Origin of the sequence: Sphingomonas cannabina (assembly GCF_021391395.1) — a bacterium.
Classification (GTDB): Bacteria; Pseudomonadota; Alphaproteobacteria; order Sphingomonadales; family Sphingomonadaceae; genus Sphingomonas; species Sphingomonas cannabina.
Genome location: NZ_CP090059.1, coordinates 4,254,966 through 4,310,984, shown reverse-complemented (window position 1 = coordinate 4,310,984; position 56,019 = coordinate 4,254,966). Strand labels below are relative to the sequence as shown.

Below are 56,019 nucleotides of genomic sequence, written 5' to 3'. Positions count from 1 at the left end.
CTGTCGCCGACCGGCGGCAACGTCGGCATCGGCTTCGCGATTCCTGCCGAAGAGGCGCGGCCGGTGATCGACACGCTGCTCAAGGGCAAGACGGTTCAGCGCGGCTATCTTGGTGTCGGCATCCAGCCGGTCACAGACGATATTGCCGCGGCGCTGGGTCTGCCGAAGAACCGCGGCGAGATCGTCAGCCGCATCGAGCCGGGCGAGCCGGGCGACAAGGCCGGCCTCAAGCAGGGCGACGTCGTCGTCGCCGTCGGCGGCAAGGAGGTCACGCCCGATCAGACGCTGAGCTATCTGATCGCCAGCCAGACGCCGGGCACCCGCGTACCGCTGTCGGTGATGCGTGACGGCAAGCCGGTGACGGTCAACGTGACCGTCGGCACGCGTCCGCCGGAGGATCAGCTCACCGGTTTCAGCCAGGACAATGACGACGACAACGACGGGCTGCCGGACGACAATGGCGGCTCCGCCACCACGCCCAACAGCCTGGGGCTACAGCTCACGCCGCTGACGCCGCAGATCGCCCGCCAGGTTGGCGTCGATCCAGCCACGCGCGGCGTGGTGATCGTCTCCGCCGATCCCTCGAGCGACGCCGCCAACAAGGGGCTGCGCCGCGGCGACGTGATCGTCTCGGTCAACCGCACGCCGGTGACGAGCCTCGCCGAGTTCAACAGCGCGGTGAACGCCGCCAAGTCGGCCGGGCGCGACCAGGTGCTGCTCTATATCCAGCGGGCGCGCGGCAACGGCGGCTTCATCGCCGTTCGGTTGAAATAACCGCGACAGGCTTGGAAAACCGCGCATTCGCGCTATCCCTCCCGGGGCAACCCGGGAGGGATTTTTCATGTCCGACTCGATCTACATCGGTTCCAGCGCCGCCGGCGTCCGGCAGGAGCTCCAGCTCAAGCGTGCCAATCGTCACGGCCTGATCGCCGGCGCGACCGGCACCGGCAAGACGGTGACGCTGCAGGGCATCGTCGAGGGCTTCTCGGCGAACGGCGTACCGAGCTTCGTCGCGGACGTGAAGGGCGACCTCTCCGGCCTCGCCATGGCGGGCGCCGCCACCGCCAAGACGCATGAGGCCTTCGCCGCGCGCGCCAAGCAGATCGGGCTGACCGACTGGGCCTATGCCGACAATCCGGTGCAGTTCTGGGACCTGTTCGGCGAGCAGGGCCATCCGATCCGCACCACCGTCAGCGAGATGGGCCCGCTGCTGCTCGCGCGCCTCATGGACCTCAACGAGGTGCAGGAAGGCGTGCTGACCATCGCCTTCCACGTCGCCGACAAGGACGGGCTGCTGCTGCTCGACCTCGACGATCTCCAGTCGATGCTCACCCATTGCGCCGAACGCGCCGAGGAGCTCACCACCACCTACGGCAACGTCTCGAAACAGTCGGTCGGCGCGATCCAGCGCTCGCTGCTCCAGTTGCGTGCCCAGGGCGGCGACCATTTCTTCGGCGAGCCGGCGCTGGCGATCGAGGACTTCATCGCGACCGACGACAAGGGCCGTGGCATCGTCAACATCCTCGCCGCCGACAAGCTGATGGCGAGCCCCAAGCTCTATTCGACCTTCCTGCTGTGGCTGCTGTCCGAGCTGTTCGAGACGCTTCCCGAGGTCGGCGACCCCGACAAGCCCAAGCTCGTCTTCTTCTTCGACGAGGCGCATCTGCTGTTCAACGACACGCCCAAGGCGCTGCTCGAGAAGGTCGAGCAGGTCGTTCGCCTGATCCGCTCGAAGGGCGTCGGCGTCTATTTCATCACCCAGAACCCGATCGACATCCCCGACACGGTCGCGGCGCAGCTCAACAACCGCATCCAGCACAAGCTCAACGCCTTCACCCCCAAGGATCAGCAGGCGGTCAAGTCCGCGGCCGAGACGTTCCGCGCCAATCCCGGCGTCGACGTCGCCACCGCGATCACCGAGCTCGCGGTCGGCGAGGCTTTGGTGTCGCTGCTCCAGCCCGATGGCGCGCCCTCGCCGGTCGAGCGCACGCTGATCAAGCCGCCGTACTCGCGCGTCGGCCCGGTCACCCCGGTCGAGCGCGGCGTGCTGATCCAGACCGACGCGATCGGCGCCAAGTACGACACCGCGGTCGACCGCGAATCGGCCGAGGAGATCCTCGCCGCCAAGGCCAACGAGGCCGCCGCCGCGGCCGCCGCCGCCAAGGCGCAGGACGAGGCGGAGAAGGCGGCCGCGCTCAAGGCGAAGGAGGAGGCGGCCGCGGCCAAGGAAGCCGAACGCGCCCGCATCGCCGCCGAGCGCGAGGCGGCGAACAACCCGTGGAACAAGGCGATCACCTCCGCGACCCGCTCGGCCAGCTCCGCCGCCGGGCGTGCCGTCGCCAACGAGGTGACCAAGGCGATCTTCGGCGGCTCCCGCCGCGGCGGCGCGGCGGGCAGCATCGTGGGCGGGTTGGTGCGGGGGGTGCTGGGCGGGTTATTCCGGAGGTAGTCCGGTCCACTGGCCGCTATTGAGCACCCACGTGCTCCTGAAGGCAGGAGCCTTGGATCGGCGCGGTGTCGCTTGCCGCCTGAGCTCCTGCCTTCGCAGGAGCACTACTTCAATCCGAACAAGACAGGCCACGGGCTCTCACCTTCGTGGGAGCCCGTGGTTGCAAAAGATCAGAACGCCGCGCGCAGCGTGAGCTGGACCAGCGGGCCGGAATGCTCGCGCTCGATCTCATATTCGTCGAGATCGCCGTCGGCGCGTGCCTTCAGAATCTCCTCATACGAGTCGCCGTCGTACTTGCGGAAATCCTCGTACTTCACGCGGTCGAGCAGGTTCTGCACCGAGGCGCGCAGCACGAAATGTTTGCCGATCCGCTTCTCGACGAACGCCTCCAGGTCGGGATCGTAGCGCAGGCTGACCGTCTCGTCGAAGTTCGACTCGGTCGCCCGGCTGCGGCCCGAGATGGTCGCGCCGAAGCTCACGTCCGCCGGATCGACGTTCTGGATGAAGCCGACGTTGTAGATATGGTGCGGCTGGTTGTTGAAGCGCCGCTCCTCGCCGGTGAACGGGTCCGTCGTCTTGCTGTCGAGATAGGTGTAGTTGGCGAACAGGCCGGTCTCGCCGAAGCCGAACAGCTTGACCGGAGTCGAGAAGTCGACCTCGACGCCCCAGGTCTGCCCGTCGCCGATGTTCTGCGGCCGGAAGTTCTGGCCGCCGGCGTCGCTGTTCTCGAACGCCACCAGCTCGATCAGGTCCTTGATGTCGCGATAGAAGACGTTGACGCCCAGGATGCCCTTGGCGCCCAGCCGCCGCTCATAGCCGACGTCCACGCCCCAGGCCTGCTCGTTGCGCAGCGACGGATTGCCGATCGTGTTGTCGTCGTCGCCCGGGCTCTCTTCCTGCACATAGGGTGAGATCATGTCGTAGTTGGGCCGCCGCACCGTCCGCGCGACCGAGGCGCGGAACTGGTCGCGCGACGTCGGCGCATAGCGGATATGCAGCGACGGATTGAGCAGGTCGGCATTGTACTTGGCGGTGCCCTCGGCACCGGTCGTCTTGCGGTCGGTGATCTCGTAACGCAGGCCCGCGTCGACCGTGAGCGCGCTCGCCGGCTCGAAGGTGAGGCGCAGGTACGGGTCGTAGCGCTTCTCCCTGATCTTGAAGTTCGCCGCCGGATCGACCTCGGTCTCGTCGTCCTCGACCTTCAGCACCGAATTGAAGCCGTTGCGGGTCTTGCTGAGCAGGTCGATGCCTGCCTTGACCTTGAACGGACCGCCGTCGCCGTAGCGCAGGAACAGCGTGCCGGTATATTCGTCGTCCTTGATCCGGGTCGTCTCGACCTCGTCCGCCTCGAGATCGCTCAGATCCTCCTCGTCGCCCTTGAAGGTCGAGGCGACGGTGTGGTCGCGGTAGGCGTTCCACGCGCCCGCGATGCCGAGCTTCAGATTGCCGAGCGGGATCAGCGCATCGGCGGTGACCGCATAGGTCTGCTGGTCGATCTCCTCATGCTGGGTCTCGACCCCGTCGAAATCGAGGTCGGCGCCCTCCCAGGTGAGCGAGGTCTCGTCCTCGTCGCGGTCGGTGTCGACGAAGAAGCCGCCGATGCGGAAATGCCCGCCGTCGCCGAAGCGCGTCCTGATCTCGCCGCTGCCCGACAGGTCGCTGCCGTCGCGGGTGTCGCTCTGTGCCTCGAAGTTGTTGAACTCGGGATCGGTGACGTATTTGCTGTCCAGCCCGTCGGGGAAGCGCTTGTCGTCGGTTACCGGCGTGTCGTCGAAGCGGTAAGAGACCTTCTTCTTCGGATTGCGGCGCTTCTGATAGTTGAGCGCCCCCCAGAAATCGGTCGAATCGCTGATGTGGCCGGCATAGGCGATCGCCCCCGACGGACGGACGCCGCCGTCCCTGGTATTGATCAGCGCGCCGCCTTTCAGGAACCCGCCCTCGAAGCTGGTCGATTCCTTGGTGATGATGTTGAGCGTGCCGGCGGCGCCCTCGCTCGGCTGGTCGGCGGTCGGCGAGCGGACCAGTTCGATGCGCTCGACCAGCTCGGCCGGGATGCGGTCGACGAAGAAGCTGCGGTCGGCCTCGCCGCCCGGAGCGCGGCGGCCGTTGATCAGCACCTGGGTATAGCCCGGCGGCAGGCCGCGGAACTGCACCGCGTCATATTCTAGCACGTCGGAGGTGAAGGTCACGCCCGGCACGCGCTTCAGCATCTCGCCGACCGACACCGGCTCGAACTTCTGGAAATATTCGAGGTCGTAGGAAAGCACCGGGTTGGGATCGTCGGTGCGGTTGCGGAACTCGATGTTGCCGGTGACGATGATGTCGTTGGCGCGCGGTGTGTCGCCGGCGCTCTGCGTCGAACTCTCGGCACCGGCCTGATCCTGCGCGACCGCGCCGATCGGCGCGAGCAGCGCGGCAAGCGCGCAGCCGCAGAGAATGGTCTTCCGGTCGATCATGGATGTCGCCCCCCTGATGGCGATGAAGATGGTCGTGAGACGAGCGCCACGGCCGTGCGCTTGCCGCCGCCGCTAGGGGGGATCGATGTCGTATCGGCGACGTTATGGTTTCAGTTCTGTGACGGTGTGCAGCTGCTCCACCGATCTAGGGTCCAGACCCCATAATTCGTCATGCCGGACTTGTTCCGGCATCCACTCCTCCAAGGACTGGCGCCGGGTTGCAGCTGGAACGGTGAAACCTGTACTCGACCGCCCAGTGGACCCCGGAACAAGTTCGGGGTGACGAATGGTTGATCAGATTCCTGCCATTCGCTCTAGGATGGCCTTTTCGCCGGAGTCGCCCATGAACGCCCCCCTGACCACCGATTGGACCGCCGCCGGCGCCGCCGAGCTCGCCGACGTGGTCGCGCTGCGACGCGCGATCCACGCCGATCCCGAGATCGGCCTCCATTGCCCGCGCACCACCGCCAAGCTGCGTGCGGCGCTGGAGGGGCTGCCACTCGAGATCCACGAATCGACCTCGACCACCGGCTTCATTGCCATCCTGCGCGGCGGCTCCGACAACGGCCGCACCGTGCTGCTGCGTGGCGACATGGACGCGCTGCCGATGCCCGAGGAGACCGGGCTCGACTTCGCGAGCCAGGTGCCGAACGCGATGCACGCCTGCGGCCACGACAGCCATTCGGCGATGCTGGTCGGCGCCGCCCGCGCATTGTCGGCGCGGCGCGAGCAGCTTCCCGGCACCGTCGTCTTCATGTTCCAGCCGGGCGAGGAAGGGCATCACGGCGCGCGGCACATGATCGAGGACGGGCTGCTCGACATCGCGCGGCCCGACGCCGCCTTTGCGCTCCACATCTGGCCGAACGCGCCCGGCGGGCTGGTGATGAGCCGCCCGGGCCCGCTGCTCGCCTCGACCGACCAGCTCAACATCACCGTGCGCGGCCAGGGCGGGCACGCGGCGATGCCGCACGAGGGGCTCGATCCGATCCCGGTCGCCTGCGAGATGGTGACCGCGCTCTCGACCTTCGTCGCGCGCCAGATCGCGGTCGCCGACCCCGCGGTGCTGTCGATCACGAAGATCGTCGCCGGCTCCGCCTACAACATCGTCCCCGACGAGGTGGAGATGAAGGGGACGCTCCGCACTCTTTCCGACGCCACCCGTGCGAAGGCTCAGCAGGGCCTACGCCGCATCATCGAGCATGTCGCCGCCGCACATGGCTGCACCGCGGAGCTGCGCATCGACGAGGGCTATCCGGTGACGCGTAACGATCCGCGCGCGGTCGAGCTGGTGCAGGGCATCGCCGAGGGGCTGGGCGGCCGCGGCTGGCGCACCGTTCCGGCGCCGATCATGGGCGGCGAGGACTTTTCCTATGTGCTGCGCGAGGTGCCGGGCGCGATGGCCTTCCTCGGCGTCGCCGCGGAGGACGTCGATCCCGCCACCGCCCCGCCGCTCCACAACACGCGCATGACGATCGACGAGGCGGTGATGGCGAAGGGTGTCGCACTCCACTGCGCCTTTGCCGAGCGCTTCCTGGAGGGGGGATTCGGCTGAGGCCTTACGCCCGAATTGACTGGATGGCGTTGTCGGCCTTATTATCAACAGGTAGTACCTTGGAATAAGAAAATGGCGACGTCGGTCAAACTGGATGAGGAATTGAAGGGCCGCGTGCAGAAGCTTGCCGCCGCGCGCGACCGCAGTCCTCATTGGGTCATGCGTGAGGCGATCCGGCAATATGTCGATCGCGAAGAAGCACGTGATGGTTTCGAGCGAGAGGCGCTCGCTTCGTGGATTGCCTATCGTGAGACGGGGCGGCATCTGACCGGCGACGAGGTGGCGGCCTGGCTCGAAACCTGGGGAACGCCTGCGGAGACGGCGGTGCCTGATTGCCACGACTGATCGTTACCGAGGGCGGCGCGGCCGGTCTCGAGCGCTGTCGCCGCTTTCTCGTCGAGCGCAGTCCTGCGGCATCGATGCGCGCTGCCAAGGTCATCGGCGAGCATCTGAAGACTCTCGAACGCTTCCCCACGGTCGGACGCCCTGTCCATGACGGCCTTCGCGAACTGGTGATCGGTTTCGGCGAATCCGGATACGTCGCGCTCTATCATTACGATCCGGCGGAGGATGCGGTCCTTCTCGCCTTTCGCCATCAACGCGAAGCCGGCTACTGACAAACCATTTTCCTACGCGGCCCGATCTGTGCCACCTTGGCCGGATGACGCCGTTTCACGATTACGACGCCCCGGCCGCGCTCGTCCGCTTCGACTCACATGATAGGCGAGTCAATTCAGTCAACATTTTCGGGCTGGACCGCGCATGACCCAGACCGGCTCCCTTCGCGAGCTGACGCTGCGCGGCGTCATCCTCGGCGGCCTGATCACGCTGCTGTTCACCGCGGCGAACGTCTATCTGGGACTCAAGGTCGGCCTGACCTTCGCGACGTCGATCCCCGCCGCCGTCATCTCGATGGCGATCCTGCGGTTCCTGCCCGGGCACAACATCCTCGAGAACAACATCGTCCAGACGATCGCGAGCGCGGCGGGCACGCTGGCGGCGATCATCTTCGTGCTGCCGGGCCTGATCATGGTCGGCTGGTGGACGGGCTTCCCCTATTGGACCTCGGTCGCGGTGTGTGCGACCGGCGGCGTGCTCGGCGTCATGTTCTCGGTGCCGCTGCGGCGCGCGCTGGTGACCGGATCGGACCTGCCCTATCCCGAGGGCGTCGCCGCCGCCGAGGTGCTGAAGGTCGGCGCCGGCACCGAAGCCGGCGACGCGGAGAACGCGCAGGGGCTGCGCGCGATCGTCACCGGCAGCCTCGTCTCGGCCTTCTACTCGCTGATCACCCAGTTCAAGTTCACGCTCGGCGATCTCACCCGCAACTTCCGCGTCGGCGCGACCGGGAGCGGCTATTCGGTCGGGCTGTCGATGGCGCTGCTCGGGGTTGGCCATCTCGTCGGCCTGTCGGTCGGCTTCGCGATGCTGACGGGGACGATCACCGCCTGGGTGGTGCTGGTGCCGCTGCTGACCAGCTGGCATGGGCTGACCGGCCCCGTCAGCGACGTGGTGAGCGAGGTGTTCCGCACGCAGGTGCGCTTCATCGGCGCCGGCGCGATCGGCGTCGCGGCGGTGTGGGCCCTGCTCAAGATCCTGGGGCCGATCATCGGCGGCATCCGTTCGGCGATGGCGGCGGCGAAGGCGCGCGGGCAGGGCCAGGTGCTCGAGCTCACCGAGCGCGACCTGCCGATCGGAATCGTCGGCGGGGCGATCCTGCTCACCTTCGTGCCGATCGCCTATCTGCTCTGGGCCTTCGCGGCCGGCGGGCCGATCGCCGACCATGCAGTGCCGATCATCCTGGCGACGCTCGTCTATGTCGTGGTGATCGGCGTCGTGATCGCCTCGGTGTGCGGCTACATGGCCGGCCTGATCGGCGCGTCGAACTCGCCGGTGTCGGGGGTCGGCATCCTCGCCATTCTCGGGGCCTCGCTGATGCTGGCGGCGGTCTACGGTAACGGCGGAACGCCCGAGCGCGGCGACGCGCTAGTCGCCTATGCGCTGTTCGCGACCGCGATCATCTTCTCGATCGCGACCATCTCCAACGACAACCTCCAGGACTTGAAGACCGGCCAGCTCGTCGGCGCGACGCCGTGGAAGCAGCAGGTGGCGCTGGTGATCGGCGTCGCCTTCGGCAGCCTGGTCATCCCGCCGGTGCTCGACGTGCTCAACATCGCCTTCGGCTTCTCGGGCGCGCCCAATGCCGGGCCGAACGCGCTGCCGGCGCCGCAGGCCGCGCTGATCTCGTCGCTTGCCAAGGGCGTGCTCGGCGGCACGCTCGACTGGCGGATGATCGGCACCGGCGCGGTGTTCGGCGTGGTGATGGTCGCGATCGACGAGGCGCTGCGCCGCAACGGCAAGATGGGCCTGCCACCGCTCGCGTTCGGCATGGGTATCTACCTGCCGATGTCGGCGACCCTGCTGGTGCCGGTCGGCGCGGTGATCGGGCATTTCTGGGAGCGCACGATCAAGGATTCGCCCCGCCGCGACTTTTTCTCGCGGATGGGCGTGCTGGTCGCGACCGGGCTGATCGTCGGCGAGAGCCTGTTCGGCGTGGTGTTCGCCGGCATCGTCGCCGCCACCGGCAGCGACGCGCCGCTGGCGCTGATCGCGGACTTCGAGGGCGTGGCGGTGTGGCTGTCGCTGCCGGTATTCGCGGCGCTGATCGCCTTCGCCTACCGGCGCACGCTCACAGCTGCGCGAGCAAGTCGCTGATCGTGACGAAGGCGAAGCCGATCGAGGAATCCGCGATCCCATAGGGGATGAAGATGCGGTCGCCGTGCTTCAGCGCCCCGCAGGTGTAGACCACGTTGGGAACATAGCCCTCGCGGTCCTGGTCGGCGGGGGCGATCAGCGGCTCGGCGGTGCGGCCGATCACCTTGGAGGGGTCGTCCTTGTCGAGCAGCGCGGCGCCGATCGCGTATTTGCGCATCGCCCCGACGCCGTGGGTCAGGAGCAGCCAGCCCTCGTCGAGCTCGATCGGCGGGCCGCAATTGCCCATCTGCACGAGCTCCCACGGATGCTCGGGCTTCAGCAGGATCTCGCCCTCGTCCCAATGGTCGATGCGGTCGGAGGAGATGACATAGACGTTCTCGCCGTCCTGCCGCCCGATCATCATGTAGCGCCCGCCGACCTTGCGCGGGAACAGCGCCATGCCCTTGTTGCGCGCCGCCGATCCCGACATCGGCACCAGGTCGAAGGAGCGGAAGTCGGTGGTGCGCAGCAGCTCCGACTGGATGCGCTCGCCGTTATAGGCGGTGTAGGTCCCGATCCACTCGTCGCGGCCGTCGTCGTGGGTGAACCTGACGAGGCGCAGGTCCTCCAGCCCCTTCGACTGCGCACCGGTGATCGGGAAGATCACCGTGCCGGACAGCGTCGAGTCGCGGTGGCGGTAGACGGTGATCGGCCCTTCCGGCACATGGAGCTCGTCGCCGGGCGTGTCGGCGGCGGTGGCGAAGGGCGGCTCGGGCGCGAGCTTGAGCTGGTTCCTGTCGGTGACGATCCCCTCGCGGAAGGCGATCGAGCTGATATGGCCTTCACCCACCGCCCGCATCGACATGAGGATGCGGGTCGAGCCCTTGGGCATGCCGCTCTGGTCGTAGTGCGGCACCACGCTCGGGTTCATCAGCGCGGCGGCGGCATAGCTGTATTCGTGGCAGAAATAGGCACCGATCAGCTGCCGCTTCTCGTCGCCGATATCGGCGCCGTCGAGCCCGAGCAGCGCCTCGATCTCGTCGTAGCGCGTCATGAACACGCGCCGCGTCTGCCAGTGCCGCGCCTCGAAGTCCTTGAGCACCGCCTCCAGCGAGGCATGCGTCTCCTTGGCGTCCATCGCCAATACCGCGCTGACGATGCGCTCCGTCCGGCTGGGCGCGCCGTTGTTCGACGTCCAGCCGATGTGGAACGGCCGCACCACCACCCGCGACGGATCGGCGTGCAGCCTCAGCGCATGATGGAACATCTCGAGCAAAGCGCCCCCCGGGAACACATGACAGTGCCGAGCGCAAGACCCCGGGGGTCAGGCGACGGCGTGCGCCGGTCCTGCCACGGGTGCGGCCTGCTTTCCAAGAGCAGAAATCGCGCATGAGGCGAGTTGAAGCGCCAGGATCGACTCCGCGCCCTGGTTGCGGTTGAGACCGTCGGGCTGGAGGCCGTCGAAGCAGCCGCCGTCGCTCACCGTGGCGAGCGGCAGATCCAGGTCGTTGACGCCGAGGTACCAGCGATAGGCGCGGTTTGCCTCCTCGACCCAGCGCTGCTCGTGCGTCGCGTCATAGGCGGCGGTGCAGGCGTCGATCGTCGCCTGCGCCTCCAGCGGCTGCTGGTCGAACGGCAGCGGATCGGCATAGGGACGGCCGAAGCTCTCGGTGCCGACGGCGCGGAAGCGGCCCTCCGGCGAGGTCTGGCGCTCGACGATCCATTCCAGCGTCTCGAGACCGGTGCGGACGAAATCGTCGCGGCCGAGCGCGAGGCCCGCACGGATCAGCGCCTCCGGCAGCCGGGCGTTGTCATAGGCGAGCATGATCTCGAACCACTTCCATTCGGGCCGGCGGGCGCTGTCGAGCAGCTGGAGCAGCTCGTCGCCGAACTGGGCGAGAATGGTGCGGGCCAATGCGTGCTCTGGATGCGCCTTCAGCATCGCCGCGGCGCCGAGCATGGCGAAGGCATGGGCCCGCGGCGCCTCCAGCTCGAGCGCCATGCTGCCGGTGCGGTCGAACATCACCACCGCCCAGTCGCGATGCTTCTGCAGCCGCGCCTCGCTCGCGGTGACGCCGAGCGCCCACAACGTGCGCCCGTTCGAATCCTCCGAACCCGCATCCTCGCACCAGCTCCGGTCGAAGTTCATGAAGTTGCGGAAACGGCGCACCTCCGGGTTCCAGGCGTGCTGGACGAACGAGGCATAGACGCTGGTCCATTTGTCGCGAACCACCTCGTCCACGGGCTCGATCCGGCACATCAGCATCAGCGCGCGGGCATTGTCGTCGATGCAATAGCCGTGGCGCCGGTCCGGGATCGAGTAGATCGAATGCTGGAGCATGCCGGTCGAATCGCTCATCCGCTCGACCGCCGAAATGTCCGGCGTCAGCGGGCGGAGCGGCGGACTGCCGGCGATGCGGCGCGGCTGGGCGGCGACGATCGCGGCGATCTCCGCCATCGCCGCCTCGGCGAGGCGCGGCCAGATCATCGTGCGGCCGCGGGCATAGGCGCGCTCCGACAGGCGCGAGCGGTTGCGCTCGCTGCCGAGCAGCGCGTTGATTTCGCGCGCGAAGCCCTCGCTGTCGTCGAAGCCGACGAGCACGCCATGGCCGTCGGCGAGGATTTCGGTGGCATGGACGTAGGGTGTGGATACCACCGCCTTGCCGACGCCGACTGCATAGCTCAGCGTCCCCGAGGTGATCTGCGCCGGGTTGGTATAGGGCGTGACGTAGATGTCGGCGGCCTGAAGATAGTCGAGCAGCTCGTCGTTCTCGACGAAGGCATCGACGAAGCGAAGGTTGTCGGCCACGCCCTTCTCGGCGGCGAGCCCCTTCAGCCGGTCGCGATAGACCTCGCCCTCGTGCGCGACGAGGTTGGGATGAGTGGCACCGAGCACGACGTAGAGCGCATCGGGATGCTCGGCGACGATCGCCGGCATCGCCGCGATCATCGTCTCGATCCCCTTGTTGGGTGCGAGCAGACCGAAGGTCAGGATCACCGCGCGCCCGTCCCAGCCGAAGCGGCCCTTCATCGTCGCCGCCTCGATCAGCGGGCGGTCGGGCACGCCGTGGGGGATCATCGCGATGCCGCGCGGGCTGGCGCCATAGACGCGCTTCAGGATCTCGCGGCCGCGCTCGGCCATTACGATCACCTTGGCGGCGCGGCGAAGCAGTGCCTCCAGCACGCGCCGCTCGTCGGGGCTCGGCTGCTCGAGCACGGTGTGGAGCGTGACGATGAGGGGAATGGTGACGCGGTTGACCAGCGCCAGCAGATACTCGCCGGCGGCGCCGCCGAAGATGCCGTATTCGTGCTGGACCCACAGCGCCTGCGCGCCGCTGGCCTCGATCGTGCGCGCGGCGGCGACATAGGCCTGGCGTTCGTGCTGCGGGATGGCGGCGGTGACTTCCGGCGGATAGGCGTAGCGGCCGGGATGATCGTCCATCGCATAGACGTCGACGCGAAGGTCCGGATAACGGTCCCTGAGCGCCTTGAACGTATCTGTCGTATAGGTTGCGATGCCGCATTTGCGGGGCAGGTAATTGCCCACCAACGCGATATGATCGATCCGGTTCGCCGTCGCCGCCTGTTCCATCTCTACCCTTCGCGAATGCAACACAGGTTATGGAGCGCTGTGCCTAACCTTCGGAGAACGTTCGCAAAGCAAGATGGTTTCTTGTCTGTTGCAATGCAACATAAAGAATCCGCCAGACGTGGTGCGGACGCGCTCAGCCGCGCCCCCGGTAGCCGGGGACGTCCTGCGCCGGGACCCACACGTCGGCGGGCGGCGAGCCCGACTGCCAGAACACGTCGATCGGGATGCCGCCGCGCGGATACCAATAGCCGCCGATCCTGAGCCAATGCGGCTTCATCTCTTCGAACAGCCGCTGGCCGATGCCGACGGTGCAGTCCTCGTGGAAGGCGCCGTGGTTGCGGAAGCTGCCGAGGAACAGCTTGAGCGACTTGGATTCGACGATGGTCGCATCCGGCACATAGTCGATCACCAGATGCGCGAAGTCGGGCTGGCCGGTGATCGGGCAGAGCGAGGTGAACTCGGGCGCCGCGAAGCGCACCAGATAACGGGTACCGGCGCGCGGGTTGGGGACATAATCGAGCACGGCCTCTTCGGGAGAGGCCGGCAGGCTGCTGGACTGGCCAAGGTGGATCGGAGTCATTGCTCCCATGTAGGGCGGAAGGGCCCCGAGGAAAACTCGACGCTCCGCCTTGCCGCCGTTAGAGCCGGGCCATGGACTCGCTGGTCTCCACTCAATGGCTCGCCGACGCGATGGGCGCGGGCGATCTCCGCATCGTCGATGCGACATTCATCCTGCCCGACTATGGCCGCGACGCCGCCGCCGAATATCGTGCGGCGCATATCCCCGGCGCGGTGTTCATGGCGCTGGAGGCGGTGTCCGATCCGGCGAGCCCGCTGCCGCACATGCTTCCCACCGCCGAGGCGTTCGGACGAGCGGCCTCGGCGCTGGGGCTGTCCAACGACGATCGCATCGTCGTCTACGACAATTCCCCGCACCATAGCGCCGCGCGCATCTGGTGGATGCTGCGGCTGTTCGGAGCGAAACGGGTCGCCATCCTCGACGGCGGGCTGCCGAAATGGTTGGCGGAGGGGCGGCCGGTGGCGAGCGGCGACGAGCAGCCGGCGCCGGGCCATTTCATCGCCACGCTCGGAAGCGGCGAGGTCCGCGACCTCGCGCGGATGAAGGCGGCCTTGGCGGAGGGGACGCCGATCGCCGACGCCCGTTCGGCGGCGCGCTTCGCCGGCAGCTCGCCCGAGCCGCGTGCCGGGGTGGCGCCCGGCCACATCCCCGGGTCATTGAGCTTGCCGCAGGACAGCCTGTTCCATCCCGACGAGACCTGGAAGCGCGGCGACGTGCTCCGCGCCGCCTTCACCGGCGCCGGCATCGATCCGGACCGGCCGTTCGTTGCCACCTGCGGCTCCGGCGTCACCGCCGCAGTGCTGGTGTTCGGCGCGCATCTGCTGGGACACGAGGTGCCGCTTTACGACGGCAGCTGGTCGGAATGGGGCGCCGATCCTTCCACGCCCAAGGCGACGGGAGCGGCGGCATGAGCGGCGAGCATAAGTCCGCCACCAAGACGATCACCGCCGGCCGGCGCGAGGAATGGACGCACGGCATCGTCAGCCCGCCGGTGTGGCGTGCCTCGACCATCCTCTACGATTCGGTCGCGGACCTGCGCGCCGGCGCCGCGCGCGACACCCATCACCGCCTGTTCTACGGCCGCCGCGGGACGCCGACCCAATGGTCGCTCGCCGAGGCGCTGACCGAGCTGGAGCCGGGGGCGCACGCGACTTTGCTCTATCCCTCCGGCGTCGCGGCGGTGTCGACGGCGCTGCTCTCCGTGCTGCGGCCGGGCGACGAGCTGCTGCTGGTGGACAGTGCCTATGACCCGACCCGCAATTTCGCGAACGGGCTGCTCAAGAGCTTCGGCGTCACCACGCGCTACTACGATCCGTTGATCGGCGGCGATATTGCCGGGCTGATCGGGGAGAACACCCGCGCGATCTTCATGGAGAGCCCGGGCAGCCTCACCTTCGAGGTGCAGGATGTGCCGGCGATCGTCGCGGCGGCCAAGGCGCGCGGCGTCGTCACGCTGATCGACAACACCTGGGCAACGCCGCTCGGGCTGCCGGCGATCGGCATGGGGGTCGATTTCTCGATCCTGGCCTGCACCAAATACATCGCCGGCCATTCCGACGTGATGCTGGGATCGGTCACCACCACCGAGGAGCATTGGCAGCGGCTGCGCGCGACGAGCTATCAGCTCGGCCAGACGGCGAGCCCGGACGATGCCTGGCTCGGTAGCCGCGGACTCCGGACCATGGCGGTGCGGCTGGAGCGCCATGCCGCGAGCGCGCTGCGCATCGCCGAATGGTTGAAGGAGCGGCCGGAGGTTACGCGCGTGCTCCATCCGGCTTTGCCCGACTGTCCCGGCCATGACCTGTTCGTCCGCGACTTCAAGGGCGGCGCCGGACTGTTCTCGTTCGAGCTGGCCGGCGGCGGCGAGGCCGAGCGCGCCGCCCTGATCGACACGCTCGAGCTATTCGGTATCGGCTACAGCTGGGGCGGGTTCGAGAGTCTGGCGATCCCGGTCGATCCGGAGCGTTACCGCACCGCGACCCGATGGGAAGGCCATGGGCCGCTGGTCCGCCTGTCGATCGGGCTGGAGGACCCCGACGACCTCATCGCCGATCTCGACGCCGGCCTGGCCGCGTGGCGGGCGGCGCGGGGATGAGCCGGGCCGGCGCCTGGCTCGCGGCCAAGGGTCTGGCGGAGCCGACCCCGGCCGAGCTGGGCGAGGCCGGCATCGCGCTGGCGCTGGTCGTCGCGGCGCTTGCGCTCGGCTGGCTGGCGGGGCGGACTCTCGGTCCGCGCGCGACGGCGCTGTGGACCGCACGCGTCGGCGAGCACGGCGCAGGCGTCGGCAAGCGGCTGTGCGCGATCGTGCGTCACGGCACCGCCGCGCTGCTGCTGGCGATCCTGTCGCGCGCCTGGCCCTGGCACCCGCTGGCCGATGCCGGCATCGGCGTGGCGCTCGGCGCGGCCGGGGCGCTGGCGATGGTCGAGCTGCTGCGCGGCGTCCGCCTGTCGCGTTGGATCGCGTGGAGTGTGGCGGCGGTGGTGTTCACCGCGCTGCTGCGCCATGCGGTGGGCGGGCTGGCGCCGATCACCACGACTCTCGACGCGATCGCGGTGGAGATCGGGTCGCGGCGGCTGTCGCTGCTGACATTGGTCAGCCTGCTGGTGGCGGCGGTGCTGCTCTATGCCCTCGTCCGCCTCGTCAACCGCGCGACCGCGCAGGCGCTGGAGGGCGCGCGCGGACTCGATCCCACCCAGCGGCTGCTCGCGCAGAAGCTGATCGCCATCGCGGCGGTGGTGGTCGCCTTCTTCTTCGCGGTCGACCTGCTGGGGATCGATCTCACCACCTTCGCGGTGTTCTCGGGCGCGATGGGGCTGGCGATCGGCTTCGGCCTCCAGAAGACGGTGGGCAACCTGATCGCCGGGATCATCCTGCTCATGGACCGCTCGATCAAGCCGGGCGACGTCATCGTCGTCGGCGACAGCTTCGGCTGGGTCAACAAGATCGGCGTCCGCGCCGTCAGCGTGGTGACTCGCGACGGCAAGGAGCATTTGATCCCCAACGAAATCCTGATGACCCAGGAGGTGGAAAACTGGTCCTATACCGACACCAACGTCCGCGTGCGCATCCCGGTTCGTGTCGCCTATGACTGCGACCTCGAGCTCGCGCAGGCGCTGATGCTGCGCGCGGCGAAGGAAAGCCCGCGCGTGCTCGACACGCCGCCGTCCAACGTCTGGGTGACCGCGTTCGGCGAATATGCGGTCGAGCACGACATATTGGTGTGGATCAACGATCCGCAGAGCGGGGTCGGCAACGTCAGGTCGGACGTGCTCAACCGGCTGTGGCGGCTGTTCAAGGAGCATGGGATCGTCGTGCCCTATCCGCGCAGCGACGTGCGGATCGCGGGTGGCCGCCAAGTCGCTGCCGGACTGGCGTCGGCGCAGGATGATCCTACATCGCGCGCGTGAGCTCCCCCGTCACTGCCCGCATCGCCGACGGCGTCTCGTCGATCCCCGCCGCCGAGTGGGATGCCTGCGCCGGCAGCTCCAACCCGTTCGTCAGCCACGCCTTCCTCTCGATCCTCGAACGGTCGGGCTCCGTCGGAGGCATGAGCGGATGGCAGGCGCTGCCGGTCGTGGTCGAGGGCACGGACGGCCGGGCGGCGGCGATTGCGCCTGCCTATGCCAAGAGCCACAGCCAGGGCGAATATGTGTTCGACCATGGCTGGGCCGATGCCTGGGAGCGGGCGGGCGGGCGCTATTATCCCAAGCTGCAGGTGGCGGTGCCCTTCTCGCCGGTGCCGGGGCCGCGACTGCTGTTGCGCGATGAGGCGCAGGCTCCCGCGCTGATCGCGGCGCTGGAGGCGGTGACCGATCAGCATGGCCTGTCCTCGGCACACGCCACCTTCGTCGCGCCCGATCAGGTGCCGCTGTTCGAGGCGGCGGGCTGGCTGATCCGCACCGGCACGCAGTTCCACTGGGCGAACCACGGCTATCGGAGCTTCGACGCGTTCCTGGGCGAGCTTGCCTCGCGCAAGCGCAAGGCGATCCGGCGCGAGCGGGCGGCGGCGGTGGAGGGGCTGACGATCCGTCATGTCACCGGCCGCGACCTTACCGAGGCGCATTGGGATGTCTTCTGGCGTTTCTATCAGGACACCGGATCGCGCAAATGGGGGCGGCCCTATCTCACCCGCGCTTTCTTCTCGCTGTTGGGGGAGGTGATGGCGGACCGGTGCCTGCTGATCCTCGCCGAGCGCCACGGCCGGCCGATCGCGGGGGCCCTCAACCTGATCGGCGAGGACACGCTCTACGGCCGCTATTGGGGTTGTACCGAGGAGGTGCCATTCCTCCACTTCGAGCTTTGCTATTATCAGGCGATCGATGCGGCGATCGCGCGGGGCCTCAAGACCGTCGAGGCGGGCGCGCAGGGAGAGCACAAGCTGGCGCGCGGCTATCTACCCGTCACCACCTGGTCGGCGCACTATATCCCCGATCCGAACTTCCGCCGCGCCGTCGCTGATTTCCTGGTGCGCGAGCGGCAGGCGATCGAGCACGAGCAGGAATTCCTGGGCGAGCTCGGCCCGTTCAGGAGGTGCGGCGCACCATGACCTGGATGCGCTGGTAGAGCTCGGGATAGGGGCCGAGGTCCCTGGGCGAGAGCTGCGCGCGGGGCACGCTGTGGTCGACCTTGAACAGCGCCGAATTGCCCTGACGCCATACCGGGATCAGCCCGGCCTCCAGCCTTTTGTCATAGGCCGGCGGGCGGATCACCCAGACATAGTCGAACGCCCGTCTGGGGAAGCGCGCGAGGCTGACCGCGATCGGCCGCCACCATTCGCGCGGGCATTGCACGCTGGTGGTGATCTGCGAGGGATCGTGCGAGAAAGGAATGGCGGCGCGGTAGCGCACCGTCAGCAGCTGCGCGCCCGGCATCGACCATTGGTCGTTGGTGTAGGCGAGCCGCCGCACCGTCGCGAGCCCCGGCAGGTGCTGGAGGCGCGTCATCTTCCATTCGTTGTAGCAGGTCTCGCCGACGAAGCTGACCAGCCGGGCGCCGACCGGTAGGTGATCGAGCGCCTTGAGCTCGCGGTCGTAATCGCGGTCGTAGAGCCAATAGCTGATCGTGGTGCCGCCGATTCGCACGAGGAAGAAGGAGAGGCCCCCCACCGCGAGCACGGCGGCGCCGCGCATCGACATGCCGGGCTTCGGCCTGAGCGCGACCAGCCCGATGCCGAGCATGAACGGCGCGAGGCGCATGTCGGCATAGGCCGAACCGAAGATGATGCGCGGCAGCAGCACGAACACGGCGGCGAGGAACAGTCCCGACAGCAGCAGGTTGCGCGAATATTGGATGTTGGGATCGCGCACGCCCTTGAACAGCACGAGCAGCAGCACCGCCAGTGAGGCGATGTCGAAGGTGATCCAGCGGTCGCGCAGGATCATCAGCACCCACATCGCCTTCGCCCGCCAGTTGAACCAGTCGGCGGTCTGGCCGGAGACATGGCCGCTGCGCCACAGCACCATCAGCAGCGCGGGCGGAACCAGCGGCAGGCAGTGCAGCACCGCATGGAACCACGGCACCACCCAGCGCGCGATCACGCCGCTGCGGTCTCGCCTCAGGTCATGCTGGCGGATGAGTTCCGCCGAGAAGCAGAGCACGCCCAGCGTGCCCCAGCCATAGGTGTGGGCAAGCCAGATCACCGCGCCGATCGGCACGAACAGGGCCGCCCGCAGCTCGAGATGCCCGGTCCGCGCGAGCCGCAGCCACAAGGCGAAGGCGTTGAGCGCGAGGCCCATCGCCAGCGCGAAGTTCACGAAGCCGAAGTGGAAGGGGTAGCTGTAGGCGAGCGGCAGCGCGAACAGCGCGGTCGGAGGGATACGCCCATGCACCTCGCGCGCGATCCACAGGAAGCCGAGCGCGATCAGCGCCGGGATCGCCATGACGATCAGCTTGACCGCGAACTCCAGCCCGACGACCGGCGCGAGCGGGATGATCAGCAGATCGACGCCCAGATTGCCGATCAGGCTCCAGCGGAAGTTGTACCATTCGGTCAGCCAGGGATATTGCCCGTGGCTCAGCTGCACGCGGTAGCGCGCCATATGGCCGGGCAGGTCGACCAGCGGCGGCACGTCGGGCCAGACGAGCGGAATCATCGCGATGATCGCCGCCGCGACGACGAACCAGCGCGTCTGCCACCAATGAAGCTTATCTGTGCCCCCGGTCATCCGGGGGCTTCTAGGGGCGAGACCCCCCTTGGGACAAGCCGTGCTTTGACGGATAGACGACACGCCAGGCGAGGACCGGCGAATGGGCGATCGGCACCGGTTCGAGCCAGTCGAACCGCTCGCCGCGTTCCAGCTGAGCCCAGAAACCGTTCGGGGCCGCGGATTTGTAGATCTCGGTCTCGTTCTCGCCGGGGCAACCGACGACGTAGCGTGCTCCGCTCGCCAGCACCGATCGATGCGCCTCCTCCGGATCGGCGATGAAGGTGGCGATAACTCGGTGCATTGCCGCGACATTGCGGTGATAGCCGCCGGCGATGGCGCGATGGCTGGTCCAGCCTATCAGCGCTGGCGTCGCGTCGATCGGCGCGAACAGCAGCGACGGCGGGAGCTGCGCGAGATCGGCCATCTCCTGCGAATGGGTGCATGGCGGACGGGTGAGCGGGGCGACCGGGAAGGTGACCGGCGAGGCCCGCAGGTCGAAGAGCCCGCCCGCCGCCAGTCCCGGCGCTGCCGCGACCAGCGCGCCGGCAGTGGCGGCAATGCGCGGCAGCAGCGACCTCACGGCACGCGCACGCACCAGCATCGCGTGGAGAAGCCATGCGCCCCCGGGAAGCGCCAGCGCATTGGCAGTGGCGCCGGTGCGGATCACTAGCAGCGATAGCGCAAACGATGCGCTCGCGAGCCCCAGCATCATCGTCCAGCGCACGCGCTCGGGTCCGGCGGCACCGCGCCGGGCGAGGATCGTGCCCATCAGCCCGACCACCGGAAAGCCCGCCGTCATCAGTGCCCAGGCCAGCGTCTGCTGCCATATCGGCAGCCCTTCCGAGACGTTCTGATACCAGAAGCGATAGACGAGCGGATCGAGTGAGGCGAAGGGGCCGCGTACACAGTCCGGCGCCATGCCAACGAGCGCCGCCAGCGCCGCACCGCCGGCCAGCGTCAGCAGGGCAAGGCGCGCGACGAGAGATCGGGCGGGCACGAGCATCGCCGCGCCGAAGCCGGTCGCTGCCACCCAAATCGCGACGATCCAGGCTGGCGCGACGGCGTCGCAGGCCGGCTGGAACATCGCTGGTCCACGGGTCGCGACGTGGAGCAGGACGATCCCGCCCGCAAGCGTTCCCATCAAGGCCATCGCCTGCGGCCGCCGCGTCGGGTCGAACGCCCATGCCAGCATCGCCATCGCGATCATCACGGCGCTGACCGGCAGCCCTTCGAGCGATATCGTCAGCAGCACCGCCAGCGCCCCGCCCATGATCACTCCAGATCGCGCGGAAGGCCGGCCGACCAGCACTACCGCGGCAAGCATCGCCAGCGCGATCTGCCAACCATGATGGTCGATCCGGAGCGGCCGCAGCTGAAAGAGGAGCGGTACCGACAGGGGTGCCAGCAGCACGGCCAGCTTTGCCCGCTCCAGGCCGGCCAGCCGGCGGGTCAGTTCGGCGCCGAGCGCCATCACCACGAGCAGCGTCAACAGCGGCACCAGCGTCATCGCGATTCGGTTCGAGGCGGCAGGGCCGACCAGCGGGTCAAACGCGAGCATCACCGCCGCAAGCGGTAGATCGACCAGACGCGACCAGTGCATCGCGAAATGGCCGCCCCACAGCCGGTGCTGGCTGACGTCCCACCAGCTCTGTCCCGCGAGCCAGTCGCGCACCTGGAGCAGGCGCATCGCGTCGTCGGCATCGGGGAACCAGAGATGGGCGATCGAGCGAGCGGCAACCAGAGTCAGCACGGCCGCGGCGATGGCCCAGCCGATGGCGACCGGCGCGAACAGGGGGTGGCGGTGAAGCGCGGTCATCTGTGCCGCGTACCGTCAGGCGGCCTTCAGTCGTTCGGGCACTCCGCGCAAGCTGGCGAGCGCGGCCCGTTCGCCCTCGTTGCCGGATTCGTGATACTCGGCATCCTCGTTGACCGCCCAGACATCGTAGACCCGCTCGCCGGCGACGATGTTCCGCACCGTCAGCATCGCCGTCATCATCGCGTGGTCCTGGTTGTTGTAGCGGTGCATGCCGTTGCGTCCGACGAGATGCAGCGTGGGATGGCGTTCCTCCAGCTCGTGACGGAGCCGGTCGACATTGGCGCGGTAATCGTCGTCATAAACCGGATAGGCCTTTTCCTGGCGGACCACCGCGCCGCCGACCACCTGGTCGGGTCGACACAGACCGAGTGTCGCCATCTCGCGCGTCGCCAGCGCGATGAGCTCGTCGTCGGTCGACGCCCACAGGCCATCACCCTCGAAGCAGAAATATTCGAGGCCGACGCAGGCGATCCCGGGATCGGGGACCATCTCCGGCGACCAGCTCCGGAAATTCTGGACGCGGCCGACCTTCACCTTCGAATCGTGGATGTAGATCCAGTTGTCCGGAAAGAGATCGGGCGCACGCACCATCAGCGCCACGGTCAGGAAGTCGCGGTAGCGCAGCGCCGAGGCCTGCGGCAGCGCCGCGGGCAGCGGATGGAGGCGGGTGGCGAGCTCCCGCATCGGCGCACTCGAGATGACGTGGGCAGCGCTGATCGTAACCGTCTCGCCGGCGGGGCCGGTCGCCTGCACGCGCCAGCGTCCGGCGGCGTCGTCATGCGAGAGCTGGCGCAGCGCATGCCCCATCAGCACCCGGTTGCCGTGGCCGATCACCTTGTCGCGGGCAGCTTCCCACATCATCCCCGGACCGAGCCGCGGATAGCGGAAGCTTTCGAGCAGCGTCTTGGCCTGCATCCCGTCGTTGGGGCGCTTGTTAAGCCCCAGCGAGCGCTTGAGCCCGTCGAGCACCGCGGCGCCGAGGCTGAGGCCCTTGATCCGCTGCGCCGCCCAGTCGGCGGACATGGTGTCGCATGGCATCCCCCACACCTTCTCGGTGTAGGTCTTGAAGAAGATCGAATAGAGCTTGCGCCCGAACTGGTTGATCACCCAGTCCTCGAAGCTTCTCACCTCGCGGATCGGGAAGAGCTTCGCCTTGGCATAGCTCGCCATGCACAGCGCCGAGCGCCAGAGGCCGAGATTGCGCAATGCCTCGAACGCACGCAGCGGATAGCTGTAGAAGCGGCCCTCGTAATAGATCCGGCTCATCCGCGGCCGTTCGATGAAATCGTCCGGCAGGATCTCGTTCCAGAGATCGACCACTTCCTTCGACTTGGAGAAGAAGCGATGGCCGCCGATGTCGAAGCGGAAGCCCTGATGCTCGACGGTGCGGCTGATGCCGCCGACGTAATCGCGGTCCTTCTCGATGACGGTGACGGCGTAGCCGGCCTTGCCAAGCAGATAGGCCGCGGTCAGCCCGGCTGGGCCGGCCCCGATGATCGCGACGTCGACCGCCGTATTGTCGCCCACCATCCGTCCACTCTCCCCCTGTGACGGGAGAGCAATGGCGCGGCAGGCGCTAAGATAGAGTTAATGCGCCGTTGACGGTCCGCGCTCAGGCGCGATCCCGCCGCCCCAGCAGCCGCAGCCGCAGCGCGTTCAGCTTGATGAAGCCCGCCGCGTCGCGCTGGTCGTAGGCGCCCTGGTCATCCTCGAAGGTCACGACCTTCTCCGAATAGAGCGAATGCGGCGACTTGCGGCCGATGACGTGGACGCCGCCCTTGTAGAGCTTGAGGCGCACCGTGCCCGCGACCTTGGCCTGGCTATGGTCGATCGCCGCCTGCAGCATCTCGCGCTCGGGCGAGAACCAGAAGCCGTTGTAGAGCAGCTCCGCATAGCGCGGCATCAGCTCGTCCTTGAGGTGGGCGGCGCCGCGGTCGAGCGTGATCTGCTCGATGCCGCGGTGCGCCAAGTGCAGGATGGTGCCGCCCGGCGTCTCGTACATGCCGCGCGACTTCATGCCGACGAAGCGGTTCTCGACCAGGTCGAGCCGGCCGATGCCATGGGTGCGGCCGAGGTCGTTGAGCTTGGCCAGCAGCGAGGCGGGCGACAGCCCCTCGCCGTTGACCGCGACCGCATCGCCCTTCTCGAAATCGATCGTGATGATCTCGGGCGCGTCGGGCGCGTCCTCGGGGTTGACCGTGCGCGAATAGACGTAGTCCGGCACTTCCTCCCACGGATCCTCGAGCACCTTGCCCTCGCTCGAGGTGTGGAGGAGGTTGGCGTCGGTCGAGAAGGGCGCCTCGCCACGCTTGTCCTTGGAGACCGGGATCTGGTGCGCCTCCGCGAACTCGATCAGGCGGGTGCGGCTGGTCAGGTCCCATTCGCGCCAGGGAGCGATCACCTTGATGTCGGGCGCGAGCGCGTAATAGCCGAGCTCGAAGCGGACCTGGTCGTTGCCCTTGCCGGTGGCGCCGTGGCTGACCGCGTCGGCATTGACCTGGCGCGCGATCTCGATCTGGCGCTTGGCGATCAGCGGCCGCGCGATCGAGGTGCCGAGCAGGTACAGCCCCTCGTAGAGCGCATTGGCGCGCATCATCGGGAAGACGTAGTCCCTGACGAACTCCTCGCGCAGGTCGTCGATGAAGATATGCTCGGGCCTGACCCCCATCAGCTCGGCCTTGGCGCGCGCGGGCTCGAGCTCCTCGCCCTGCCCGAGGTCGGCGGTGAAGGTGACGACCTCGCAATGATAGGTCTGCTGGAGCCACTTCAGGATCACGCTGGTGTCCAGGCCGCCCGAGAAGGCGAGGACGACACGGTTGATCTGGTCGGACATGGTAACGGGCTCCAGGGAGTCGGGGACGCGGGCCGGTATCAGGCGGGGTCCCATGGAGCAAGACCGCTGAGCAGCCGCGGCCAATGCCAGCCGAGCGCGAGCGCGCGATAGACATAGCTCGCGAGCAGCCCCAGCCATATCCCCGCCGCGCCGAGCGGGCGGAGCGCGAGATCGGTGGCGACGTAGAGCGCCGTCGACAGGATCGCGGCGTTGCGCAGCGCCCGTCCGCCGGTCGCGCCGATGAACACGCCGTCGAGCAGCCACGCCGGGGTGCCGACCAGCGGCACGAGGACGACGAAGGGCAGCAGCGCCTCCGCCCGCTCGCGGACGGCGGCGTCGGTGACGAGCAGGTCGATGCCGCTGCGGCCGGCGAGGGCGATGACGACGCAGAAGAGCAGCGCCGTCGCCAGGCAGAACTCCCCCGTCAGCCGCACCGCGCGCCTGAGGTCGGCCCGGGAGTTCGCGCCGACGGCATGGCCGACGCGCGATTCGGCGGTGAAGGCGAACCCGTCGAGCACGAAGGCGACGATCCCGACCGCCTGCATCAGCACCTGCTGCGCCGCCAGCGTGGTCGCGCCGAGCCGCGCGCCGGCGTTGGTGAACCAGGCGAACAGCAGCAGCAGCGCGACGGTGCGGATCATGATATCGGCGTTGACCGCAAACAACCGGCGCATCCTCGCCGCATCGAACAGGCGGGCCCGATCGCGAAGCGCGCGGAGATGCGGGGCGACCATCACGAGACCGACCGCCAGGGCGGTCCATTCCGCACAGGCGGTGCCGAGCCCGACGCCGCGCGCACCCCAGTGGAAGTGCCAGACGAACAGCACGTCGAGCCCGACGTTGACCAGGTTCATCACGATCTGCAGCGCGAGCGCGGCGCGGGTGCGACCCAGCCCCAGCAGCCAGCCGTTGATCGCGAATACCGCAAGGCTCGCCGGCGCGCCGAGAAAGCGTGCGGCGACATAGGGCTTGGCCGACGCGTCGACGTCGGCGCCGCCCGCGAGCAGCTGAAAGGCGAGCGGGATCAGCAGGAGCTGAAGCATCACCAGCAATGCGCCGAAACCCAGCCCGACCGCCAGCCCGCGCACCAGCAGCGCATCGGTCTCCGCCGTGTCGCCCGCGCCGGCCGCCTGGGCAGTCATGCCGGTCATGCCCATGCGCAGGAAGCCGAAGCTCCAGAAGATGAAGTTGACGATGGTGGTGCCGAGCGCGACCCCGGCCAGCGCCGCGGCATCGCCGGTGCGTCCGATCACCGCGGTGTCGACCAGGCCGACCAGCGGCACCGTCATCTGACCGACCATGATCGGCCAGGCCTGCGCGAGGATCGAGCGGCGGGTGAGGGGGAGGGCGGCCATGGATGGGCGGCTTAGGGCGCCTTTTCCCCTTCGTCACCCCGGCCTTGTGCCGGGGGCCACCGTGCCGCACAGTCCGCACGGTTCGGCTCCAGCTGCACGGTGGACCCCGGCACAAGGCCGGGGTGACGGGAGGGGGAGAGGGCAATGGCGGAGAACAAGACACAGGCGACCGCCGCGTCGGTCGAGGCGTTCCTCGACGCTGTTCCAGACGAACGCCGCCGCGCCGACGCGCGCACCGTCGCGGCGCTGATGGCGAAGGTTTCCGGCGAACCGGCGACGATGTGGGGACCGTCGATCGTCGGCTTCGGCTGCTATCGCTACAAATACGACAGCGGCCGCGAGGGCGAGATGTGTCGGATCGGCCTCAGCCCGCGCAAGGCGGCGCTGACGCTCTACCTGGCGAGCGGCGATCCGATGCGCGAGGCGCTGCTCGCCCGGCTGGGCAAGCACAGTACCGGCAAGGGGTGCCTCTACCTCAAGTCGCTTGGCGACGTGGACATGGGCGTGCTGGAGGAGCTGATCGCCGGCAGCCTCGCCGACAATCGCGCCCGCTATCCCGGCTGATCGCCGACGGGATCAGGCCGACGCGCGCAGCTTGGCTTCCGCCTCGGCCATGTAATCACGGGTGATCGGCAGCGTGTGGCGGCCCCGCGCGAACTGGAGCTGGTAGTTCACCATGTTGCCGTACTGGAAGGTGACGTAGGCGCCCGCGAGGTAGAAGGTCCACATGCGGAAGAAACGTTCGTCGTAGAGCTCGACTAGCGCATCCTTCGCCGCGACGGTGCGGTCGTACCACTCCTTCAGCGTATAGGCGTAGTGCAGCCGCAGCACCTCGATATCGGTGCAGAACATGCGCACGCCCTCGTATCCGCGTGCGATCTCCGACAGGGCGGGGATGTAGCCGCCGGGGAAGATGTATTTCTGGGTGAACTTGTCGGTGACGCCCGGCCCGTCGGTGCGGCCGATGGTGTGGAGCAGCATCACGCCCTCCTCGGTCAGCAGCGCGCGGCATTTCTCGAAGAAGGCGCGGAAATAGAGCGTGCCGACATGCTCGAACATGCCGACCGAGACGATGCGGTCGAAGGTGCCGGTGAGGTTGCGATAGTCGATCAGCTCGAACTTGACCTTGTCGGCGACCCCGGCCTCCTCGGCGCGGCGGCGGGCGACCTTGAGCTGCTCCTCCGACAGGGTGACGCCGAGCACCTCGGCGCCGGTCTTGCGGTGGATGTAGAGCGCCATCCCGCCCCAGCCGCAGCCGATGTCGAGCACGCGCATCCCCGGCTGGATCGCCAGCTTGGCGACGATGTGCGCCTTCTTGTCCTCCTGCGCCTGATCGAGGCTGTTCGAAGGATCGGTGAAATAGGCGCAGCTGTATTGGCGGTCGCGGTCGAGGAAGAGGTCGTAGAGCCGGTCGTCGAGATCATAGTGATGCGCGACGTTGCGCTTCGAGCGGCGCGTCATGTTGACGCGGTCGATACGGAAGCGGATCGCGGTCAGCGCGCGGCCGAGCCAGCTCGCCTCGAGCGCGCTGTCGTCGTGCTCCCACATGTTGTTGGCGGTGGCGAGGCTGAGCAGGCCGAGGATATCGCCCTCCTCGATCGCCAGCGATCCGTCCATGAAGGTCTCGCCCGCCCCCGTCGCCGGATCGCGCAGGATGCGGCCGACCGCGCCCTTGGCGAAGCGGATGGTGATCGACGGTAGCTCGGGATCGGGCGTGCCGAAGCTCACCCGCTTGCCGTCGGCGTGGATCACGGTGAGCTGGCCGCGCTTGATTGCGCGCGCGAAGAAACGATCGATCAGCGACATCGCGCCGTTGCCTAGCAATCGTTTTGGCTGTGCAAAAGCCCCGGCTCGTCAGATGCCGGCGTACCAGTCGTAGCCGGCCTTGTCCTCCCAATAGCCGCCCTTGCCGCCATGGATGCCGTCGAGGCTGGCAACCGCCTCGATCCGCTGGACATATTTGGCGTGCTTGTAGCCGAGCTGGCGCTCGCAGCGCAGCCGCACGGGCGCGCCATTGCGGACGGTCAGCGGCGCGTCGTTGAGCGCCCAGGCGAGGATGGTCTGCGGGTGAAGCGCCTCGATCAGGTCGAGCGATTCGTAATAGGGCCGCACGCCGAAGCGGTCGGCGCAGTGGAAGACGATGTAGCGCGCGCGATCGCTCATGCCGGCGGCGTCGAGCAGCAGCTTGAGCGGTGGACCATGCCACTTGCCGATCGCGCTCCAGCCCTCGACGCAGTCGTGGCGGGTGATCTGGGTGCGGGCGGGCATGCGGCGCAGCTCGGCCATCGACAGGCTGAGCGGGCGGGCGACCAGCCCGTCGACCGCGATGCGCCAGCCGGCGAAGCTCGCGGCGGCGTGGGCCCGATATTCGGGGGTATCGGGGTTCTGGGTGCCGTTGCCGCGGAAGATCGGGGAGATCTGGTCCGGCCGGAACTCGCGCGCCAGCGCGGTGCGGCCGGCGAGGCTGCGCTGGAGCCAGCGGTGTATGTTCTCGGCCGAGAACAGGATGTCGCGCGCGGCCGGGTTGCGGCCGACCGCGTCGCAACCGGCAAGGGTGGTCGCGGCGAGGCTACCGATCAGCGCGCGGCGGGTGACGATCATTCTTCCGGTACCTTCCATCTGCCGGTGATCATCGAACGCAGCTCATTGCCGACGCCGGCGAGGATGACCAGGGTCAGGTGGACGACGGTGAACAGCGCGATCAGCCCCGCCGCGATGAAATGGATCGACCGCGCCGACTGGCGGCCGCCGAACAGGTCGATCAGCCACGGCCACGCCGCGTTCATCCCCGGCGACATGGCGAGTCCGGTCAAGATCATCAGCGGGATGAGGACGAAGATGGTGGCGACATAGCTCGCCTTCTGGAGGGTGTTGTAGCGGCCGGGATCGTCGGGGTCGTGGAAGCGGAAGGCGAGATGGTCCTTCAGGTCCTCCCACAAGTGACGCGGCGCCAGCTCGCGCCGGCGGAAGGTCAAGTCGCGCTGGAAATGGCGGTTCAGCAGGCTCACGATCATGAAAGCGAGCAGGCCGAAGGCGAACACCAGCGCGAAGAACAGGTGCCAGCGCCGCCCCAGCGCGAGATTGTAGGTCGACGGGATCGTCAGCCAGCCGGGCCAGCGCGGCAGGCTGAGCCACGGATGGTCGAAGTTCGCGCCATACTGCCCCCAATAGAGATGCGGATGCGCGTTGAAGATCATCAGCCCGGAGCCGAGCAGGACGAAGATGCAGACGGCATTGGTCCAATGCCACAGCCGCGTCGAGAGGGCGTGGCGGCGGATCACCTGCGGCGGCGGAGAGACGGGGGGCTCATCCATGCCGCGCGATCCTACCAATAGGCGCGGTGGAAGAATACCGCGGTGGTGACGCCGGTGACGAGCAGGGTCCAGATGCGCACCGCGAGCGGCGACAGGCGCTTGCCGATGCCGGCGCCGATCCAGCCGCCGACGATGCCGCCGATCAGCATTGGCAGGCACGCCCACCACACCACCATCGCGAACAGGATGAACACGATCGCCGCCGCACCGTTGGCGATGGCGAGCATGAGCGTGCGCGGCGCGAACATCTGGCGCGGCGTGGTGTGCGCGAGCAGGCCGTAGACCGCGGTGGTGACGAGCCCCACCCCGCCGCCGAAATAGCCGCCGTAGATGCCGAGGAAGACCTGGCACACCACCAGCGTCGGCGCGCCGATCGTCACCCGCGCATGCAGCCATGCGGCGGCACTCCTGCCGAACAGCATCACCGCAAAGGCGAACAGCAGCAGCCACGGCACGATGACGTCGAACGCGCGCGCCGGGGTCAGCACCAGCAGCAGGCTGCCGATGATGCCGCTGACGAAGGTGATGCCGGCGAGCACGCGCCAGTCGACCTTGCCGAGCGGCCCGAGCTCGTCGCGGAACGCCCAGGCACTCGTCGCCGCCCCCGGCAGCAGCGCGACGTTGGACGTGGCGTTGGCGATGTTGGCGGGCAACCCGATCGCGATCAGCGCGGGCAGCGTCGCGAAGGTGCCGCCGCCGGCCAGCGCGTTCATCGTGCCGCCGATCAGGCCGGCCCCGGCGGCGAGGGCGAGGGAGGATAGGTCGACCATCAACACGTCACTCCGGCGAAAGCCGGAGTCTCATGCGTCAGGCGGTGTGCTTGCGGCCGGAGATCCCGGCTTTCGCCGGGATGACGGAGGGCGCTCAACCCAGCGCCGCCTGCTTCTCTTCCGCCAGCCGGTCGAGCTCGGCGCGGCTCTTCCGCTCGGAAGCGGTCTTGAGCTGGCCGCAGGCGGCGTCGATGTCGCGGCCGCGCGGGGTGCGCACCGGGGCGGAGATGCCCGCCTCGAACACGATGTTCGAGAAGGCCTTGATCCGCTCCGGCGTCGAGCATTCGTACGGCGCGCCGGGCCACGGGTTGAACGGGATCAGGTTGACCTTGGCCGGCAGCTTGTACGCCTTGATCAGCCGCACGAGCTCGCGCGCGTCCTCGTCGCTGTCGTTCCTGTCCCTGAGCATGACATACTCGAAGGTGATCCGCCGCGCGTTGTTGGCGCCGGGATAGTCGGCGCAGGCCTGGAGCAGCTCCTCGATCCCGTATTTGCGGTTCAGCGGCACGATCTCGTCGCGGATCTCCTTGGTCACCGCGTGCAGCGACACCGCCAGGTTGACGCCGATCTCCTCGCCCGCGCGCGCCATCATCGGCACCACGCCCGAGGTCGACAGGGTGATGCGCCGCTTCGACAGCGCCAACCCGTCGCCGTCCATGACCAGCCTCAGCGCGTCGCGGACGTTGTCGAAATTGTAGAGCGGCTCGCCCATGCCCATCATCACGATGTTGGTGAGCATCCGGCCCTCCGGCTGGCTCGGCCATTCGCCGAGCGCGTCGCGGGCGAGCATCACCTGGCCGACGATCTCGGCCGGCGTCAGGTTGCGCACCAGCCGCATCGTGCCGGTGTGGCAGAAGCGGCAGTTGAGCGTGCACCCCACCTGGCTCGACACGCACAGCGTGCCGCGATCGGCGTCGGGGATGAAGACGCTCTCATATTCCTGCCCGTCGTCGGAGCGCAGCAGCCACTTGCGCGTGCCATCGGACGAGACCTGCGCGGTCACCACCTCCGGCCGGCTGATCACGAAGCGCTGCGCTAGCCACGGACGGAGCTGCTTCGAGATGTCGGTCATCAGCTCGAAATCGGTGACGCCGCGGTTGTAGATCCAGTGCCACAGCTGCTTGGCGCGCAGCTTCGCCTGCTTGGGCTCGAGCTGTGCGGTCTCCAGCGCCATGCGCAGGTCGTCGCGCGACAGGCCGAGCAGGTCGATGCGGCCGTCCGCGCGCGGCTTGAAGGCACGCTCGACGGGCACGGGATCGATGTGCCCGGGAATGGGCATGGGAGCGGCCGATGCTGCTGGCATGGGCGCCCATGTAGCGGAAGCGGCGGCGATTTTCTAGGGGCGGCCGAACGGCGGCCGCGCGGGACCCGGCCTCATCTGCGGCCGAGCAGCAGCCGGGCCTGCGTTCCCCATCCGCCGATGAAGACGTCGTCGATGCCGTCGCGGTTTACGTCGCCCACGTCCATGCTCCACGCGCGCCCCTTGGTCGTGGCCGGCATCGCCGTGGCGGTCACGTCGCGGAACCGGCCCGCGCCGTCGTTGCGATAGGCGCGGACCTGCATCGGCTCGAAGCCGGGGACGTCGATCGCGCCGACCAGCAGGTCGGGGTGGCCGTCGTGATCGAAGTCGACCACCTCGCCACCCCAGCTCGAAAAGCGGTTGGGCGGCAGCCGGTCCGCCGTCTCGTCGGCGAAGCGCCGCCCGTCGTTGACGAGCAGCCGGGCCTGCGGGTCCTTGTCCCATTTGCCGGCATTGCTGGTGAGATTGAGCAGCAGGATGTCGAGGCGGCCGTCGCCGTTCGCGTCGAAGACGTGCGCCTCGCGCGTCTCCATCGGGACCTTGAGGTCCAGCCGGCGGGATGCGTCGGCGAACCGGCCCTGGCCGTCGTTGAGCAGCAGCCGGCTCGGCGGGCGCTCGTTGGCGACGAGCATGTCGAGGTCGCCGTCGCCATCGATGTCGATCAGCGCGACGTCCTGCGTGTCGTCGCGAACGGCGGGGAGGTGGGTGGCGGTCGCATCGACGAAATGTCCGGGCCGCGCCTTGTCGTTAAGCCAGAGCAGCTCCTGGCCGTCACCCTTGGCGGCGCCGGACGAGCCTATGACGATGTCGGGAAGGCCGTCGCGGTCCACGTCGCCCACGGCGAGGCCGTTTCCCTCGCTGCGGCCGGGCAGCCGGTCGCTTGCGTCGGTGAAGCGGCCGCCGGGACTGCCGAGGAACAGCTGGTGCGTCTTGTCGTCCTCCGCGACGAAGACGAGGTCGGGCCAACCATCGCCATTGAAGTCCGCTGTCCGCACATGCTCGGTGTCGTGCGCTTTGGTGCCGAACACCCCCTGCCGCCATGCGAAGCGGCCCGTGCCGTCGTTGATGTAGAGCCGGTTCACGTCGCCTTCGACCGCCAGCGCGAGGTCGAGATCGCCGTCGCGGTCGACATCGACGAACACGCCGTCGAGGGCATGCAGCTGCGCCGCTGCCGGAAGGGCGGTCGCGGTCGCGTCGATGAACATGGATTGGTCCGGGCCCGGATCCTGCGCGGCTGGCGTGGCGGCGAGCGCGGTCAGTGCAATGAGATGACGGAGCATGATCCTGTCTCCCGACCTGGGCTAGGCGCGTCTTGGATGCGGTCCGCTGCCGCAGCATCTCGAACGACGGCGGGGCATCATAGGTCCGCTTCCGGAAGTTCCTACCCCCGACAGCCCAGAGCCTGCAGCGTCATTGCCAGCGCCTCGGCCAGCGGCGTGTGCGGCTCTTCGCCGATCGTCTCGACGAGGCTGGCATTGTCGAGGCGGACCGGATGGCGCCAATAAGGCTTCATCTCGACCATCTCGCGCATCGTCGGGTTGAACAGGCCGATCAGCGGCATCGGCGCCCATGGCATCCGCCAGACCCTCGCATGCGGCTGGCCTCCGGCATCGGCGACCGCACGCGCGAACTGCGTTCCGTCGGCGTCCCAATAGCCGGCGAAATGATGGCGCGCGAAACCGGGCAGCTCGGCCTCGCGATCGAGCAGCCGCGCGAACGCCTCGCCGACATCGGGCAGATAGGCCCAGGCATGGCCGACTCCCGGCGCGCCCGGCGTCATCACCGACCGCACCGGCTTGCCCGGCGTCACCATCCCTTGGGAAAGCCAGCTGTTGCCCGGCCGCGGCCCGAAGAAGTCGCCGGCGCGTAGCACCAGCGCGCGCAGGCCGGGCGTCTCGGCGAGCCGGCGTTCCATCTCGACGCGGATCGCGCCCTTGCGGCTCGCCGGCGCCTGCGGCGAATCCGGCCGCGCCACCGGGGTAGCGGCGGGATCATAATTGTAGATCGTGCCGGGCAGCGCCAGCCGCGCGCCCGCCGCCAGCGCCGCGGCGATGCTGTTGTCGAGCATGGGCAGCACCAGAGCGTCCCAATCGCGATAGCCCGGCGGGTTGACCGCATGGACGATCGCGTCCGCGCCATCGGCGGCGCGCATCACCGCTTCGCGGTCCATCGCGTCGCCCACCACCCATGCGATCCCGTCGCCGGTGCGCGGCGTGCGGCTCAGCCCTTTCACGCGCCACCCGTGCGCTGCCAGCGCGCGGGCGGTCTCGCCGCCGATCCCGCCGGTCGCCCCCAGCACCAGAGCCGTCCTCGTCATCGTCGCCTCCATCCATGTGACGGCGGCGATATGAGGCACTCGGCACCTACATAAAATTGCCAAGGATAAACAGTCGGCCTATCAAAATTTGATGGACTGGGATCATTGCCGCGCTTTCCTCGCCGTGCTGCGCGAGGGCAGCCTGTCGGGTGCCGCGCGCGCGCTCGATCTCGCTCAGCCGACGGTGCGGCGGCGGATCGAGGAGCTGGAGGCGACGTTCGGCGTCGCCCTGTTCACCCGCACGCCCGCCGGGCTCAGCCCGACCGAGACCGCGCTGGCGCTCGGCGGCCATGCCGAGGCGATGGCACTCTCCGCCGAGGCGATGGTGCGCGTCGCCTCGGCCGAGGCGGGCGAGGTGGCCGGCGTGGTCCGCGTCTCGGCGAGCGAGGTGATCGCGGTCGAGGTGCTGCCGCCGATCCTGGCTGAGCTGCGCGCGGCGCACCCGCGGCTGGCGATCGCGCTGTCGCCGAGCAACCGCAACGAGGACGTGCTCCGGCGCGAGGCCGATGTCGCGGTACGGATGGTCCGCCCGGTGCAGGAGGCGCTGGTGGCGAAGCGGATCGGCGCGATCCCGCTCGGGCTGCACGCGCATCGCAATTATCTCGCGCGGGTCGGCGCACCGGCGACGATCGACGAGGCGCGCCGGTGCGGCCTGATCGGGCCCGAGCATGACAATGCCGTGCTGAAGGCGGTGCAGGCCGAGGGATTGCCGGTGGGGACCGAGGACTTCATGTTCCGGTCCGACAGCGACCTCGCGCAGCTCGCCGCGATCCGCGCCGGCGTGGGAATCGGCGTCTGCCAGGTCCCGCTCGCCGCGCGCGATCCTGCGCTCGTGCGCCTGTTCGCGGCCGAGTTCACCTACGATCTCGAGACCTGGGTGGTGACGCACGAAGATTTGCGCGGCGTCGCGCGCATCCGGGCGGTGTTCGACGCGCTGGTGGCCGGCCTCGGCGCCTATCTCGCCGGAGCGCAGCCTACCGCAGCGGCGTCAATCGCGGTGGCGGCGCCCTTCAAGGGGTAGACGTCGGCGAAGGGGGCGCCGCGGGCGCTCACCGTCTCGACGCTCATGCTGCGCCCGGCGCGGATGGCGGCGACGATCGCGGCGTCGGTGCGCGCGTCGGGTGCCCAGGCATCCTGGTCGCCGGCGATCAGCTCGAAACGGCGTTCCCCGATCGACAGCGTGACCTTGGCGCTCGGCGCGCGCGGGCGGCTGAGGCGGATGTTGAGCTGGTTGCGCGCGCCGTCGCCCGGCCAGGTGGCGATGCTGGCGAAGGGGCGCGCATCGGAGCGGGCGACCGGCTCGGCGATGGCGTAGCAGCGCGCGGGCGCGGCGTCGCGGAACGCGCCCCAGCGTGCGAACACGCCGAGCGGCGTCCGCCCGCTCGCCGCCGCCTGCAGCGCCAGCGCGAGCATCAGGCTCACGTCGGCGTCCCGCCCTCGCCGCTGCCCCAGTGGACGATCGTCTCGACGCCATGCTCGATCATCGCGATCGATCCCTGCGGCAGGCTCGGCGCCACCGGCGCGTCGAATTGGGGGAGCACGTCGGCACCGGTCATCACCCCGCGCAGCACGCGGCTCGACATGCCGTGCATGATGACGAGCCGGTCATCGGGATCGTCGTCGGTATCGTCGAGCCAGCCGGAGACGCGCGTCGCGATAGCGTCGTACCATTCGCCGCCGGGCGGTGGGCGCGTGTAGAGGCCGTGCGACAGGTCGACGAAACCGTCGCCGATCTCCGCCGCGATGTCGCGGTAGTAGCGCCCGCTCCACTCGCCCATGCCGATCTCGACTAGCCGGTCGTCGTGGCGAGCCTGGTGCCAGTCGAGCTCGAGATGCTCGGCGATCACCGCCAGCGTCTGCAGCGCGCGACCGGCGCTCGACGACCACATGGTAAGTTTGGGCTTGGGTCCCAGGATGCGCCGTAGCGCCTCCCCCATCGCATCGGCCTGGGCGAAACCGGCGCGGGTGAGGGGTGTGTGCGGCTGGCTTCCCTGCATCCGCCGCGCAGCGTTGAACACCGTTTCCCCATGCCGCGCGATGAAGTCGCGCCCCTTGCGTTCGGTCCGTCCCGCCATGCTTCTGCCAAGCCCGATCTGTGGCCGAAATGCAACGCTTTTCGCTGTTTATCTGAGGTTCATGCAACTTGGTGTGCGGCGCACCATTTAGCCGGTCCCGCCACCCACTGGCGGGAGTTTGAATGGAGTTACCAATGCGTAAGATTGCCCTTGCCGCCCTGTTGGCGGCCACTGTCGCAACCCCCGCCTTCGCCCAGGACCAGGCGCCGTTCAGCGGCCCGCGCGTCGAGGGCGTGGCCGGCTGGGATCACTTCAAGGGTGACGGCGGGCAGGGTGCCAGCAAGGACGGCGTCGTCTACGGCGGCGCGGTCGGCTATGATTTCCAGGCGGGCCAGGCCGTGTTCGGCGCCGAGGCCGAGCTGACCGGTTCCAGCGCCGACACGCGCGCCAACGACGTGCTCGCTGCGGGCGATCGCCTGCGCGTCGACACCGGCCGCGACATCTACGTCGGTGGCCGCATCGGTTACGCCGTCTCGCCGCGGGCGCTGCTCTACGCAAAGGCCGGCTACACCAACCAGCGCATCGACGCGCGCTACGACACTGCCACCACCAGTGTCAGCGATCACGCCAACCTCGACGGCTACCGCCTCGGCGCCGGCATCGAGTACAAGATCACGCCGACCGCCTACATCAAGGGCGAGTATCGCTACTCGAACTACAGTAAGCTGGACGACTATGACGTCGATCTCGACCGTCATCAGCTGCTGGCGGGCGTCGGCGTCCGCTTCTGATCGGGCGCTTCTGACGTCAAGCTGCCGCATTGCGGCAAACAAGAGGGCCGGGGCGCTTGCTCCGGCCCTTTTTCGCGCTAGAGATAGTTCGGCAAAGTTGCCGCCGGCCGCATCCGGGGGCGTCCGGGGGTTTGAGATGAAGGCGACGATCGAACGCGCAACCCTGCTCAAGGGGCTGAGCCATGTCCAATCGGTGGTCGAGCGCAGGAACACGATACCGATCCTGTCCAATGTGCTGATCGAGGCATCGGGGGACGGCGCGATCCGGCTGATGGCGACCGACCTCGACCTGCAGATCGACGAGACGGTCGCGGCCGCGGTCGACCAGGCGGGGGCGACCACCGTCTCCGCCCACACGTTGTTCGACATCGCGCGCAAGCTGCCCGAAGGCAGCCAGGTGGAGCTGAGCGCCGCGGAAGGCCGTCTGGCGATTCGCGCGGGCCGCTACAATTCCTCGCTGCCGACGCTTCCGCGGGACGACTTCCCGGTGATCGCCGAGGGCGAGCTGCCGACCCAGTTCGAGCTGCCGGCGGAGACGCTCAAGCAGATCATCGACAAGACGCGCTTCGCGATCTCGACCGAGGAGACGCGCTACTATCTCAACGGGATCTTTCTCCACATCGCCGACGATTCGCTGAAGGCCGCCGCGACCGACGGCCACCGCCTCGCCCGGGTGACGGTGGCGAAGCCGGACGGTGCCGACGGGATGCCCGACGTGATCGTGCCGCGGAAAGCGGTGGGCGAGCTCAGGAAGTTGCTCGACGAGGTCGACGGATCGGTCGGCGTGTCGCTGTCGGGATCGAAGATCCGCTTCGACCTCGGCCAGGCGATCCTCACCTCCAAGCTGATCGACGGCACCTTCCCCGATTATTCGCGGGTGATCCCGACCGGCAACGACAAGCTGTTGAAGCTCGACCCGCGCAGCTTCGAGGAAGGCGTCGACCGCGTCGCCACCATCGCCAGCGAGAAGACCCGCGCGGTCAAGATGGCGGTCGACCGCGACAAGATCACCCTGTCGGTGACCTCGCCCGAGAATGGCGCGGCGGCGGAGGAAGTGCCGGGCGAATATGCCGCGATGCCGTTCGAGATCGGCTTCAACAGCCGCTACCTGCTCGACATCCTCGCGCAGATCGAGGGCGATTCGGTCGAGGTCCACCTCGCCGACGCCGCCGCCCCGACGCTGATCCGCGAGAACGACAAGGCGCCGGCGCTCTACGTGCTGATGCCGATGCGGGTTTGACGGGTCTCGCTCGAAGCAGGGCTTCGGGCGGGGTGGTCACGATCCTGCGCGGCTCGATCCAGCTTGCGATCGTCGCGCTCCTCGCTGCAGCGACGGTGTTCGTCGTGGACTGGACCGGCATCCGCTCGGCTTGGCTTCTGCTCTGGATCATCGGCATGCCCGCCGTCACGGCGAAACTGTTCGATCGCGAAGGTGAATGGCCATTGACCGCGCTCTGGCTCGTCATCTGCGCCGTGGTGGTCATGTCCCTGGACGCAGCGAGCTTCGGCTTGCTCTATTGAGCGCAGGCTCGGTTGGAACTTGATTTCCGCCTCGCCGTTGGTTACTGACACAATTGTCAGTAAGGATTCGCACCCATGGCAACGCAAGCGATCGATACCCTGCCGCGCACCAAAGTGGAAGCCGCGCCGGCTCCCGTGATCAACGCCGGCCTGCCGATGAAGCGCGACTGGCGGGCAGCCTTCACCGCGCTTCGCAAGCTGATGGCGAACGGCGACGACACCGTGCAGGTGTTCCGCATCATGCGCGCGCTCAACGCCGACACCAGCCACAAGAATTATCGCCGGCTGCTGACCAGCGTGGAGGGCGGCCGCATCGCCTATCGTCGGGTCAACCTCGCCGAGCGTTTCAGCGACCGCGCCTGGCTCGATTCGCTGCCTGAAGGATCGGTCGGCGCGCATTACCGCGCCTTCCTCGACCGGACCGGCTTCTCGGCGATGGGCCTCGCCGACATCAGCTATCAGGACGGGACTGGCTGGGAACAGGCCGAGCACCCGCACGTCTGGTTCGGCCAGCGCGAGCGCGACATCCACGACATCTGGCACATCCTGACCGGCTATACCGCCGAGGAGCATCTCGGCGAGCTGTGCCTGGTCGCCTTCTCCTATGCCCAGACCAAGGGGCTCGGCTGGGGCGCGATCGCGCTTGCCGGTGCGCTCAAGAGCATCCGCGTGACCAAGAGCCTCAAGGTCGTGCGCGCGGTGATCGAAGGCTATCGTCACGGCAAGCAGGCCAAGTGGCTGAACGCCGAGGATTACGAGATCCTGCTCGCCGAGCCGCTCGAGGCGGCGCGGCGGCGGCTCAACATCCTGCCGGCGATCAAATATCACGAGGCGCAGATTCACCTCGACCAGATGGGCGTGCAGGCGATCTGATCTTCCCAGACTCCATCCAGTTCGGATTGAAGCCTATCGGTGCTCCTGCGAAGACAGGAGCTCCGGCCGCAGGCGATGTCAGGTGATCCAGGGCTCCTGCTTTCGCAGGAGCACGATTCCACTTCCTTCGAACAGGCTTTAAGCGATAGCGCGATGCTGTCGCGCCTCGTCCTCACCGATTTCCGCAACCATGCGGCCGCGACGCTGGCGCCGGGGCCGGGCTTCGTCGTGCTCACCGGCGACAATGGCGCGGGCAAGACCAACGTGCTGGAGGCGGTGTCGCTGCTCGCGCCCGGGCGAGGGCTCCGACGCGCGCCCTTGTCGGAGATGGCGCGGCAGGGCGGCGCGGGTGGGTTCGGGGTCGCGGCGACGCTCGCGGGCGGAATCGAGATCGGCACCGGTACCCAGCCGTCCGCCCCTGAGCGCCGGATCGTGCGGATCAACGGTGCGCCCGCCGCGGCGACGGCGCTGGCGGAATGGGTATCGGTGCTGTGGCTGACCCCGGCGATGGACCGGCTGTTCGTCGAGCCCGCGTCGGAGCGGCGCCGTTTCCTCGACCGGCTCACGCTGGCGCTGGCGCCGGCCCATGCCCATCACGCTGCCCGCTATGATGCGGCGATGCGCGCGCGCAACCGGCTATTGGCGGAGGAGGCGCCGGCCGATCCCGACTGGCTCGCCGCGCTGGAGGCGGCAATGGCCGAGCATGGCGCCGCGATCGATGCGGCGCGGCGCACCACCGTTCTGCGGCTGAACGAGCGCCTCGCCGAAGCGCCCGGCGGGTTCGCCCGTGCGGGGCTGGCGATCGAGGGAGAGGCCGCGGACGATCTCGCCGCGGCGCTGAGGGAAAGCCGCCGCCGCGATGCCGCCGCCGGCCGGACGCTGGTGGGCCCGCATCGCCAGGACCTGGCGGTGACGCATCTCGACAAGCCTGCCCCGAGCGGAGTCGAGGGGGGGCAGCCGGCTGCACTCTGCTCGACCGGCGAGCAGAAGGCACTGTTGTTCGGCATCGTCCTCGCCCATGCCGGCCTCGTCGCCGAAGCGACTGCCCGTCCGCCGGTGCTGCTGCTCGACGAGGTCGCCGCGCACCTCGACCCCGGCCGCCGCGCTGCGCTGTTCGCCGCGCTCGCCGGCATCGGGCAGGTGTGGATGACCGGCACCGAGGCCGGCCTGTTCGACGAGGTGCCTGAGCCGGCTACCCGATATCGCGTCGTCGACGGCGTTATCGAAGGCTAAGGCGGATCGACCTTTTGAGGTTGCGGGTCTTCCGTAGCCCGGTTCCCAGCCGTCACCCCGGACTTGTTCCGGGGGCCACCGGAAGGCAGGAACCGGACAAGAGGCTTGAGCGCCGTCCGCGAGGCTTAGTGGACCCCGGAACAAGTCCGGGGTGACGCCGAGGCGGGAGGTGTCAGCTCTCCTCAATTGTCGATCGACCCTAACCGCCGCTTAACCATTCCCGTTCTATCTCCAACGAGAATGTGCGCGGCATCGTGAGTGCGCCGCGCTGACGCTGGAGACCGAGTTGACCAAGGATCTGCCGCCGCCCGGAAGCCTGAGCGCCAGGATCGACCTGCCGACGCGGCTGCGCGTGTTCGGCGTCGACGATGCGTTCGTCGAGTCGGCACGGGCGGTCTGGGACATGATCGAGCCCGAAGCGCACGGCATCGCGGCCGCTTATTGGGAACAATGGGTGGCGAGCTTCGCCGACCAGCGCGATTGGGCGCCGCACGAGACGCAGAAGATGATCGAGCTCGGCGTCACCTTCCTCCGCAATCGCTTCCTCGACACACGCGGCCGCGCCTGGGTCGATTCGATCGAACGCTCGGTCGCCTCGGCCTATGCCGCCGACATCGAGCCGATGGCGCTGCATTCGATGATCTGCGCGAGCGACCGCGTCGCGCTCGAGGCGCTGCTGCGCCGGGTCGAGCCGACCGATCCGCGGCTGCCGGCGATGATCGACGTCATCATCCGTCTCTCCAGCCTGGAAGGCGAGATCACCGAATCGATCTACGGCCTGTTCAGCGCGCATGGGCAGAGAGTCGCCCGCGACCGGCTGGCGGCGGATTTCCGCAGCAGCATCGCCTCCACCGTCGAGAGCGCGTCGACACGCGGCGTCGCCTTGCGCGACCAGGCGAGCGGGACATCGCTCGCCGCGCGGGGGATGCTGGGGAAGACGAGCGAGGTTGCGGCGGCGGCGGAGCAGTCGGCGCTGGCGATGCGGGAGGCGGCGCAGACGGCGGCCGGCTTGATCCGGGCGATCGAGGACGCGCGGATGGAGGTCGAGGCGGCGGCCGAGATCGCGACGCGGGCATCGGCGCAGGCGAGCCAGGCGGTGGAGATGAGCGGAACGCTGAGTGACCACGCCAAGTCGATCGAATCGATCCTGGGGCTGATCCGCGACATCGCGGGTCAGACGAACCTGCTGGCGCTGAATGCGACGATCGAGGCGGCGCGGGCCGGCGACGCGGGTCGCGGCTTCGCGGTGGTGGCGCAGGAGGTGAAGAGCCTGGCCAACCAGACGGCGCGGGCGACGGACGACATTGCCGCCAAGATCGCGGCGATCCAGTCGGCGACGCGCTCGACGGTGGAGACCAATGCGTCGATCCGGATGACGGTGGACGAGGTGCAGACCTCGGCGGAGCGCATCCGCGGAGCGATGGAGGCGCAGGCGACGACGGTGACGGCGATCACCGCGGCGGTGGACGAGACCGCGCTCGCGGCCGATTCGATGTCCGCCACCATCGCCGCCATCCGTGCCGATACCGAAGCCGTCGCCTCCGAGATCGATCGGGTGGGCGAGGGCTTCGCCGCGCTCGACGGGCAATTGGGTGCACTCAAGACCAACGCCAGCGACTTCGTCACGAAAGTCGCGGCCTGATGGGAGAGATGACTTATGGCGGAGCGGCTTCGCGCTGACCTCGGCCGCTGGAGCGGCGGCGAGCGCAGCCTCGCCGAGCGCGTCGGCGACTATGACTGGGACGGCGCCATCGCGCCGGCCTGCGCGGAAATCGTCGCGCTGGCGGGCGATCAGTTCGAGGCGGTCGCGCACGCCTTCTGGGATCATTATCTCTCGCTCGCGGCGACCGCATCGATCCGCGACCGCTACACGCCCGAGGCGCTGGCCGAGCAGGTCGCGCTCAGCGCCCATTACACCCAGGCCAAATACGGCCAGCCCTTCGCCGAGGAATGGCGCGTGCTCGCCGAGAAGCACGCCGCCCAGTCACATCGCGCCGGCGTGCCGCTGCCGGCGCTGCTCGCCGCCCTGTCCTTCGCACACAGCCGGACGCTGGCCGCGGTCGAGGCGAGGGTCGAAGGCGATCCGGTGCGGCTGGCGCGGATCGCCGACGTGATCCAGCGGCTCGCCCTGATCGAGGCCGAGCTGCTCGCCTCGCATCTCGGCGAGCGCGATGCCCGTCAGGCCCACAAGGAGCGCAGGGCCCGCTCGCGCGAGTTCAAGGCGAGCATCGCCGAATCGATCGCCGGCACCAGCGCGCTCGGCAACGACATCCGCGTCCAGGCCGGCCAGACTGGCGCTTCGGCGCGCGGGATGCTGGGGAAGACGAGCGAGGTGGCGGCGGCGGCGGAGCAGTCGGCCTTGGCGATGCGGGAGGCGGCGCAGACGGCGGCCGGCTTGATCCGGGCGATCGAGGATGCGCGGATGGAGGTTGAGGCGGCGGCGGAGATCGCGACGCGGGCGGGAGCCCAGGCGAGCCAGGCGGTGGAGATGAGCGGGACGCTTTCCGACCATGCCAAGTCGATCGAATCGATCCTGGGTCTGATCCGCGACATCGCGGGGCAGACGAACCTCCTGGCGCTGAACGCGACGATCGAGGCGGCGCGGGCCGGCGATGCCGGACGCGGCTTCGCGGTGGTGGCGCAGGAGGTGAAGAGCCTGGCCAACCAGACGGCGCGGGCGACGGACGACATTGCCGCCAAGATCGCGGCGATCCAGTCGGCGACGCGCTCGACGGTGGAGACCAATGCGTCGATCCGGATGACGGTGGACGAGGTGCAGACCTCGGCGGAGCGCATCCGCGGAGCGATGGAGGCGCAGGCGACGACGGTGACGGCGATCACCGCGGCGGTGGACGAGACCGCGCTGGCGGCCGATTCGATGTCCGCCACCATCGCCGCCATCCGTGCCGACACCGAAGCCGTCGCCTCCGAGATCGATCGGCTCGGCCGCGAGTTCGGGGCGGTCGACGACCGGCTCGCCGCCCTCAAGCAGGCGGCCGACGACTTCTCGTCCTCGGCCGCCGCCTGACGCTTTCCAGCACGGCGCTGCCGCCGTATCGGAGGCGGCATGACCCATATCCTCCTCACCGGATCGAGCCGCGGCATCGGCGCGGCGATCGCCGCCGCGCTCGACCGGCCCGATGTGCGCTGCGTCGGACATGGCACCGCGAGCGGTTTCCGCGCCGACTTCGCCGACCCCGCCGCGCCGTTGGACTTGTGGACAAAGGCTCTCGACAGGCTGGACGGCCGCATCGACGTCCTCATCAACAATGCCGGCGTGTTCGAGGACAATCCCCTCGACCAAGTCCACGACGCCTGGACCGCGTCCTGGGAGAGGACAATGCGCATCAACCTCACCGCCGCCGCCGAACTCTGCCGCCTCGCGGTGCTCCACTGGCAGGAGAGGGGCACGGGCGGCCGCGTCGTCAACATCGCCAGCCGCGCCGCATATCGCGGCGATTCGCCGGCGCACTGGCACTATGCCGCGTCCAAGGCCGGCATGGTCGCGATGACCAAGACGATCGCGCGCGGCTACGCCCGCGAGGGCATCCTTGCCTTCGCGATCTGCCCGGGCTTCACCATGACCGGCATGGCGGACGATTACCTGGCAAGCCGCGGCGGCGACAAGCTGCTCGCCGACATCCCGCTGGGCCGGGTCGCAGAACCGGCCGAGGTGGCGGAGGCGGCGCGCTTCCTGGCGCTGGAGGCGCCGCCGTCGATGACCGGCGCGGTGATCGACATCAACGGCGCGAGTTACGTGCGATGACGAGCTGGAAGCTGACTCTCCCCTGCACCCGCGCCGAGGCGGAGGCGATCGAGATCGGCGATGCGCTCGCCGCGATCGAGCCGGTGCCAGTGCTGATGACCAGCGAGCGCGTGGTCGACGATCCGAACGCGTGGCAGCTCGATGCCTATTTCGAAGCGAAGCCCGGCAAGGCGGCGATCGCCAGCCTCCGCGCGCTGGTGCCGAGTGCGGGCGATGCCGAGCCGGTGGTCGAGAAGCTGGCGGAGGAGGACTGGGTGACGCTGAGCCAGGCCGGCATCGAGCCGGTCGCGACGCGGCGCTTCTATGTCCATACCGGCACCAACAAGGGCGAGGTGCCGATGGGCGCCAAGGCGTTCCGGATCGAGGCGGGGCTCGCCTTCGGCACCGGCACGCATGAGACCACCTCGGGCTGCCTGATGATGCTGGAGGCGATCAGGGCGCAGGGCGCGGTGGTGCGCAATCTGATCGATCTCGGCACTGGGACCGGCTTGCTGGCCTTCGCCGCGATGCATCTGTGGCCGCGCGCCTATGCCACCGCGACCGACATCGATCCGGTGGCGATCGACGTCACCGTCGAGAATGCGGGGGTGAATGGCGTGCCCCTCGGCCTGCATCCGGGCGAACTGGCGCTGACCGTGGCCGATGGCGCCGCCGACCCGTTGGTGCTGGCGCGCGCGCCCTACGATCTGGTGATCGCCAATATCCTGGCGGGGCCGCTGATCGCCATGTCGGCCGACTTCGCTGCGCTGACGGCGCCGGGCGGGCAGATCGTGCTGGCAGGGCTGCTCACCAGCCAAGCCGATGCGGTCGCGCGCGCCTATCGGCGGCATGGCTGTCGGATGGCGGGGCGGATCGAGCGAGGGGACTGGACGATCCTGCGTCTGCGCAAGCGGCGGCGCTGATATTGGTTCACGCAGAGGCGCGAAGAAGAAGGAAGAATTTGTTCACGCGGAGACGCGGAGGACGCGGAGAGTGCGTCGCCTGCCGCCATCTCAGCCGCGCCAGCAGCTTCATGCCTATCGCTTGCTACAGACTGAAAGGTCTCGCTGACGCGAGACGGGGCCACAGGCGAGACACCTCCGCGTCCTCCGCGTCTCCGCGTGAACAAAAAATAAGCCTCACGCCTGAGCCGCTCGCTCCCGTGCATAGGTTTGGGTGCCGTGCGTGATCACCTCGTCGCCCGTAACGATCTCGCCGACCGGGATGTCGGGGAGCGGCAGGATCTCCGCATACAGCGGGGCGAAGTCGGTCTCGACCGTCACGCGCAGCAGCTCGTCGAAGCTGGGCACGACGAAATAATTCTGCTGGAAGTCGTCGATGCGGTATTCGGTCCGCATCACGCGCCGCAGATCGAACATGATCCGGTTGGGGCTGGGATCGTCGAGTGCGAACTGCGATTCGGCATAGCTGGAGACGATGCCGGAGCCGTAGATGCGCAGCCCGTCAGGCTCGGCGATCAGGCCGAACTCGACCGTGTACCAGTAGAGGCGGGCGAGCTGCTTGAGCGCGCCCAGCTCCAGTGCGCGGAGGCCGCCGCGGCCATAGGCGGCGAGATAGTCGGCGAACACCGGATCGGCGAGCATCGGCACATGGCCGAACACGTCGTGGAAGACGTCCGGCTCCTGGAGATAGTCGAGCTGGTCGGGACGGCGGATGAAATTGCCCGCGACGAAGCGGCGATTGGCCATATGGTCGAAGAACACGTCGTCGGGCACCAGTCCCGGCACCGCCACCACCTGCCACCCCGTGAGCTTCGTCAGCCGTTCCGACAGCTCCTCGAAATTGGGGATGCCGCCGTCGGAAAGCTTGAGCGCATGCAGCCCGCGCAGATACGCCTCCGATGCGCGGCCGGGGAGCAGCTTCGCCTGGCGGGCGAACAGCGTGTCCCAGGTGGCGTGCTCCTCCGCGGTATAGTGCTGCCAATCCTGCGGGATCGTCCAATCGGCGGCAGCGCCTTCCGGCGGGGAATCGAGTACATGGGAATCTTCGGCCATGATGCGAGCATAGCATAGTTGCAGATGAAACGAAGTGGCAGGCGACGGATCGCGACATGGCTCGGCCGGGGGGCGGCGGCGATCGCGCTGGCGATCCTCGCCTATGCCACGGCCGGGCTGGTCGGCGGCAGCATCCCGGCGAACCGCGGCTGGCATCCGCCGGAACAGGGCGTGCGCATCTACGTTGAGGACAATGGCGTGCACACCGGCATCGTCGTGCCGGCGTCGGCGGCGAGAGTCGCATGGAGCGATCTGGTGCGACCCGAGCATTTCCGCGACCCGCGCTACGCCGGCTACGGCTGGCGGAGCTTCGGCTGGGGCGATCGCGATTTCTATCTCAACACGCCGACCTGGTGGGACGTGAGCCCGCGTCTCGTCCTGCGCAGCGCGATCGGCAGCGACACCACCGTGATCCACGTCGACGCGATTCCCGAACCGCGCGTCGGGCCCGGCGTGCGCTCGATCGTGCTGAGGCCCGAGGAATATCGCCGCCTTGCCGCTTTCATCCGGGCGAGCTTCGCGGAACAGGCGGGCCACCGCTTCGGTTATGGTGCCTATGACGCCTTCTACACCGCGCGCGGCCGCTACAGCGCGATTCGCACCTGCAACAGCTGGACCGGCGAGGCGCTGCGTGCAGCGGGGGTCAGGATTGGCGCATGGACGCCCTTTCCCGTAACGGTGATGACATGGCTGCCCGCGCCCTCAAGCTGAAGCCGCCGCCCGCCCGGCTGTGGATCAGCGAATGGCCGCGCGGCGCGATCAATGCGGCGCGACTTGCCGGAGCCAGGCGGCGGCTGCGGGAGGTGCCGCGGGGCGACGGCCGGCCGGTGCTGGTGCTGCCGGGGCTGTTCAACTCGGACCGGTCGAACTTCGCGTTGCGCGGCTATCTCAATCGGCTCGGTTATCGCGCCTTTCCCTGGGTGCTGGGGCGCAATCTCGGCGCGCGGACGATCGGCGTGGAGGGCGAGCGGCTCTTCGCGCGGATCGCGGCGGTGGCGGCGGAGACGGGCGCGCCGGTGACGCTGATCGGGGTGAGCCTCGGCGGGATCATGGCGCGGCTGGCGGCGCATCGCCGGCCCGATCTGGTGCGCGAGGTGATCACGGTGAGCTCGCCCTTCGCCGGCGATCCGCGCGCGACCAATGTGTGGCGTGCCTTCGAATGGCTGACCGGCGAGCGTATCGACGACCCCCGCGTCGCCGCGCTGCGTGAGGAGATCGCGCGGCCGTTGCCGGTGCCGGCCACCGCGATCTGGAGCGCCTCGGACGGTCTGGTGAACGGACGCGCCTGCCGGATCGGGGGGGAGAGGGCGATCGAGGTGGTAAGCAGCCATGTCGGGGTGCAGCTCAACCCTGACGTGCTGGTAGTGATCGCGAAGGTGCTGAACGGCCAGAACGCCGATCACGATTGAGACGGGTTTGCTCCGCGCCCGGAACGGGATACGGAACCATGCTGCAAATAGCGCGGCGAGCTGCGGAATTGCCCAGATGCTGACAGCCTTGGACGCTCCAGACGAAGCGCTCGATTCGGCGGAGCAGTCCTTCGTCGCCAAGATTCGCGAACACGGGTGGTTCCGGACTGGTGTGTTCGCCGACGCGGACGGCCTCGGATTTTCCTATACTACGGGTTTTTGGCGAAATGCCGGCCACCCGGAACTGATCATGTTCGGCATGAAGGACGAGACTGCCCACGACATATTCTGGGATTTGTATCGAGGTGCTGTGGCGGGCATCGATCTTCCGGTCGGCAAGCGAGCCGAGGGCATATTCGGAAATGCCCCTGCCTACGTCTTTCCCGTGGCCAAGCGACACTACAAAGATCATCTCGGCTGGAGCCGCTGGTTCTATGCAGGGGACGAATTTCCCTGCTTGCAGATCGTATGGCCCGATCGGACCGGTCTGTTTCCTTGGGAGGACCAGTTCGACCGGTCGTTCGAAAACAGCCAGATCGATCTCACGGAAAGAGGTTGGCGCTCTGCCCTCGCCGACTGAAGCGATCGCTGTTCGGATCCGTCAGTTTTGCCGAGTGGGATCGCCGTCACCCGCTCGATAACCGCTATATTGCGCGCAGTTGGGATCGTCGGGGTTCTTCTTGCAGTGCTTTTCCCACTTCTTGCGCTGCTTGCCTTCTTCCGCTTCCTGCTTGCGCATCTTGCGGCCGTAGTTGCGGTCGGCCTCCTCCTGGCTGGTGGTCGACCAGTCGACGGCCTGGCTGCCCGCCTTCACCGGCAGCGTGGCGACATCCCACGCCGCCTTGGCGACGCAGCCGCCGGTCACGAGGCCGGCGAGCGGCAGGAGAAGCACGAACTTACGCATCGAACATCCTCAGTGGCCGGCGACGAAATGGTCGCGGGCCTGGACGCCATCTAACGGAAAATCCGTGAAAAAGCCATCGATGCCGATCTCGAGCTGGCGCGCGATGTCGTCGCGGATGCGGCCGTGCGTGCGTGGATCGGGGCCGGTGCGAAAAGCGGGCGCAAGGAAGAAATTCTCCGCGCGGAAGGTCCACGGATGGACCTTGAGCCCGGCCGCATGGGCGTCGGCGACCAGGCTGGACGGCGGACCGTCGCCCATCACCACCATGTCCCTGTTGGGGCCGATGCCATAGGCATAGGCGGCGACCGCCTTCAGTCCCTCAGGCATCGCCATCGCGGCATAGCTCGGCGCGGCGCCGTCGGCCGGGCCGCCCTCCGCATCCATGAGCTGGATCAGGCGCACCTTGGTCTGGATGTGGAGGCGCTCCAGGTTGTTCACCTCGAACGATTGGATGAACACCGGCGCGTCGGCGCGGTCCCAATCGGCCTTCTTGAGCTCGGCGAGCAGCAGGCCGTCGGTTGGATGCCCGATCGCGGCGAAATAGGTCGGGTGCTTGGTCTCCGGATAGACGCCGACGTTGTGCCGCTTCGCCAGCGCGATCACCTCGGCGAAGGTCGGGATCTCGAACCGGCCGTCATACTTCGCATTGTCGGGACGGAGCTGCGGCAGCCGTTCTTTGGCGCGCAGCGTCTTGAGCTCCGCCAGGGTGAAATCCTCGGTGAACCAGCCGGTCATCGTCACGCCGTCGATGGTCTTGGTCGCCTTGCGGTCGGCGAACTCGGGATGGGCGGCGACGTCGGTCGTGTCCGTGATGTTGTTCTCATGCCGCGCGACCAGCACGTCGTCCTTGGTCGGCACCAGATCGGGCTCGATGAAGTCGGCGCCCTGCTCGATCGCGAGCTCGTAGGAGGCGAGCGTATGCTCGGGCCTGAGGCCGCTGGCGCCGCGATGGGCGATGACGATCGTCTTGGAGCTGTCCATCGCGCCAGCCTGCACCGGCGCGGCGAGCAGCGCCAGCAGGAGGATGTTGCCGAGGCGGAACAAGCGCGTCATCATCGGGGAAACCAACCCATCTCCAAGCGTTACCGCGGCATGTCCGCCGGGGCGAGGCCAATGCATTCCACCGCCGAGAAGTCACGCGTATGACGCCGCGCCCGGAAAGCCGTACGAACGATGGCCGATAACGATTCCGTCCTTGCCGCCGCACGCGCGTGGAAGGGAGCGCCGATGGCGCTGGCCACGGTGGTGTCGACCTGGGGCTCGGCGCCGCGGCCCAGGGGCTCGCACATGATCGTCCACCAGGACGGACGGTTCGAGGGATCGGTGTCGGGCGGCTGCGTCGAGACCGACATCCTCACCACCGCCGCGGAGGTGATCGCGGGTGCGCCGGCGGTGCTCAGGACCTATGGTGTCGCCGATGCCGCGGCCTGGGAGGTGGGGCTGCCATGCGGCGGCGAGATCGCCGTGCTGGTGCAGCCGGTGTCGGCGGAGGGATTCGATCCGGAGCTGTTCGACCGAATCGACGAGGCGCGCGCCGAGGGGCGGGCGCTCAGCGTCAACACCGACCTCGGCAGCGGACAAAGCAGCCTCCGCCCGCTGGAGGCGGGATTCGTCAACCGTTACGATCCGCCGCGCCGGCTGCTGATCGTCGGCGCGGTTCAGATCGCGCAGGCGCTCGCCGGCATGGCGCGAGAGCTGGGGGTGAAGACCACCGTAATCGATCCCCGCGCCCGCTTCCTCACTGAAGAGCGCTTTCCCGGCGTGACGCTCGACGATCGCTGGCCGGACGAGGCGATCGTCGCCTATGCCCCCGATCCGGCGACGGCGGTGGTGACGCTCAGCCACGACACCAAGATCGACGATCCCGCCCTCATCGCCGCATTGTCGGCGCCGACCGGCTATGTCGGTGCGCTGGGATCGCGCAAAAGCCACGCCGCGCGGCGCGAACGATTGGCCGCCGCGGGCATTGGAGAGGCTGATCTCGCCCGTATCGACGGCCCGGTCGGACTCGACATCGGCGCGGTCGGCCCGGCCGAGATCGCGCTTTCGATCGCTGCCGCCATGGTGAGGGCCTTCCATGATCCGAGCTGAAGACACCGCCCTCGTCCTGCTCGCCGCCGGCCGATCGCTCCGCTTCGACGGTGCCAGCCGCGATAAGCTCGCGGAGGAATTCCTCGACAAGCCGCTCGCGCTCCACGTCGTCGTCGCGCTGGAGGCGGTGCCGTTCAAGCGTCGGATCGCGGTGGTATCCGGCACTGTCGTCGATTTCGCCGCGTGCGGCTATGAGGTGGTGACCAATCCCGAACCCGAGCGCGGCATGGCACGCTCGCTGCATTTCGGTATCGACGCGGCGCAGAAGGCCGGTGCGGAGGCGGTGATGATCGCGCTCGCCGACATGCCGCGCGTCACGGCCGCGCACATCTACCGTCTGCTCGACTATGCCAGCGGGCCGGATGCGGTGCTCGCTTCCAGCGACGGCGTTGCCCCGCGTCCGCCGGCACTGTTCGGGCGCGACCACTTCGACGAACTGATGAAGCTCGAAGGCGACCAGGGCGCGCGTAAGATCATCGCCGCCGCCCATCACGTCATCACCTCCGAGGCCGAGCTGGTCGACATCGACACGGTCGAGGACCTGCAGCGGCTGCGCAGGCTCTACGGCCTCGGCGACGACGGGGAGGGGCACGACCGCTCCGAGAGATAACCGTCGTCCCGGCGGAAGCCAGGATCTCCAGCGAAGGCGCGATACGGCATGAGATCCCGGCTTTCGCCGGGATGACGGACTTTATTCGTGCCGCAGCGCGTCGATCGGGTTCAGCGCCGCTGCGCGCTGTGCGGGGAAATAGCCGAACACCACGCCGATCAGCGCCGAGATGGCGAAGGCGACGAAGTTGATCTGCGGATCGAACAGATAGTCGACCTGGATCAGCGGCGAGATCACGATCACCGCAATCTGCCCGAGCACTAGCCCGACCAGGCCGCCCAGCATCGACAGCACGATCGATTCGACCAGGAACTGCATCAGCACCTCGCTGGCCACCGCGCCGATCGCCAGGCGAATGCCGATCTCGCGCGTGCGCTCGGTCACCGACACCAGCATGATGTTCATGATGCCGATGCCGCCGACCACCAGGCTGATCGCCGCCACCGCCGCGACGATGCCGGTGAGCATGGTTGTCGATTGAGTGAGCGCGTCGCTGATCTGCTTGGTATCGAAGATGTTGAAGTCGTCGTCCTTGCCCGCGGTGATGTTGCGCCGCTCGCGCAGCAGGTCCTCGATCGATGCCTGGACGGTGGCGGTCGAATAATCGTCGTCGACGCCGACCAGTATCAGCCGGATGTCGCGGGTGCCGGTGAAGCGGCGCTGCACCGCCTTGATCGGCATGATGACGACATCGTCCTGGTCGCCGCCGAAGCCCTGCTGGCCGCGGGTCGAGAGCACGCCGATCACGTCGCACGAGATGCCGCCGATCCGCATTCGCGTGCCCACCGCGCGGCCGCCGCGGTAGAGATTGGTGTAGACTGTGCTGCCGATGATGCACGCGGCCTTGCCCGCCGCTTCCTCCATCGGGGTGAAGGTGCGGCCCTGCTGCGTCGGCCAGGGCTGGACCTGGAAATAGGCGTTGGTGGTGCCGTTGATCGTGGTCGACCAGTTGGAGCCCTCGTAGATCGCGGTGCCGGTCGACTGCGCTTGCGGGGCGACCGCGGTGACGCCGGTGATCTGGTGCTGGATCGCCTCGACGTCCTCGGGCTTGAAGTCGGGCGGGCGCGGCCCGCCGCCGCCGCGGCCGAAGCCCTGACCGGGGCGGATCTGGAGCACGTTGGTGCCGAGCGCGGCGATCTGCTTCTGCACCGCCGCGGTGGTCGCCTTGCCCAGCGTCACCATCGTCACCACCGCCGCCACGCCGATGACGATGCCGAGGATGGTGAGGAACGAACGCAGGATATGCCGCCGGATCGACCGGATCGCGAGGACGAAGGTCGTGCCGATCATGCCACCGGCGCTCCCTGCCGGTGGTTCTCCTCGATCCGCTCGACCAGCCCGTCCTTGAAGTGGACGACCGTGTGGGCGAACGCCGCCATGTCGGGCTCGTGCGTCACCATGAGCACGGTGATGCCGCTGTTCTTGTTGAGGTCGGTCAACAGCTCCATGATCTCGATCGAGCGTTCGCTGTCGAGATTGCCGGTCGGCTCGTCGGCGAGCAGCACGGCGGGCTCGGTCACGATCGCGCGGGCGATGGCGACGCGCTGCTGCTGGCCGCCGGAGAGCTCGGCGGGGGTATGGTCCCACCACTCCGCGAGGCCGACCTTGTCGAGCGCGGCCATGCCCTGGTCGTGACGCGCCTTGCGGTCCTCGCCGCGGTAGAGCAGCGGCAGCTCGACATTCTCGAGCGCGCTGGTGCGCGAGAGCAGGTTGAAGCCCTGGAACACGAAGCCGAGGTAGCGCCGCCGCAGCAGCGCGCGCTGGTCGCGGTCGAGCGTCTCGACATGATGGCCGCGGAACAGGAAGGTCCCTTCGGTCGGCACGTCGAGGCAGCCGAGGATGTTCATCGTCGTCGACTTGCCGGAGCCCGACGGGCCCATCACCGCGACGAAATCGCCGGCCTGGATGTCGAGGTCGACGCCCTTCAGCGCCTGGAAGGCGGTCGCGCCCTCGCCATAGGTCTTGGTGACCCCGCGCAGCGAGATGATCGGATCACCGGCCACGTCAGCCACCGCCGCCCGGACCGCCCGTGCGCTGGCGCCGCTGTCCCTTGGTGGCGGCGCGGTCGCTGTTGCCGGAGAGCTGGCCGGTGATCACCTGCATGCCCGGCTTGAGGTCGCCGCCGGTCACTTCGGTGACGGTGCCGTCGGTGTCGCCGGTGGTGATCTGGATCGGCTTGGGATTGCCCTGTTCGTCCTTGACGTAGATCGTCTGCTGCGCGCCGCGGTCGGTGGTGACCTCGCGCTGCGCCCGGTTGCCGATGCGGCGCGGGCGCATGCCGATCGCGCCCGTGATGCCTCCGCCCGACTGGGCGGTTGTCGCCGTCTGGGGGCGGAAGCGGAGGGCGGCGTTGGGGACGAGTAGGACATTCCCCTTCTGCGTGGTGACGATGTCGGCGGTTGCCGTCATGCCGGGGCGGAGCTCGAGTGTCGGATTGCCGACGGTCAAGTCCGCGGCATAGGATACCACCTGCCCTTGCGTGCTCGACGTACCGCTGGTGGAAGAGGACGATGACGACGTCGCGTTGGCGACCGTCAGGTTCGATCCCAGGTCGACGCGGGTGATCACCGCCGGGAAGGTCTTGCCCGGGAAGGCGTCGACGGTGAACTTGGCGTTCTGGCCGAGCTGGACCTGGCCGACGTCGGCCTCGTCGATCGCGACCTCCAGCTTCATCTTGGAGAGGTCCTCGGCGATCACGAACAGCGTCGGCGTGTTGAACGAGGCGGCGACGGTCTGGCCCGGATCGACCTGGCGCGCGAGCACCACGCCCGACACCGGCGAGACGATCACCGCGCGGGCACGCTGGGTGCGCGACTGGGCGAGCTGCGCCTGGGCCTGCGTCACCGCCGCCTGCGACGCCTTGAGCGAGGCGACCGCGCGGCTGTAGTTGGCGCGCGCCGTCTCCATCTCGGTCTTGGCCGGGACGCGGCCGCCCGACAGGCGCGAGACCTCCTCCATCCGGTGGAGCTGCGCCTGCGCCTCCGCCACCGTCGCCTGCTGGACGCGGACCTGCGCCTGGTTGGCGGCGATCTGCGCCTCGCCCTGGCGGATCTGGTCGTCGATCTGCTCGGGATCGATCAGCGCGAGCGGCTGGCCGGCGGTGACGCGGTCGTTGACGTCGACCATCACCTTGGTGACCAGGCCCGACAACTGAGAGCCCACCGTCACCTGATTGGTCGGCGCGAGCTTGCCGGTCGCCGAGACGGTGACGGTGAGATTGCCCCGCCGCGCCGCCTGCGTCTCGAACTCGGGCTTGCCGGCGGTACCGAACACGCAGCGCGAGACGAGCAGCGCGAGCAGCAGCAGGACGACGACGATCGCCACCCATTTCGCCCAGCGCCGCCAGGCGGGAACCTTCTTGGCGCCGAGGAAGTCGTTGAGCTCTGCGGTGTTGGTAGCCATCAGCGGTCCTGCAGCGGTGGCGAAGGGGGTATGCCCGCGGCGACGGTGCCCTGCGGGGCGCCGGCGGGCGGCGCTTCGGGCACGGCGGTGCTGTCCCAGCCGCCGCCGAGCGCGACATAGAGCTGGACGAGCGCGGTCGCGCGGTCGGATTGCGCCTGGGTGAGGCCGTTTCGTGCGGAGAGCAGCGACGCCTCGGCCTGATTGAGCGTGGTGAAGTCGGTGAGCCCGGCCTGGTACTGGCTGCGCGAGAGGATCGCGGTGGTGTTCGCGGCATCCAGCGCCACCGCGAACTCGCGTTCGCGCGCCTCGGCGGCCTTGAGCGCGACGATCGCGTTCTCGACGTCCTCCAGCGCGGTCAGCACGGTGCCCTTGTAGGCGAACAGCGCGCCGTCCGCCGCCGCCTCGTTCGAGCGCACCTGCGAGCGCACGCGGCCGCCGTCGAAGATGAGCTGGGTGAGGCCGGCGAAGACGCTGCCGGTGATGATGTCGCCGATCGAACCGATCATGTTGGCGTTGGTGTCGATGCTGCCGGTGAGGCGCAGCGCGGGGTAGAGCTGCGCCTTGGCGACGCCGATCTGGGCGGTCGCGGACGCGAGGTTGCGCTCGGCGGCGAGCACGTCGGGACGCTGGCGCAGCGTCTCGGCCGGGATGCCGACGCCGACCGTCTTCGGGCCCTCGGGGATCGGCCTCACCGCCTCCATCTCGCCTTTGAGCGCGCCTGGCGCCTGGCCGGTCAGGACCGCGAGGCGCGAGACCGCAGCATTGTAGCTCTGCTCGATCGGCGGGATCGAGGCTGCGGTCTGCGCCCGCTGCGAGCGCGCCTGCTCCTGGTCGAGCGAGGAGACGAGGCCCGCCTGCACGCGCCACTGCGCTATCTGCAGATTGTCGTCCTGGATCGCGAGCGATGCCTTGGCATTGACGAGGTTCGCCTGCGCCTGCCGCGCGAGCATGTAGTTGCGCGCGATCTCCGACTGGGTCGAGATCAGCACCGAGGCATAGTCGTAGCCCGTCGCCTGATATTGCGCGCGGCTGCTCTCGATGCCGCGGCGGACGCCGCCGAACAGGTCGACCTGATAGGAGGCGTCGGCGCCGATCGAGAAGCTGTCGTTCGAGCTGCGCGAGATGTTGGTGACGGTGCCGTCGGGCAGGGTGATCGTGCTGGTGCCGCCGCGGATGTTGACGTTGCGCGAATAATTGCCCGACCCGCTGACGCTGGGCAGCAGGTCGGCGCGCGCCTGCACCAGCGATTCGCGCGCCTGGCGGAGCCGCGTCACCGCCTGCGCCACGTCGAGGTTGGTGGCGGCGGCGCTGGCGACCAGCCGCTGGAGCAGCGGATCGTCGAAGCGCGTCCACCATTGGGTCAGGTCCTCGCGCCGGGTGCTGTCCGCCGGCACCGAATAGGCATCCGGCACGCCGAGCTGATCGGCGGTCCTCGGGTGATAGTCCGGTCCCACGGCGCAGCCGGCGAGCGCGCCCGAGGCGGTCAGGATGACGAGCAGGCTACGCGGCATCATGCGCGATGAGATGACCGGACAAGGCCCGGCCGTCCAGCGGATTTATGTCGCGAATTGTCGTCGATCGGAAATGTTCGTTCAGACTTGCGCCCTCCCATGACCCTTGGGCAAAGGGCGCGGCAAAGGAGATTGCAGATGGCCGACGTCTATCCGGTTCCCGAGGAGTGGGCGCGCCATGCGCGGGTCGACGCGGCCCGTTACCGGACGATGTACGACGCCTCGCTCGCCGATCCGGACGGCTTCTGGCTGGAGCAGGCCAAGCGCCTCGATTGGATCGTGCCGCCGACGAAGGCGGGCGAATGGAGCTTCGACGAGGCGGATTTCGGCATCCGCTGGTTCGCGGACGGCCGGCTCAACGTCGCCGCCAACTGCCTCGACCGTCACCTCGCCAGCCGCGGCGGCGACACGGCGCTGATCTGGGAGCCGGACGATCCTGCCGAGGAGCCGAGGCGCTTCACCTATCTCCAGCTGTTCGAGGAGGTGTGCCGCTTCGCCAACGTGCTGAAGGCGGAGGGCGTCAGGAAGGGCGACCGCGTCACCATCTACATGCCGATGATCCCCGAGGCGGCGTTCGCGGTGCTCGCCTGCGCGCGGATCGGCGCGATCCATTCGGTGGTGTTCGGCGGCTTCTCGCCCGACGCTCTCGCCGGCCGCATCCAGGATTGCGATTCGAAGATCGTCGTCACCGCCGACGAGGGCCGCCGCGGCGGCAAGCGCGTGCCGC

General features: G+C 68.5%; 52 protein-coding genes (2 of these 52 running past the window's edge). 27 read left to right on the top strand and 25 right to left on the bottom strand.

Features of this window, described 5'->3' with window-relative positions; all coding sequences use genetic code 11:
• Together LZK98_RS20125 and LZK98_RS20120 are read left to right on the top strand one after the other, a co-directional pair.
• Positions 1–774, top strand: the 3' portion of a protein-coding gene (locus tag LZK98_RS20125; RefSeq protein ID WP_233784285.1) for a Do family serine endopeptidase. Its footprint begins 747 nt before the window's first position; 774 of the gene's 1,521 nt are visible here — the last part of the coding sequence; its start codon lies off the left edge, out of view; the stop codon is at positions 772–774.
• A gap of 67 nt (positions 775–841) precedes the next feature.
• Positions 842–2,449, top strand: a complete 1,608-nt coding sequence (locus LZK98_RS20120; RefSeq protein ID WP_233784284.1) for a helicase HerA-like domain-containing protein — start codon at positions 842–844, stop codon at positions 2,447–2,449.
• Between the two features lie 170 nt (positions 2,450–2,619).
• Here the strand turns inward: LZK98_RS20120 and LZK98_RS20115 are convergent, their stop codons facing one another.
• A complete protein-coding gene (locus LZK98_RS20115; protein ID WP_233784283.1) occupies positions 2,620–4,905 on the bottom strand; it encodes a TonB-dependent receptor plug domain-containing protein in 2,286 nt (761 codons plus the stop codon).
• A 343-nt stretch (positions 4,906–5,248) separates the two neighbouring features.
• Between LZK98_RS20115 and LZK98_RS20110 the strand changes: the two genes are divergently transcribed.
• From LZK98_RS20110 to LZK98_RS20095, 4 genes are all read left to right on the top strand, one after another.
• Complete coding sequence (locus tag LZK98_RS20110; RefSeq protein ID WP_233784282.1) at positions 5,249–6,457, top strand: M20 metallopeptidase family protein; 1,209 nt, start codon at positions 5,249–5,251, stop codon at positions 6,455–6,457.
• A 72-nt stretch (positions 6,458–6,529) separates the two neighbouring features.
• Complete coding sequence (locus tag LZK98_RS20105; RefSeq protein ID WP_233784281.1) at positions 6,530–6,802, top strand: CopG family ribbon-helix-helix protein; 273 nt, start codon at positions 6,530–6,532, stop codon at positions 6,800–6,802.
• A gap of 74 nt (positions 6,803–6,876) precedes the next feature.
• Positions 6,877–7,074, top strand: a complete 198-nt coding sequence (locus tag LZK98_RS20100; protein WP_233784280.1) for a type II toxin-antitoxin system RelE/ParE family toxin — start codon at positions 6,877–6,879, stop codon at positions 7,072–7,074.
• 145 nt (positions 7,075–7,219) lie between these two features.
• On the top strand, positions 7,220–9,169 hold the full coding sequence (locus LZK98_RS20095; protein WP_233784279.1) for an OPT family oligopeptide transporter: 1,950 nt from the start codon (positions 7,220–7,222) through the stop codon (positions 9,167–9,169).
• On the opposite strand, the gene LZK98_RS20090 is transcribed toward LZK98_RS20095, so the two are convergent.
• The 3 genes from LZK98_RS20090 to queF form a co-directional block, all read right to left on the bottom strand.
• Positions 9,144–10,415: a glycoside hydrolase family 130 protein gene (locus tag LZK98_RS20090; RefSeq protein ID WP_406694234.1), complete on the bottom strand. Its 1,272-nt coding sequence runs from the start codon at positions 10,413–10,415 to the stop codon at positions 9,144–9,146. The two genes, LZK98_RS20095 and LZK98_RS20090, sit on opposite strands and share 26 nt — an antisense overlap.
• Before the next feature lie 57 nt (positions 10,416–10,472).
• Entirely contained in the window at positions 10,473–12,740 is a 2,268-nt protein-coding gene (locus LZK98_RS20085; protein WP_233784277.1) for a glycosyltransferase family 4 protein, read from the bottom strand.
• A 133-nt stretch (positions 12,741–12,873) separates the two neighbouring features.
• Complete coding sequence (gene queF / locus LZK98_RS20080; RefSeq protein WP_233784276.1) at positions 12,874–13,320, bottom strand: preQ(1) synthase; 447 nt, start codon at positions 13,318–13,320, stop codon at positions 12,874–12,876.
• 71 nt (positions 13,321–13,391) lie between these two features.
• On the opposite strand from queF, the gene sseA reads away from it, so the two are divergent.
• From sseA to LZK98_RS20060, 4 genes are read left to right on the top strand one after another with little or no spacing between them, the layout of a single operon-like run.
• On the top strand, positions 13,392–14,231 hold the full coding sequence (gene sseA / locus LZK98_RS20075) for a 3-mercaptopyruvate sulfurtransferase (RefSeq protein ID WP_233784275.1): 840 nt from the start codon (positions 13,392–13,394) through the stop codon (positions 14,229–14,231).
• Positions 14,228–15,415 (top strand): cystathionine beta-lyase, encoded by a 1,188-nt coding sequence (metC, locus tag LZK98_RS20070; RefSeq protein WP_233784274.1) that lies wholly within the window; start codon positions 14,228–14,230, stop codon positions 15,413–15,415. The genes sseA and metC overlap by 4 nt, the downstream gene beginning before the upstream one ends.
• Positions 15,412–16,728, top strand: a complete 1,317-nt coding sequence (locus LZK98_RS20065; protein ID WP_233784273.1) for a mechanosensitive ion channel family protein — start codon at positions 15,412–15,414, stop codon at positions 16,726–16,728. The genes metC and LZK98_RS20065 overlap by 4 nt, the downstream gene beginning before the upstream one ends.
• Positions 16,725–17,867, top strand: coding sequence for a GNAT family N-acetyltransferase (locus tag LZK98_RS20060; RefSeq protein WP_233784272.1), 1,143 nt, complete (start codon positions 16,725–16,727; stop codon positions 17,865–17,867). Before LZK98_RS20065 ends, LZK98_RS20060 begins: the two co-directional genes overlap by 4 nt.
• On the opposite strand, the gene LZK98_RS20055 is transcribed toward LZK98_RS20060, so the two are convergent.
• The 5 genes from LZK98_RS20055 to LZK98_RS20035 all read right to left on the bottom strand — a co-directional run bounded on the left by LZK98_RS20055 (position 17,845) and on the right by LZK98_RS20035 (position 25,471).
• Entirely contained in the window at positions 17,845–19,485 is a 1,641-nt protein-coding gene (locus LZK98_RS20055; protein ID WP_233784271.1) for a hypothetical protein, read from the bottom strand. The genes LZK98_RS20060 and LZK98_RS20055 overlap by 23 nt on opposite strands.
• 10 nt (positions 19,486–19,495) lie before the next feature.
• On the bottom strand, positions 19,496–21,283 hold the full coding sequence (locus LZK98_RS20050) for a hypothetical protein (RefSeq protein WP_233784270.1): 1,788 nt from the start codon (positions 21,281–21,283) through the stop codon (positions 19,496–19,498).
• 15 nt (positions 21,284–21,298) lie between these two features.
• Positions 21,299–22,813, bottom strand: coding sequence for an NAD(P)/FAD-dependent oxidoreductase (locus LZK98_RS20045; protein WP_233784269.1), 1,515 nt, complete (start codon positions 22,811–22,813; stop codon positions 21,299–21,301).
• An 82-nt stretch (positions 22,814–22,895) separates the two neighbouring features.
• Positions 22,896–24,116 (bottom strand): argininosuccinate synthase, encoded by a 1,221-nt coding sequence (locus LZK98_RS20040; protein ID WP_233784268.1) that lies wholly within the window; start codon positions 24,114–24,116, stop codon positions 22,896–22,898.
• 38 nt (positions 24,117–24,154) lie between these two features.
• Positions 24,155–25,471 carry an MATE family efflux transporter gene (locus tag LZK98_RS20035; RefSeq protein WP_233784267.1) on the bottom strand — a complete coding sequence of 439 codons (1,317 nt, stop codon included), beginning with the start codon at positions 25,469–25,471 and terminating at the stop codon, positions 24,155–24,157.
• 144 nt (positions 25,472–25,615) lie between these two features.
• Between LZK98_RS20035 and LZK98_RS20030 the strand changes: the two genes are divergently transcribed.
• Entirely contained in the window at positions 25,616–26,035 is a 420-nt protein-coding gene (locus LZK98_RS20030) for a DUF1801 domain-containing protein (RefSeq protein WP_233784266.1), read from the top strand.
• 12 nt (positions 26,036–26,047) lie between these two features.
• Here the strand turns inward: LZK98_RS20030 and LZK98_RS20025 are convergent, their stop codons facing one another.
• From LZK98_RS20025 to LZK98_RS19995, 7 genes are all read right to left on the bottom strand, one after another.
• A complete protein-coding gene (locus LZK98_RS20025; protein WP_233784265.1) occupies positions 26,048–27,277 on the bottom strand; it encodes an SAM-dependent methyltransferase in 1,230 nt (409 codons plus the stop codon).
• Between the two features lie 48 nt (positions 27,278–27,325).
• A complete protein-coding gene (locus LZK98_RS20020; protein WP_233784264.1) occupies positions 27,326–28,072 on the bottom strand; it encodes a molybdopterin-dependent oxidoreductase in 747 nt (248 codons plus the stop codon).
• A complete protein-coding gene (locus tag LZK98_RS20015) occupies positions 28,069–28,785 on the bottom strand; it encodes a cytochrome b/b6 domain-containing protein (RefSeq protein WP_233784263.1) in 717 nt (238 codons plus the stop codon). Before LZK98_RS20015 ends, LZK98_RS20020 begins: the two co-directional genes overlap by 4 nt.
• An 11-nt stretch (positions 28,786–28,796) precedes the next feature.
• Positions 28,797–29,555 (bottom strand): sulfite exporter TauE/SafE family protein, encoded by a 759-nt coding sequence (locus LZK98_RS20010; RefSeq protein WP_233784262.1) that lies wholly within the window; start codon positions 29,553–29,555, stop codon positions 28,797–28,799.
• A gap of 94 nt (positions 29,556–29,649) precedes the next feature.
• On the bottom strand, positions 29,650–30,834 hold the full coding sequence (rlmN, locus tag LZK98_RS20005; RefSeq protein WP_233784261.1) for a 23S rRNA (adenine(2503)-C(2))-methyltransferase RlmN: 1,185 nt from the start codon (positions 30,832–30,834) through the stop codon (positions 29,650–29,652).
• Positions 30,835–30,929: 95 nt separating this feature from the next.
• Entirely contained in the window at positions 30,930–32,135 is a 1,206-nt protein-coding gene (locus LZK98_RS20000) for an FG-GAP repeat domain-containing protein (protein ID WP_233784260.1), read from the bottom strand.
• A gap of 101 nt (positions 32,136–32,236) precedes the next feature.
• Positions 32,237–33,172, bottom strand: coding sequence for an NAD-dependent epimerase/dehydratase family protein (locus LZK98_RS19995; protein ID WP_233784259.1), 936 nt, complete (start codon positions 33,170–33,172; stop codon positions 32,237–32,239).
• A 91-nt stretch (positions 33,173–33,263) separates the two neighbouring features.
• On the opposite strand from LZK98_RS19995, the gene LZK98_RS19990 reads away from it, so the two are divergent.
• The gene (locus LZK98_RS19990) at positions 33,264–34,193 is read left to right on the top strand and encodes a LysR family transcriptional regulator (protein WP_233784258.1); all 930 of its coding nucleotides are present in this window, start codon (positions 33,264–33,266) and stop codon (positions 34,191–34,193) included.
• Here the strand turns inward: LZK98_RS19990 and LZK98_RS19985 are convergent.
• Positions 34,127–34,585, bottom strand: coding sequence for an invasion associated locus B family protein (locus LZK98_RS19985; protein ID WP_233786653.1), 459 nt, complete (start codon positions 34,583–34,585; stop codon positions 34,127–34,129). The genes LZK98_RS19990 and LZK98_RS19985 overlap by 67 nt on opposite strands.
• Positions 34,586–34,590: 5 nt before the next feature.
• Complete coding sequence (locus LZK98_RS19980) at positions 34,591–35,247, bottom strand: histidine phosphatase family protein (protein ID WP_233784257.1); 657 nt, start codon at positions 35,245–35,247, stop codon at positions 34,591–34,593.
• Between the two features lie 134 nt (positions 35,248–35,381).
• On the opposite strand from LZK98_RS19980, the gene LZK98_RS19975 reads away from it, so the two are divergent.
• The 9 genes from LZK98_RS19975 (at position 35,382) to LZK98_RS19935 (ending at position 44,273) form a co-directional block, all read left to right on the top strand.
• Positions 35,382–35,978, top strand: coding sequence for an outer membrane protein (locus LZK98_RS19975; RefSeq protein WP_233784256.1), 597 nt, complete (start codon positions 35,382–35,384; stop codon positions 35,976–35,978).
• Between the two features lie 136 nt (positions 35,979–36,114).
• Entirely contained in the window at positions 36,115–37,218 is a 1,104-nt protein-coding gene (gene dnaN / locus LZK98_RS19970; protein ID WP_233784255.1) for a DNA polymerase III subunit beta, read from the top strand.
• A gap of 32 nt (positions 37,219–37,250) precedes the next feature.
• Entirely contained in the window at positions 37,251–37,499 is a 249-nt protein-coding gene (locus tag LZK98_RS19965) for a hypothetical protein (RefSeq protein ID WP_233784254.1), read from the top strand.
• 75 nt (positions 37,500–37,574) lie between these two features.
• A complete protein-coding gene (locus tag LZK98_RS19960) occupies positions 37,575–38,372 on the top strand; it encodes a ubiquinone biosynthesis protein COQ4 (protein WP_233784253.1) in 798 nt (265 codons plus the stop codon).
• A gap of 153 nt (positions 38,373–38,525) precedes the next feature.
• Positions 38,526–39,605, top strand: a complete 1,080-nt coding sequence (gene recF, locus LZK98_RS19955; RefSeq protein ID WP_233784252.1) for a DNA replication/repair protein RecF — start codon at positions 38,526–38,528, stop codon at positions 39,603–39,605.
• A 286-nt stretch (positions 39,606–39,891) separates the two neighbouring features.
• Entirely contained in the window at positions 39,892–41,247 is a 1,356-nt protein-coding gene (locus LZK98_RS19950; protein WP_406693577.1) for a methyl-accepting chemotaxis protein, read from the top strand.
• 15 nt (positions 41,248–41,262) lie between these two features.
• Positions 41,263–42,633 carry a methyl-accepting chemotaxis protein gene (locus tag LZK98_RS19945; protein WP_233784251.1) on the top strand — a complete coding sequence of 457 codons (1,371 nt, stop codon included), beginning with the start codon at positions 41,263–41,265 and terminating at the stop codon, positions 42,631–42,633.
• 39 nt (positions 42,634–42,672) lie between these two features.
• Positions 42,673–43,371 (top strand): SDR family NAD(P)-dependent oxidoreductase, encoded by a 699-nt coding sequence (locus LZK98_RS19940; RefSeq protein WP_233784250.1) that lies wholly within the window; start codon positions 42,673–42,675, stop codon positions 43,369–43,371.
• Positions 43,368–44,273 carry a 50S ribosomal protein L11 methyltransferase gene (locus LZK98_RS19935; RefSeq protein WP_233784249.1) on the top strand — a complete coding sequence of 302 codons (906 nt, stop codon included), beginning with the start codon at positions 43,368–43,370 and terminating at the stop codon, positions 44,271–44,273. Before LZK98_RS19940 ends, LZK98_RS19935 begins: the two co-directional genes overlap by 4 nt.
• Positions 44,274–44,489: 216 nt before the next feature.
• Here the strand turns inward: LZK98_RS19935 and phhA are convergent, their stop codons facing one another.
• Positions 44,490–45,365 (bottom strand): phenylalanine 4-monooxygenase, encoded by an 876-nt coding sequence (gene phhA / locus LZK98_RS19930; protein ID WP_233784248.1) that lies wholly within the window; start codon positions 45,363–45,365, stop codon positions 44,490–44,492.
• Between the two features lie 24 nt (positions 45,366–45,389).
• Here phhA and LZK98_RS19925 point away from each other — a divergent pair, with 24 nt between their 5' ends.
• The 3 genes from LZK98_RS19925 (at position 45,390) to LZK98_RS19915 (ending at position 47,354) form a co-directional block, all read left to right on the top strand.
• Positions 45,390–46,076 carry a TIGR02117 family protein gene (locus LZK98_RS19925; protein ID WP_233784247.1) on the top strand — a complete coding sequence of 229 codons (687 nt, stop codon included), beginning with the start codon at positions 45,390–45,392 and terminating at the stop codon, positions 46,074–46,076.
• Positions 46,052–46,774: an esterase/lipase family protein gene (locus LZK98_RS19920; protein ID WP_233784246.1), complete on the top strand. Its 723-nt coding sequence runs from the start codon at positions 46,052–46,054 to the stop codon at positions 46,772–46,774. The genes LZK98_RS19925 and LZK98_RS19920 overlap by 25 nt, the downstream gene beginning before the upstream one ends.
• Positions 46,775–46,850: 76 nt before the next feature.
• Entirely contained in the window at positions 46,851–47,354 is a 504-nt protein-coding gene (locus tag LZK98_RS19915; protein WP_233784245.1) for a DUF4262 domain-containing protein, read from the top strand.
• 21 nt (positions 47,355–47,375) lie between these two features.
• Here LZK98_RS19915 and LZK98_RS19910 read toward each other — a convergent pair whose 3' ends face one another.
• On the bottom strand, positions 47,376–47,678 hold the full coding sequence (locus tag LZK98_RS19910; protein WP_233784244.1) for a hypothetical protein: 303 nt from the start codon (positions 47,676–47,678) through the stop codon (positions 47,376–47,378).
• Between the two features lie 9 nt (positions 47,679–47,687).
• Complete coding sequence (locus LZK98_RS19905; RefSeq protein WP_406694232.1) at positions 47,688–48,731, bottom strand: glycerophosphodiester phosphodiesterase; 1,044 nt, start codon at positions 48,729–48,731, stop codon at positions 47,688–47,690.
• Between the two features lie 120 nt (positions 48,732–48,851).
• Here LZK98_RS19905 and LZK98_RS19900 point away from each other — a divergent pair, with 120 nt between their 5' ends.
• Positions 48,852–49,769 (top strand): XdhC family protein, encoded by a 918-nt coding sequence (locus tag LZK98_RS19900; RefSeq protein WP_233784243.1) that lies wholly within the window; start codon positions 48,852–48,854, stop codon positions 49,767–49,769.
• The gene (locus LZK98_RS19895; RefSeq protein WP_233784242.1) at positions 49,756–50,379 is read left to right on the top strand and encodes a nucleotidyltransferase family protein; all 624 of its coding nucleotides are present in this window, start codon (positions 49,756–49,758) and stop codon (positions 50,377–50,379) included. Before LZK98_RS19900 ends, LZK98_RS19895 begins: the two co-directional genes overlap by 14 nt.
• Positions 50,380–50,460: 81 nt before the next feature.
• On the opposite strand, the gene LZK98_RS19890 is transcribed toward LZK98_RS19895, so the two are convergent.
• From LZK98_RS19890 to LZK98_RS19875, 4 genes are read right to left on the bottom strand one after another with little or no spacing between them, the layout of a single operon-like run.
• Complete coding sequence (locus LZK98_RS19890) at positions 50,461–51,669, bottom strand: ABC transporter permease (protein ID WP_233784241.1); 1,209 nt, start codon at positions 51,667–51,669, stop codon at positions 50,461–50,463.
• Positions 51,666–52,382 (bottom strand): ABC transporter ATP-binding protein, encoded by a 717-nt coding sequence (locus tag LZK98_RS19885; protein WP_233786650.1) that lies wholly within the window; start codon positions 52,380–52,382, stop codon positions 51,666–51,668. Before LZK98_RS19885 ends, LZK98_RS19890 begins: the two co-directional genes overlap by 4 nt.
• 1 nt (position 52,383) lies before the next feature.
• Entirely contained in the window at positions 52,384–53,781 is a 1,398-nt protein-coding gene (locus LZK98_RS19880; RefSeq protein ID WP_233784240.1) for an efflux RND transporter periplasmic adaptor subunit, read from the bottom strand.
• A complete protein-coding gene (locus LZK98_RS19875) occupies positions 53,781–55,295 on the bottom strand; it encodes an efflux transporter outer membrane subunit (protein ID WP_233784239.1) in 1,515 nt (504 codons plus the stop codon). Before LZK98_RS19875 ends, LZK98_RS19880 begins: the two co-directional genes overlap by 1 nt.
• A gap of 135 nt (positions 55,296–55,430) precedes the next feature.
• Between LZK98_RS19875 and acs the strand changes: the two genes are divergently transcribed.
• Positions 55,431–56,019: the 5' end (the start) of an acetate--CoA ligase gene (acs, locus tag LZK98_RS19870; RefSeq protein ID WP_233784238.1), read on the top strand. Its footprint extends 1,349 nt past the window's final position; only the first 589 of its 1,938 coding nucleotides appear in the window; it begins with the start codon at positions 55,431–55,433; its stop codon lies off the right edge, out of view.

What these genes read in the sequence shown, in the direction of transcription:
- LZK98_RS20030 (WP_233784266.1), top strand. Translation starts at nt 25,616, where the DNA reads ATGGCGGAGAACAAGACACAGGCGACCGCCGCGTCGGTCGAGGCGTTC.
- LZK98_RS19980 (WP_233784257.1), bottom strand. Translation starts at nt 35,247, where the DNA reads ATGGCGGGACGGACCGAACGCAAGGGGCGCGACTTCATCGCGCGGCAT.
- LZK98_RS19960 (WP_233784253.1), top strand. Translation starts at nt 37,575, where the DNA reads ATGGCAACGCAAGCGATCGATACCCTGCCGCGCACCAAAGTGGAAGCC.
- LZK98_RS20000 (WP_233784260.1), bottom strand. Translation starts at nt 32,135, where the DNA reads ATGCTCCGTCATCTCATTGCACTGACCGCGCTCGCCGCCACGCCAGCC.
- LZK98_RS20095 (WP_233784279.1), top strand. Translation starts at nt 7,220, where the DNA reads ATGACCCAGACCGGCTCCCTTCGCGAGCTGACGCTGCGCGGCGTCATC.
- LZK98_RS19905 (WP_406694232.1), bottom strand. Translation starts at nt 48,731, where the DNA reads ATGACGCGCTTGTTCCGCCTCGGCAACATCCTCCTGCTGGCGCTGCTC.
- LZK98_RS20025 (WP_233784265.1), bottom strand. Translation starts at nt 27,277, where the DNA reads ATGTCGCTGATCGATCGTTTCTTCGCGCGCGCAATCAAGCGCGGCCAG.
- LZK98_RS20085 (WP_233784277.1), bottom strand. Translation starts at nt 12,740, where the DNA reads ATGGAACAGGCGGCGACGGCGAACCGGATCGATCATATCGCGTTGGTG.
- LZK98_RS19880 (WP_233784240.1), bottom strand. Translation starts at nt 53,781, where the DNA reads ATGGCTACCAACACCGCAGAGCTCAACGACTTCCTCGGCGCCAAGAAG.
- LZK98_RS19900 (WP_233784243.1), top strand. Translation starts at nt 48,852, where the DNA reads ATGGCCGATAACGATTCCGTCCTTGCCGCCGCACGCGCGTGGAAGGGA.
- LZK98_RS19995 (WP_233784259.1), bottom strand. Translation starts at nt 33,172, where the DNA reads ATGACGAGGACGGCTCTGGTGCTGGGGGCGACCGGCGGGATCGGCGGC.
- LZK98_RS20055 (WP_233784271.1), bottom strand. Translation starts at nt 19,485, where the DNA reads ATGACCGGGGGCACAGATAAGCTTCATTGGTGGCAGACGCGCTGGTTC.
- LZK98_RS20105 (WP_233784281.1), top strand. Translation starts at nt 6,530, where the DNA reads ATGGCGACGTCGGTCAAACTGGATGAGGAATTGAAGGGCCGCGTGCAG.
- LZK98_RS20015 (WP_233784263.1), bottom strand. Translation starts at nt 28,785, where the DNA reads ATGGATGAGCCCCCCGTCTCTCCGCCGCCGCAGGTGATCCGCCGCCAC.
- LZK98_RS20090 (WP_406694234.1), bottom strand. Translation starts at nt 10,415, where the DNA reads ATGTTCCATCATGCGCTGAGGCTGCACGCCGATCCGTCGCGGGTGGTG.
- LZK98_RS20040 (WP_233784268.1), bottom strand. Translation starts at nt 24,116, where the DNA reads ATGTCCGACCAGATCAACCGTGTCGTCCTCGCCTTCTCGGGCGGCCTG.
- LZK98_RS20020 (WP_233784264.1), bottom strand. Translation starts at nt 28,072, where the DNA reads ATGATCGTCACCCGCCGCGCGCTGATCGGTAGCCTCGCCGCGACCACC.
- metC (WP_233784274.1), top strand. Translation starts at nt 14,228, where the DNA reads ATGAGCGGCGAGCATAAGTCCGCCACCAAGACGATCACCGCCGGCCGG.
- LZK98_RS19875 (WP_233784239.1), bottom strand. Translation starts at nt 55,295, where the DNA reads ATGATGCCGCGTAGCCTGCTCGTCATCCTGACCGCCTCGGGCGCGCTC.
- LZK98_RS19940 (WP_233784250.1), top strand. Translation starts at nt 42,673, where the DNA reads ATGACCCATATCCTCCTCACCGGATCGAGCCGCGGCATCGGCGCGGCG.
- LZK98_RS20115 (WP_233784283.1), bottom strand. Translation starts at nt 4,905, where the DNA reads ATGATCGACCGGAAGACCATTCTCTGCGGCTGCGCGCTTGCCGCGCTG.
- rlmN (WP_233784261.1), bottom strand. Translation starts at nt 30,834, where the DNA reads ATGCCCATTCCCGGGCACATCGATCCCGTGCCCGTCGAGCGTGCCTTC.
- LZK98_RS20035 (WP_233784267.1), bottom strand. Translation starts at nt 25,471, where the DNA reads ATGGCCGCCCTCCCCCTCACCCGCCGCTCGATCCTCGCGCAGGCCTGG.
- LZK98_RS20100 (WP_233784280.1), top strand. Translation starts at nt 6,877, where the DNA reads ATGCGCGCTGCCAAGGTCATCGGCGAGCATCTGAAGACTCTCGAACGC.
- LZK98_RS20120 (WP_233784284.1), top strand. Translation starts at nt 842, where the DNA reads ATGTCCGACTCGATCTACATCGGTTCCAGCGCCGCCGGCGTCCGGCAG.
- LZK98_RS19985 (WP_233786653.1), bottom strand. Translation starts at nt 34,585, where the DNA reads ATGCTCGCGCTGGCGCTGCAGGCGGCGGCGAGCGGGCGGACGCCGCTC.
- dnaN (WP_233784255.1), top strand. Translation starts at nt 36,115, where the DNA reads ATGAAGGCGACGATCGAACGCGCAACCCTGCTCAAGGGGCTGAGCCAT.
- LZK98_RS19975 (WP_233784256.1), top strand. Translation starts at nt 35,382, where the DNA reads ATGCGTAAGATTGCCCTTGCCGCCCTGTTGGCGGCCACTGTCGCAACC.
- sseA (WP_233784275.1), top strand. Translation starts at nt 13,392, where the DNA reads ATGGACTCGCTGGTCTCCACTCAATGGCTCGCCGACGCGATGGGCGCG.
- LZK98_RS19910 (WP_233784244.1), bottom strand. Translation starts at nt 47,678, where the DNA reads ATGCGTAAGTTCGTGCTTCTCCTGCCGCTCGCCGGCCTCGTGACCGGC.
- LZK98_RS19915 (WP_233784245.1), top strand. Translation starts at nt 46,851, where the DNA reads ATGCTGACAGCCTTGGACGCTCCAGACGAAGCGCTCGATTCGGCGGAG.
- LZK98_RS19925 (WP_233784247.1), top strand. Translation starts at nt 45,390, where the DNA reads ATGAAACGAAGTGGCAGGCGACGGATCGCGACATGGCTCGGCCGGGGG.
- LZK98_RS19990 (WP_233784258.1), top strand. Translation starts at nt 33,264, where the DNA reads ATGGACTGGGATCATTGCCGCGCTTTCCTCGCCGTGCTGCGCGAGGGC.
- LZK98_RS19920 (WP_233784246.1), top strand. Translation starts at nt 46,052, where the DNA reads ATGGCTGCCCGCGCCCTCAAGCTGAAGCCGCCGCCCGCCCGGCTGTGG.
- LZK98_RS19945 (WP_233784251.1), top strand. Translation starts at nt 41,263, where the DNA reads ATGGCGGAGCGGCTTCGCGCTGACCTCGGCCGCTGGAGCGGCGGCGAG.
- LZK98_RS20110 (WP_233784282.1), top strand. Translation starts at nt 5,249, where the DNA reads ATGAACGCCCCCCTGACCACCGATTGGACCGCCGCCGGCGCCGCCGAG.
- LZK98_RS19895 (WP_233784242.1), top strand. Translation starts at nt 49,756, where the DNA reads ATGATCCGAGCTGAAGACACCGCCCTCGTCCTGCTCGCCGCCGGCCGA.
- LZK98_RS20045 (WP_233784269.1), bottom strand. Translation starts at nt 22,813, where the DNA reads ATGGTGGGCGACAATACGGCGGTCGACGTCGCGATCATCGGGGCCGGC.
- LZK98_RS19890 (WP_233784241.1), bottom strand. Translation starts at nt 51,669, where the DNA reads ATGATCGGCACGACCTTCGTCCTCGCGATCCGGTCGATCCGGCGGCAT.
- queF (WP_233784276.1), bottom strand. Translation starts at nt 13,320, where the DNA reads ATGACTCCGATCCACCTTGGCCAGTCCAGCAGCCTGCCGGCCTCTCCC.
- phhA (WP_233784248.1), bottom strand. Translation starts at nt 45,365, where the DNA reads ATGGCCGAAGATTCCCATGTACTCGATTCCCCGCCGGAAGGCGCTGCC.
- LZK98_RS20065 (WP_233784273.1), top strand. Translation starts at nt 15,412, where the DNA reads ATGAGCCGGGCCGGCGCCTGGCTCGCGGCCAAGGGTCTGGCGGAGCCG.
- LZK98_RS20010 (WP_233784262.1), bottom strand. Translation starts at nt 29,555, where the DNA reads ATGGTCGACCTATCCTCCCTCGCCCTCGCCGCCGGGGCCGGCCTGATC.
- LZK98_RS20050 (WP_233784270.1), bottom strand. Translation starts at nt 21,283, where the DNA reads ATGACCGCGCTTCACCGCCACCCCCTGTTCGCGCCGGTCGCCATCGGC.
- LZK98_RS19935 (WP_233784249.1), top strand. Translation starts at nt 43,368, where the DNA reads ATGACGAGCTGGAAGCTGACTCTCCCCTGCACCCGCGCCGAGGCGGAG.
- recF (WP_233784252.1), top strand. Translation starts at nt 38,526, where the DNA reads ATGCTGTCGCGCCTCGTCCTCACCGATTTCCGCAACCATGCGGCCGCG.